Consider the following 55,491-nt stretch of genomic DNA (forward strand, 5'->3'; position numbering starts at 1 on the left):
GCGCGTCGCGGACGCTGAAAAGCGCGCTCAGCTGATCGCTGAAGAAATCAAGGCCAACGCCAAGGCTGAAGCGGACCGCATCATCGCGACCGCCAAGGCCGAAGCCGACCAGCAGGTCACCCAGGCACGCGAGCAACTGCGTGCCCAGGTTGCCGACCTGGCAGTCAAGGGCGCCGAGCAAATCCTGAAGCGCGAAGTCAACGCGTCGGCCCACGCCGACCTGCTGAACCGCCTTGCGACCGAGCTGTAATCATGGCTGAACTCGCAACCGTCGCTCGTCCTTACGCGGAAGCCCTCTTCCGCGTAGCCCAGGCTGGCAACCTCGCGCAGTGGTCCGATCTGGTGTCCGAACTGGCCCAGATCGGTTCGCACGAAGAGGTGCTGGCATATGCCCGCAACCCGAAGGTGACGGACAGCGAATTGCTGGCCACCATCACCTCCCTGCTGAAGTCGCCGCTGACCGCGGAAGCGAACAATTTTCTCTCGACGCTGATCGAAAACGGCCGCATCGCATTGCTGCCGGAAATCGGCGCCCAATTCCATGACCTGAAGAATGGCGTGGAAGGTGCGGCGGATGCCGAAATCACGAGCGCATTCGATCTGGATGGCGCGCAAACCGCCACCCTGGTCGCCACGCTGGAAAAGAAATTCGGCCGCAAGCTGAACCCGCAAGTCACGGTCGATCCATCGCTGATCGGTGGCGTGCGCGTGGTGGTCGGTGACGAAGTGCTGGACACTTCGGTCCGCGCCCGGCTCGAACAGATGCGCGTCGCGCTGACGTCGTAATCGGGCAGGATCGCGTCCGCCGCGGCAGACCCTTATACCCTCGCGCAAGCTGAGAGAACACAATTAGGAGTTACCATGCAACTCAACCCATCTGAAATCAGCGAGCTGATCAAGAGCCGGATCCAAGGCATTGACAGTGGCGCTGAAGTGCGCAATCAAGGCACCGTCATCTCGGTTGCCGACGGTATCTGCCGCATCCACGGTCTGTCCGAAGTGATGCAAGGCGAGATGCTCGAATTCCCGGGCAACACCTTTGGCCTGGCCATGAACCTGGAGCGCGACTCCGTCGGCGCCGTGATCCTGGGTGCCTACGAGCACATCTCCGAAGGCGACACGGTGAAAACCACCGGCCGCATCCTGGAAGTGCCGGTCGGTCCGGAACTGCGCGGCCGCGTGGTCAACGCACTGGGCCAGCCGATCGACGGCAAAGGTCCGGTCGATGCCAAGCTGACCTCGCCGATCGAAAAGATCGCGCCGGGCGTGATCGCCCGTGAATCCGTGTCGCAGCCAATGCAGACCGGCCTGAAGTCGATCGACGCGATGGTGCCGATCGGCCGTGGCCAGCGCGAGCTGATCATCGGCGACCGCCAGACCGGTAAATCGGCTGTCGCAGTCGACGCGATCATCAACCAGAAGGGCCAGGGCATGACGTGTATCTACGTCGCCATCGGCCAGAAGGCTTCCACGATCAAGAACATCGTCCGCTCGCTGGAACAGCACGGCGCGATGGAATACACGATCGTCGTCGCCGCTACGGCGTCCGAATCGGCCGCCATGCAGTACATCTCGGCCTACTCGGGCTGCACGATGGGCGAATACTTCCGCGACCGCGGCGAAGACGCGCTGATCGTGTACGACGATCTGTCGAAGCAAGCCGTTGCATACCGCCAGATTTCGCTGCTGCTGCGCCGTCCGCCGGGCCGCGAAGCGTACCCGGGCGACGTGTTCTACCTGCACAGCCGCCTGCTGGAACGCGCAGCCCGCGTGAACGCCGACTACGTGTCCGCCTTCACCAACGGCGCCGTGACCGGCAAGACCGGTTCGCTGACCGCACTGCCGATCATCGAAACGCAAGCTGGCGACGTGTCCGCGTTCGTGCCGACCAACGTGATCTCGATCACCGACGGCCAGATCTTCCTGGAAACCTCGCTGTTCAACGCCGGCGTCCGTCCTGCGATCAACGCCGGTATCTCGGTGTCCCGCGTTGGTGGTGCCGCGCAGACGAAAGTCATCAAGGGCCTGTCCGGCGGTATCCGTACCGACCTGGCGCAGTACCGTGAACTGGCTGCGTTCGCGCAGTTCGCTTCCGACCTGGACGAATCGACCCGCAAGCAGCTGGACCGCGGTGCCCGCGTGACGGAACTGCTGAAGCAGCAGCAATACTCGCCGCTGTCGACCTCGCTGATGGCCGCGTCGCTGTTCGCCGTGAACAAGGGCTTCCTGGACGATATCAGCGTCAAGCAAGTGCTGCCGTTCGAAGCGGGCCTGCATTCGTACCTGAAGTCGAAGCAAGCTGCCCTGCTGTCGAAGATCGAAGAAACCAAGCAACTGGACAAGGATAGCGAAGCAACGCTGTCTGCGGCCATCGCTGATTTCAAGAAATCCGGCGCATTTTAAGCGGCACGGCGGTTCACCCAGGTGAACCGCCATTCGCGCAGAAGGAGTAAGGACTCATGGCAGTAGGCAAAGAGATACGTGGCAAGATCAAGAGCGTAGAGAATACGAAGAAGATCACGAAGGCGATGGAAATGGTCGCCGCATCGAAAATGCGCAAGGCGCAGGATCGCATGCGCGCCGCCCGTCCCTACGCGGACAAGATTCGTAATATCGCCGCGAACCTGGCTGGCGCCAATCCCGAGTACACGCACCCGTTCCTGGCCGATGCCCAGGGCACGCAGGCAAAAGCCGTTGGCTTCATCATCATCACGACCGACAAGGGTCTGTGCGGTGGCATGAACACCAACGTGCTGCGCGCGGTGACGAACAAGACGAAGGAACTGGAAGCGGCCGGCAATAAAGTTGAAGCGGTCGCGATCGGCAACAAGGGCTTGGGTTTCCTGAACCGCATCGGTGTGCCCGTGGTGGCGCAGGCGACGCAGATCGGCGATACCCCGCACCTGGAAAAGCTGATCGGTCCCGTGAAAGTCATGCTGGAGAAGTTCCAGGAAGGCAAGCTGGACGCGGTTTACCTGTGCTACACCAAGTTCATCAACACGATGAAGCAGGAACCGATGGTCGAGCAGCTGCTGCCGCTGACCGCTGAAAAGCGCGCGGCGGACAAGGGCGGCATCACCTGGGATTACATCTACGAACCGGATGCAGGGACCGTCATCGACGAACTGCTGGAACGTTACGTGGAAGCCCTGGTGTACCAGTCCGTGGCGGAAAACCTCGCGTCCGAGCAGTCGGCGCGGATGGTGGCGATGAAGGCCGCCAGCGACAACGCCGGCAGTGTGATCGGCGAACTGAAGCTGGTGTACAACAAGACCCGCCAGGCAGCCATTACCAAAGAACTCTCTGAAATCGTGGCCGGTGCGGCAGCGGTTTAAAAACGAATTTAACTATATTTGAAGGAACGAAAATGGCTGATGGCAAAATCGTTCAGTGTATCGGCGCCGTGGTGGACGTGGAGTTCCCGCGCAACGCGATGCCTAAGGTTTTTGACGCGCTGAAAATGGCAGGCTCCGAGCTGACCCTGGAAGTTCAACAGCAGCTGGGCGACGGCATTGTCCGTACCATTGCGCTGGGTTCTTCCGACGGCCTGCGTCGCGGCATGACCATCCAGAACACCGGCAAGCCAATCATGGTACCGGTCGGGCCGGCAACGCTGGGCCGCATCATGGACGTGCTGGGCAACCCGATCGACGAGCGTGGCCCTGTCTCGCAAGAGTCGATCGCGTCGATCCACCGCACCCCGCCGGCCTACGACGAGCTGTCGCCGTCGCAAGACCTGCTGGAAACCGGCATCAAGGTGATCGACCTGGTGTGCCCGTTCGCCAAGGGCGGTAAAGTCGGCCTGTTCGGCGGCGCCGGCGTGGGCAAGACCGTCAACATGATGGAACTGATCAACAACATCGCCAAGGCGCACTCGGGTCTGTCCGTGTTTGCCGGCGTGGGCGAGCGTACCCGCGAAGGTAACGACTTCTACCACGAAATGGCCGATGCCAAGGTCGTCGACCTGGACAACCTGGGCAACTCCAAAGTGGCCATGGTGTACGGCCAGATGAACGAACCGCCGGGCAACCGCCTGCGCGTGGCACTGACCGGCCTGACCATCGCGGAATCGTTCCGTGACCAGGGCAAGGACGTGCTGTTCTTCGTCGACAACATCTACCGCTTCACGCTGGCCGGTACCGAAGTGTCCGCACTGCTGGGCCGTATGCCTTCCGCCGTGGGTTACCAGCCGACGCTGGCCGAAGAAATGGGCCGCCTGCAGGAACGCATCACGTCGACGAAAACCGGTTCGATCACGTCGATCCAGGCCGTCTACGTCCCTGCGGATGACTTGACCGACCCGTCGCCTGCGACGACCTTCGGTCACCTGGATTCCACCGTCGTTCTGTCGCGTGACATCGCCTCGCTGGGTATCTACCCGGCAGTGGACCCGCTGGACTCGACCTCCCGCCAGCTGGACCCGCTGGTCGTCGGCCAGGACCACTACGACACGGCCCGCGCCGTGCAGGGCACGCTGCAGCGCTACAAGGAACTGCGTGACATCATCGCGATTCTGGGCATGGACGAACTGGCACCGGAAGACAAGCTGCTGGTCGCTCGCGCCCGTAAGATGCAGCGTTTCCTGTCGCAGCCGTTCCACGTCGCCGAAGTCTTCACCGGCGCACCGGGCAAGTACGTTTCGCTGAAGGACACGATCAAGGGCTTCAAGATGATCGCTTCCGGCGAACTGGATCACCTGCCTGAGCAGGCGTTCTACATGGTCGGCACGATCGAAGAAGCGATCGAAAAAGCCAAGAAGCTCGGTTAATACCGCATAAGCAGCCCGAGAAACCGTAGCGAGCGGTAGCAGTTTCGATTCCATAGCAGGTCGTACTTTGGTACGGCCGGTCCGCCGATGCGGAGCAACGGAGATCGAAAATGCAACGCGCAGTAGGTTTATCGGTGCTGCTTTGAATCCGATAGGACAACTATGGCTAACACTATTCACGTCGATGTGGTCTCCGCGGAAGAGCTGATCTTCTCCGGCGAAGCCACCTTCGTCGCGTTGCCGGGCGAACAGGGCGAGCTGGGTATCTACCCGAAGCACACGCCGCTGATCACCCGTATCCGTCCGGGCGCGGTGCGCATCCAGGTGCAGGGCAAGTCGGAAGAAGAGTTCGTCTTCGTCGCCGGCGGCCTGCTGGAAGTGCAGCCGAACGCCGTGACGGTCCTGGCCGACACCGCGATCCGCGGCGGCGACCTGGACGAAGCCAAGGCGCAAGCCGCCAAGAAACTGGCGGAAGAAAGCCTGGCCAACAACCAGACCGGCATCGACTACGCGAAAGCGCAGGCGGAACTGGCAGCGGCCATCGGCCAGCTGGCAGCCATCGCCAAGCTGCGCCAGAACAAGCACTGATCTGGACGCATCCCAAAAAAAGCAGCCTTCGGGCTGCTTTTTTTACGCCCGTACTGTTGCAAAAGAATCACGGGGACAGTCCCCGATTTTTTACAACACTCCGCTGTTGTAAAAAAAATGGGGACTGTCCCCGAATTTTTACAACAGCCGAGATAGAGGCGCGAGGAGGTTCAGCGGCACAGCCCGTAAGCCTTGCGCTCGGGGAACCAACGATAGGTAAAGGTGCGCACTGGGTAGCGCTTCTCGGCAATGATGACATCGGACAGCACCAAATCGAAACGGTCGGGCAGGCCGCCATCCACGCCCAGGCGGATGCGCCACTGCGTGACGTCCGCCGTGGCCACCGGCAGCAGCAGGCCGGGAATATCCGTGATCACTTCCACCATTTCCGCCCGGTTGTTGGTGCCGCGCTGGTAATAGCTCAGCACCTTGGCCTTGGCCACCGTGGCGCCTTTCGGCTGCGTGATGTTGAAGGCGCGGGTGACGAATTGCACCCGGCCGGCGCGCGGCACCAGGTAGATGATGCCGAACTCGGCGCTCCCCTGCCGCAGCGTGACGGGACTGGTGGCGGAAACGCTGACGCCTTCCGGCAGGTTGAACGTCGACCCGTCGGCCCACGTGCGGCAATCCGGGCTGGTGGCCATGTACAGCTGTTCTGGCTGGTAACTGTCGCCGCAGCCGGTCATGGCAAGCAGCAGGGGAAGAGTGGAGAGCGCGAGTCGGCGCATGGTCGGTGTCGATGATGAAGGCAGCCGACAGTGTAACCGAGCGGTTGCTTCCGCCACAACGCGCCGGGATGGATTCACCGGAGACGGCTGCCGAAGGCTACCAAGAGTCAATCGTGCGCGCCGGTGCACATTCAACAGTGATAGGCTGGTCTCTCTGACTTTGGGAGCAGCGCATGTTTCATCATCTCGGTATTGTCGTGACAGACTTCACGCGCAGCGCAGCGTTGTATGACGCCTGCCTGGCGCCGCTGCGAATCCGTCGCACCGAAACCGACATGGACTGGGCCATCTATGCCGCCGAGGGAGGCCAGCCGTTTATCTGGCTGGGCTCGGAAATCCCCACGTACTGGCGTGCCGGCCACCAGGCCGGCAATGCGCCGATCCATATCGCCTTCGCGGCCGCCGATCGCGCCGCGGTGGACAAGTTCTACGCGGCAGCGATGGAGCACGGTGCCGAAGACCACGGCCCGCCCGGATTGCGGGTAGGCGCGGGCCATTACTACAGCGCTTACATCCTCGACTTCGACGGCAACAACATCGAGGCGACGCTCCAGGAGAAGTAGCGTTCCCGGACGCCGGCTTTGCCGTGGCGGCAGGCCGGCACGCGCCGCCATCGCTCGCGCTATCTTCCCTTCTCGCGCTGCCGCCGCTGCACCGACTTGACGATCACCTTCCATTTCGCGCGCTCGGCGATCCGGTCCAGCGGCGTCTGCGCGCCCCGCCGGGCATCGCGCAACAGCTTGTGATAGTTGGCCAGCCGGTCCGGATCGACGCCCGCGCGCACCGCGCAAGCCGGTTCCAGCTCATGCTGGCAATCGCGGAACTGGCAGTGCTGGGCCAGGGCGGCGATATCGTCGAACGTGGCGGCCAGCGTCTTCTCGTCCGCATCCGGCCGCCAGGTGCGCAAGCCCGGCGTATCGACGATGCAGGCGCCGCCCGCGCAGCGGTGCAGCGAACGCGCGGTGGTGGTATGCCTGCCGCGGCCGTCGCCCTTGCGCGTGCCACCGGTTTCCTGCATGCCGGTCGCCGGCGCGTTGTTCGACGTATTGTTCAACGCATCGTGCAACGTCGCAGTCAGCGTATTGGTCAGCGTCGATTTTCCGGTGCCGGACGCGCCGAGCAGGCACAGGGTCTGGCCCGCCCCGAGCCACGGTTGCAAGGCCGCGGCAGCCGCGCCGCTCAAGCCGTTGATCGCCAGCACGGCGATCCCGGCCGGCAGCCGGCGCTGGACCTCCGCCACTTTCTCGTCGACGTCCGTGGCGATATCGGCCTTGGTCAGCACCACCACGGGCACGATACCGGCGCTTTGCACCACCGCGATATACCGCTCCAGCCGGCGCAGGTTGAAGTCGAGGTCCAGGCCCATGACCAGCAGCGCCGTGTCGATATTGCTGGCCAATACCTGGCGGCGGCCATCGTTGGCACGGCGCGCGACCTGCGTCAGCGGGGCGGCCCGCAAGGCGATCCACTGTTCGCCGTCCAGGTCGTCGACAGCGACCCAGTCGCCCACCGCGAGCGCGTCTTCCTCGTCGGCGAGTGCCGTCAGCAGGCGGGGCAGGGCACGCGCCTGCCGGTCGGCGTGGCCGTCGTGCACGGTCATCCATTCGCCGTGGATGGCGGCGATGCGCATCGGGCGCATGGTTGGCGTGGTATCCAGTGCCGCCAGGTGGCCGGCGGCCAGGTTGTTCAGTCCGATAGTGCGTAAAACATCGATGTCGATGTGCAGCATGATGGTGGTGTTCCCATGAGTTCACAGCTCGCGGCAGGCGCGAGCACAAGCCGCGCGCAAAGCCATGGGCTTCGGGCGGCAACGTCGAAGGGGAAGGTCGGCGCGTCGGGCGCCGGGAACACCGGGAAGATTACAACCGGGATGAGAACCGGGGAATCAGGCGAAGTCCAGCGCTGTCAGGCGGCCGACAGGAAGGCAATGTCCGTGGCTTTCATGCTTGTCTCCTGCAGGCGTTAGTGGAACTGCAAGTTTCTCATTCCGTGATGGTTTCGTCAACCGCACAGCGTTGCACGGTGCGTACGCGGCAGTGCGCGGGCGCCAGCGCCGTGCGCAGCACGTCCAGCGCGCGCTGCGGCGCGGCGGCGCCGCACATGAAGATGTCGACCGCGGCAAATGCCTCCTCGGGCCAGGTGTGGATCGAGATGTGCGATTCGGCCAGCAGCACCACGCCGGTCACGCCGAGCCCGGGGCCGAAGGCGTGGAAATGGCTGTGCAGGATATGCGCGCCGGCCGCTTGTGCCGCTGCGCGCAGCAGTGCTTCGATGCGCGCGCAGCTCGTCAGCTGGTCGGACGCGATACCGGACAAGTCCGCCAACAGATGGGTTCCCTCGGCCTTGTAAGCACTCACTTATGGCCCCCGCCACCGCCGCCCCAGCCGCCGCCGCCCGTGTTCGACGACCAGGTGGAGCCGCCGCCGTAGGTCCGCGCGAAGCCGCCCGTCCTGGGCCCCATGTTGGTCCAGCTGAGTACCGTCGAGACGAAGACGACGGCAATGCCGTAGATCCAGAACTTCTTCATGGCTTGTCGTTGTTATCCAGGAAGATGGCCGGCAGGTACAGCGCGAGCCCGGCCAGCACCGTGAAGGCGATCGTGCCGCCGAAATTGGCCATCAGCGGGATCGCGTTCAGCACGCCGGCCGCGATGATCAGGAACTTGGCCGAGCTGCGGTAGCGGGTGGCGCTGGCCAGCTTGCCCGGCGCACGCGGTGGCGGCGGCGGTGTCGCCTTCAACACGCCGGGGAACCAGGCCTTCAGCTGGTCGAACGCCACGGGGGTGGAGCGCGACCAGGTGATCTCGCTGGCGCTGCGTTCGGCCGCCAGCGTGACCTGGCCCGACTGGAATTCCTGGACCTGCGCCACGTCGCCCACTTCCACGCGCCAGTTGAATGCGCCGGCGGCGAACGTCACGCGGGCCGGATAGTCATACAGCCACCGGTACGAGACGTTGTCGAGCATTGCCGACTCGCCGCGCCAGTCGGGCCACAGGTCCATCGCGTCGGAACGCTGCCAGCCATCGTCCGTTTCCACCAGCCAGGTGAAGCCGGCCCGGCTCCGGTCCAGACCATGGAGCAGGTATTCGGTCCATCCGGTGCCCTCGTCATCTTCGCGGCGCATCACGCCGATCACGGTGAGCTTCTGGCTGCCCAGCTTGCCCTCCGCACCCAGTGGCAGCGTGGTCGGCTCCGCCTCCACCCGCTCGCCGGCGCGCAGCACCTCGATCTTCGGGCTGGCCGCGTCGAGTTGCGCGCTGCAGGCCGGGCACACCAGGTTCGCCGTCATGCCCGGCAGGTACTTGATGCCGCTGCCGCACGACGGGCAATCGAGTGCCTGGACCTTGCCCCGCAAGCGTCCCGCCGTGCGGGCGATCTCCTGCTCGTCGCGCAGCAGTTGCGGGCGCAGGCTGTCCAGCGTCACCGGCACGCCGCCGTAGGCCAGCGGCCGGTCGCCGTCGGAATAGTCCAGCGTGAGGAAAGCGCCGCCGCCGCGCAGGTCCGCCACTTTCGCCTGCCACCCGTCGGTCACGCGGAACGGCAGTTCGCCCTGGCCGCCGGTGCAGCGCGCCGTGCGCACGTCCGCCGCCATCCAGCGCTCGCCGGCCACGGTCACGTACTGGCCGGCGCGCAGTTCGCCAAAGGCGGGCAGCGGGCCTTCCAGCCGCCGTTCGAGCGTGATCGTGAACTGGCCGGAGGCGTCGCCCAGCCAGCCCGCCTGGCCATCGTCGAACAGCAGGTACCACTCGTTCCAGAAGCCGGCCTCGTAGCGCAGCTGCAGGCGCCCGATGACGGTGAAGGGCCGCCTGGCCCACGTGCCGGACGTGCCGAGCTGGATCGGCGAATAGTCTTCCAGTACCTCTGAAATCTTGCCGAGGTCGCGCACGCTGCCGGCATCCTTCAGCACGCCGGTGCGCCAGAACTCGCACACGGCCATCACGGCCGCATGCGAGCGGAAGCGCACTTCGGCGCCGCAGTTGGGACAGGAAGCGGTGATCAATGCGCGGCCCGCGTCAGCCGATCAGTTTCTTCAGCAGCTCGGCTTTCGTGCTGTCATAGTCGGCGGCGGAGATCAGGCCCTTGTCGAGCAGGCCCTTGAGCTTTTGCAGGCGGCCTTCGATCGACTCCTCGGCCGGTGGCGCCACCGGCGCCGGCGCGGCCTGCACGGGGGCGGGAGCCGCTTGCGGCGCAACAGGCGTCAGCGAAGCGCCGACCGCCTGGCCCATCGCCTGGCCGATCGTCACGCCGGCGCCCAGCCCGGCGCCGATGCCGGCAATGCCGCCCTCGTTCTGCGCCGCCAGCGGGATCGCGGTGGCGGTCTGGTAGCGGGTGAAACCGGCCATCTTGTCGGCGGACAGGCCGCCCTTCATGCCGGCCGAGATGCGGTCGTCCAGCGCCCGCTGCAATTCTTCCGGCAGGCTCACGGACGCCACGTTGAATTCGTCGAGGCCGATGCCGTAGCGCGCGAACGCATCGGCCAGGTCGCCCTTGATTTCCTGCGCCATCAGCGCCTGGTTGGCCGCCATGTCGAGGAAGGCCACGTTCGAGCCGCCGATCGAGCTGGCCATCGTCGACAGCAGGATGCCGCGCAGCTGGTCTTCCACTTCATCGCGCGTGTACGTTTCGCGGGTGCCGCTGATCTCGGTGAAGAACTTGCGGGCGTCCGCCACGCGATACGAATACATGCCGAAGGCGCGCACCCGGATCATGTCGAAATCCTTGTCGCGGATCGTCACCGGTTGCGGCGTGCCCCACTTGCGGCCCGTCTGCACGCGCGTGCTGAAGAAGTACACGTCCGACTTGAACGGCGCATCGAACAGCTTGTCCCAGTTCCTCAGGTTGGTCAGCACGGGCAGCGTCTGCGTCGTCAGCTTGTGCGTGCCGGGGCCGAACACGTCGGTGATCTGGCCCTCGTTGACGAACACCGCCACCTGCGATTCGCGCACCACCAGCACGCCGCCGTTCTGGATCTCGAAATCCTGCATCGGGTAGCGCCAGGCCAGCACGCCTTCCTGGTCCTCGTTCCATTGCAGGACATCGATGAACTGTTTCTTGATAAAGCTGCCGATACCCATCATGGACTCCTCAGGAAATGCAGGCGGCGTTGATGCCGCCGATGGAAAGGGAAATGGTGCCGAGCAGGCCGCCGAAGGCGCTGTTGCCCGCTTCGATCTGGTCCTTGGCCATCTTCAGTGCGCGCGTGGTCACCGCATAGGCCAGCGCCTGCACGACCATCGCGCCGAACACCCAGGCAAAGAATTCCTGGTAGTTACGCGTGTGCAGCAGCCCCGAGGCGATGGTCAGCGAAAAGCCCAGCAGCGCACCGCCCAGCGACAGGGCCGCCGCATGGTTGCCTTGCCGGATCAGGTGGACTTCGTCGTACGGCGTCATCCACGTGTAAGCCTTGAAGAACACGGCCAGCAGCGCGGCGGCGATGCACAGGTGGATCAGGTAGTTGGCGACGGCGAACATGGTCTATAGTGGCAAACTTTCAAACGGAACATGATAATCCAGGCGCGGGGCAATGACCAAAAAGATTCTGATCCTGTCCGTGTTCGTGGTCGCTTCCTGCGGCCTGGCGTATGAACTGATCGCCGGCGCGCTGTCCAGCTACCTGCTGGGCGATTCGGTACTGCAGTTTTCCACCATCATCGGCTGCTACCTGTTCGCCATGGGTGTCGGCGCCCACCTGTCGAAATACGTGAAGGACGAGCACGTGCTGGCGCGCTTCGTCGACGTCGAACTGGCCATCGGCCTGATCGGCGGCGTCTCCGCGGCACTGCTGTTCCTGACGTTCTCGTGGTCGGCGGCGTCATTCCGGCTGCTGCTGTACGTGCTGGTGTTCATGATCGGCGCGATGGTCGGCATGGAAGTGCCGCTGGTGATGCGGGCACTGAACGCGCGCCAGACCGCGTTCGCCGACATCGTCAGCCGCGTGCTCACGTTCGACTACCTGGGCGCGCTGGCCGTGTCGCTGCTGTTCCCGCTGGTGCTGGCACCTTACCTGGGCCTGGTGCGCACCGGCTACCTGTTCGGCATGCTCAATATCGGCGTGGCGCTGTGGACCATCTACGTGTTCCGCGCCGAGCTGACGCACCTGGCCGGCCGCACGCTGCGGGCCTGCGGCGTGCTGGTGGCGCTGGGCTTCGGCTTTGCCAGTGCCGACCGGCTGACGCATTTCGGCGAACATTCGCTGTTCGGCGACGAGATCGTGTACGCCACCAGCACGCCCTACCAGCGCCTGGTGATCACGCGCTGGAAGGACGACACGCGGCTCTATATCAACGGCAACCTGCAATTCTCGTCGCGCGATGAATACCGGTACCACGAGGCGCTGGTCCACCCGGCGCTGGAACGCCTGCCGTGGGCCAGGCGCGTGCTGGTGCTGGGCGGCGGCGATGGCCTCGCGGCGCGCGAAGTACTGCGCTACAAGAACATCGAACACGTGACCCTGGTCGACCTGGACCCGGCAATGACCGCCGCGTTCAAGTCGCGCGCCGAACTGGCCGCGCTGAACCACGGCGCGCTGTCGGACCCGCGCGTGAAGGTGATCAACGCCGATGCGGCCGTGTGGCTGCGCGATACCGGCGAGATGTTCGATGCCGTCATCGTCGATTTCCCGGACCCGTCCAGCTTCGCGCTCGGCAAGCTGTATTCGGTGCCGTTCTACAGCATGCTGCGGCACCACCTGGCGGCCAATGGCCTGGTGGTGGTGCAGTCGACCTCGCCGTACTTCGCGCCGCACGCGTTCTGGACCATCGATGCCACGCTGCGCGAAGTGGGCTTGCGAACCCACCCTTACCACCTGTATGTGCCATCCTTCGGCGAATGGGGCTTCATCCTCGCGTCGCCGCAGGGCGCCTACACGCCGCCGGCCTCGTACCGGCTGCCGATGCGCTTCCTGAACGGTGCCACGACGGCGGCGATGTTCGCCTTCCCGCCGGACATGCAGCCTTTGAAGATGGCGCCGAACCGCCTGAATACCCAATCCCTGGTGCACGAGTTCGAGCAGGACTGGCACCGCACGATCCGCTGAGGACACCATGGAACGCCGTTCATTCCTGCGCTGGACCGCCGCTCTCGGAGCCGGCGGCGCCGCCGCCGCCGCGGGCATCGCCGCCTATGGGCGCTGGCGGGAAATCACGCCCGCACTCCATCACCCCGGCCGCGCCGAGGGGCATTTCGTGCGCGACCGCCAGGCGCTGCCCGCGCCATCGGAAGTCATCGAGGCCGACGTCGCGGTGCTCGGTTCCGGCATCGCCGGCCTCACTGCCGCGTGGAAGCTGCGCCGCGAGGGGATCGAGGATGTGCTCATCGTCGATGGCCCGGAACCGTTCGGCAACGCGGCCGGCGGCGCCTATGGCGCGCTGGCCTATCCGACCGGCGCGCACTACCTGCCGATCCCGCCGCAGGAATGCCTGCACGTGCGGCACCTGCTGTACGACCTGGGCATCATCACGCGCGATCCGTACGGCCCGAAGCCGCACTACGATGAAAAGCTGATCCTGCACGCGCCCCATGAACGGCTGCTGTACGGCGGCAAGTGGCATGAAGGAATCACGCCGCGCGCCGGCGTGCCGCAGGCGGAACTGGCCGAGCATGCGCGCTTCAACGCCGAGATGGAAAAGCTGCATGCCATGCGCGGCGCGGACCGCCGCAAGGTCTTCACGCTGCCGGCCGCGCATGCCTCGAACGATCCGGCCTGGCGCCGCCTCGACACCATGACGTTCAAGACCTGGCTGGAACAGAACAACTACCGGGCGCCCACCTTGCTGTGGTATCTCGACTATTGCTGCCGCGACGACTACGGCACCGGCATCGATCGCGTCTCGGCCTGGGCCGGCCTGCATTATTTTTGCGCGCGCGGCGGCGAAGCCGCCAATGCCGAGGGCGGCGCCTGGCTGACATGGCCCGGCGGCCTGCAACCGCTGGCGGAGAAGCTGGCCGAACGCACCGGCGCGCAGCGGCGGGCCGGCACCGTGGCCTCCGTGAAGGCCGTGGACGGGCGCGCCGAGGCGCTGTGCTTCGTGCTGGAAAACGGCAATCCGCGTACCTACCTGGTGCGTGCCCGCAAGGCCATCTGCGCGATGCCGCTGTTCGTAGCCAGCCATGTCGTCGACAATATCGCCGGCCATGGTTTCGATCCGGCCCGGCACATGCCGGCGTACGCGCCCTGGCTGGTGACGAACTTCCTGCTGGAGCGCTTCCCCGAAGAACTGCCTGAGGCGCCGCTGTCATGGGACAACGTGGTGCATGGCACCCAAGGCCTGGGCTACGTGGTGTCCACCCACCAGGACATTCGCCGGACGCCGCCGGCGCAAACGGTCTTCACCAGCTATGTGGCGCTGGCCGGCCGCGATCCGCGCGAAGCGCGCAAGTGGATGCAGTCCGCCGCGCCCGAGGAACTGCTGGCGCTGGCCACCGTCGACCTGCGCGCCGCCTACGGCGATGCGTTCGACGGCTGCGTGCAGCGTGCCGACATCACGCTGCGCGCCCATGCGATGGCCGCGCCGCTGCCGGGCTTCCTGTCCAATCCCGGCGTGCAGGCGCTGCGCGATGCCAGCGGGCCGGTGCTGTTCGCGCATTCGGACCTGTCCGGGTTTTCGGTATTCGAGGAAGCATCGTGGTGGGGCTGGCAGGCGGCGCGGGCGGCATTGTCCTGAGATGAACCAACTGCACCTTCCCGCACCGTTGCCGGTCCTGCGCGGCGAGCACGTCGCGCTGCGGCCCATGGGCGAACAGGATGCGGCGGCGCTCTTCGCCATTTATGGCGACCCGCTTGTCATGCGTTACACGGACGAAGACCCGTTTCCCGACCTGGCCACGGTCGGGCGGATGCTGGGCAGCGTGCGCCGCCTGCTGGCCAGTGGCCAGTCGCTGGAGTGGGCGATCGTGCTGGCCGATGGCGGCGAGCTTGTGGGCACGTGCGGCTTGCACAGCTTCGATGCGGCCGGCCATGCCGCGCAGGTCGGGTGCCTGCTGAGGCGCTCGGCCTGGGGAGGAGGGCACATGGCGGAAGCGCTCGCCGTGTTGACGGCCTATGCCGCAGGGGTACTGGGGCTGCACGCATTGCTGGCGGACGTCGCGCCGGACAATGCGCGGGCACGGCGAATGTTCGAACGGCTCGGGTATCGGGAAGATGACAGCGGCTTGCTCTTCATAGGGCTACGGCCGCAGGCCTAGCCAGCGGTCTCAATCCGCGTTCAGCTTCATCGCCGCATCCAGGTCCAGCATTGCCTGCACCGCGCCATCGAGCGGCGGCGAGTTCACGCCCGACACGCCCACGCTGTCGAAGATCGTTTCGATCGGCACGAAGCCTCGCGCCTTGCGGGAGTACAGCCCGGCCAGCACCAGCGCCCTTGTCGCCACCACATCGCCGTCGGACAGGATGCGCTGTTCGAACACCACGCGATTTTCCGTCCATGCCGCGATCCGCGTTTCCAGCACGAAGGGCTGGAACAGCCGCAGCTCGCGCCGGAAGCGAATCGCGCCGCCGCCGACGATCGGCGTCCACTTGTTCTTCAACACCGCGCCCAATAGCCCCATGCGCAGCATGATGTCGGTGCGGCCCAGGTCGAAGAGCGTCCAGTAGCGGCCGTTGTTGACGTGGCCGTTCGTGTCGAGGTCGTTGAACCAGACCCGGAAGTCCAGGCGCGAGACGCCGTGCGGCGCGGCCAGCTTCTGGCGGAACGGAGTGCTGATCAGCAGGTACAGCAGGCGGAACCACAGGTTCATCGGAATCCCGTTGAAAAAGCCGCATGCTGGCCCAGCAGGGCTGGTTTGGCAAGGAGGGTTTCCTCTAGCGGATGGCACAAAGGGCACCCCCGAAGGGTGCCCATGCGCTACAACCGCCGTGCAGCAAAGTTGCCTGGAAAATGGGGACGTACCCCATTTTTCTGGAAACATTTACTGTACCCGGTTGCCGCTTACTTCAACCGCAGCTTCAACTCTCCCGCCGCCTGGTCCATCGCACTGCGCACCGCCGGCACGTCGGAGAGCACATTGAGCAGGCCGAAGTCGTGGATCATGCCGTTGTAGCGCACCGACTTGACCACCACGCCGGCGGCATCGAGCTTGCGGCCGTAGGCTTCGCCTTCATCGCGCAGCACGTCGAATTCTGCGGTCTGGATCAGCGCGGGCGGCAAGCCTTTCAGCTGTTCGATGCTGGCCTGCAGCGGGGCTGCGTAGATCTCCTTTCGGGCCGCCGCGTCGCGGGTGTAGTTGTCCCAGAACCAGGCCATCATGTTCTTCGTCAGGAAGTGGCCATCCGCATACTGCTGGTAGGACGGCGTGTCGAAGTTCGCATCCGTCACGGGCCACAGCAGCACCTGGGCACGCAGCGCCGGGCCACCCTTGTCCTTGGCCATCAGGCTGACCACCGCCGCCATGTTGCCGCCCACGCTGTTGCCGGCCACCGCCAGGCGCTTGCCATCCACGCCGATTTCCGCGCCATGGGCGGCGACCCAGCGGGTGGCGGCATAGGCTTCGTTGATCGCCACGCCGTAGCCCGCTTCCGGCGATGGCGTGTAGTTGACGAACACCGCCGCCGCGCCGGAGCCGGCGACCAGGTCGCGCACCAGCCGTTCGTGGGTGGGGAAATCGCCCAGCACCCACCCGCCGCCGTGGAAGAACATGAACGCCGGCACCGTGCCCTTCGCGCCGGCCGGGCGCACGATGGTCAGCTTGACCGGCTTGCCCTCCAGCGTGACCGTTTTTTCGCTCACATCGGCGGCCGGCAATTTCACCTTCGCGCCGGCCTGCGCACCCACCAGCACCGCGCGCGCTTCTTCCGGCGTCATCTGTTCGATCGGCTTGCCGCCTTCGATCGCTTGCAGGAAGCCGGCGGTTTGCCGTTCGACGCCGGGCAGGGTGGCGGCGCTGGCGGTGGTGGCTGCCGTGGCGGCGAGCAGGGCGGTGGCGAGGAGAGTTTTCACGGTGTTCATGGCAGTTCCTTTGCTTATTATTAGATAGTGAGCGATTTAAATGTCAGGAAATCAGTTGGCTTGCGCGGCGGTCTCGATCAGCTTCGCCACTTCCGCCGGGTGCGACGTCATCACCACGTGGGAGGCGCCGGGGATGGCCACGGTTTTCCGCGACTGCGCACGGTCGGCCATGAACTTCAGCGCGGCGGCCGGAATATTCTTGTCGGCGGTGCCGTACACGAAGTACGACGGCAGGTTCTTCCAGGCTGGCGCGCCGGCCGCTTCCGTCAATGCCGCTTCGGCGATCGGGCGCTGGGCAACCGCCATCAGTTCGGCCTGCGCTTTCGGCACGTCGGCGGCGAACTGCTGGTGGAACTTGTCTTGCTGGATGTAGAAATCCTTGCCGCCGTCCGGCAGGGCCACCGGCTCGGCCAGTGCCGGGCCCAGGGTGCCGCCCGGGTAGCGGCCCGACAGTTCGAGCGCGGTCTCGCCCTGGTCCGGAGCGAAGGCCGCCACGTACACCAGGCTCTTCACGTTGGACTGGCCGTAGGCCGCGGCCGAGATCACGGCACCGCCGTACGAGTGGCCGACCAGCACCACCGGACCCTTGACGCTTTTCACGATGGTCGCCACGGCGGCCGCATCGCCTTTCACGCTGCGCAGCGGGTTGGCCGCGCCGATCACGTTGTAGCCGTCGGCGCGCAGCTTGGCGGCCACGCCGTTCCAGCTGGTCGAATCGGCGAACGCGCCGTGGACCAGGATGACGGTCGGCTTGACGCTGGCGGCCGGGGCGGCGATGGCCGAAGCGGAACCGATGATCGACAGGGCGAGGGCGATGGATTTGATGGCGTTCATGGTGATCTCCTGAGTAAGTTGGAACTGCGTTAAATAACGTTCGATTAGATAGTGTGCTACTTGTTTGGTTCCACTGTGCCGGGATTATCCCGGCGCTGCGTTCCTGCCTGGTTGGCGCTGTTTGTTACTTATTCCGCTGCTTACTTCCTGCTGCGTCAACCCATGGACTGAAGTATAGATAGCGTGCGATTCAATTGCAAGCGATTTTTAATCTTTTTTGCATGGATGGCGCCGATGTCCGTAGATATGTAAATTTGATATACGTTCTGCTGAATAATCAATATTTCATGACTACCTGATCACGCTACACTGGCCTGACCACATTCCCCCTGGCTGACATGAAAATCACCAAGCTGACGTTGTACCGCGTACCGCCCCGCTGGATGTTCCTGAAGATCGAGACCGATGAAGGCATCACCGGTTGGGGCGAGCCGGTCATCGAGGGCCGCGCGCGCACCGTCGAAGCGGCCGTCAACGAATTGAGCGATTACCTGGTGGGCCAGGACCCGACCCGCATCAACGACCTGTGGCAGGTGATGTACCGGGGCGGCTTCTACCGGGGCGGGGCGATCCTGATGAGCGCGATCGCCGGGGTCGACCAGGCGCTGTGGGACATCAAGGGCAAGGCGCTCGGCGTGCCGGTCTACGAGCTGCTGGGCGGCCGTGTGCGCGACAAGATGAAGATGTACAGCTGGGTCGGCGGCGATCGTCCGGCGGACGTCATCGAAGGCATCCTCACGCTGCGCGAGATCGGCATCCACACCTTCAAGTTGAACGGTACCGAGGAACTGGGCATGGTGGACACCGCCACCGCGGTCGACGCGGCCGTGGCGCGCATCGCGCAGATCCGCGAAGCGTTCGGCAACACCATCGAATTCGGCATCGACTTCCACGGCCGCGTGGCCGCGCCGATGGCCAAGGTGCTGCTGCGCGAGCTGGAGCCGTTCCGCCCCCTGTTCGTCGAGGAACCGGTACTGGCCGAGCAGGCCGAGTACTATCCGCGGCTGGCCGAGCACACGTCGATCCCGCTGGCGGCGGGCGAGCGCATGTACTCGCGCTTCGAATTCAAGCACGTGTTCCAGCGCGGCGGCATCGCCATCGTGCAGCCGGACCTGTCGCATGCGGGCGGCATTACCGAGTGCGTGAAGATCGCCGCGATGGCCGAGGCCTACGACGTGGCGTTCGCGCCCCATTGCCCGCTGGGCCCCGTGGCGCTGGCCGCCTGCCTGCAGGTGGACTTCGTGTCGCACAACGCCGTGCTGCAGGAGCAGAGCATGGGCATTCACTACAACAAGGGCGCCGAGCTGTTCGACTACGTCGTGAACCGCGAGGATTTCCAGATCACCGATGGCTACTTCCCGCCGCTGCCCAAGCCGGGCCTGGGTGTGATCGTCGACGAAGAGCGCGTCGTCGCCGCCAGCCAGAACCCGCCGGACTGGCGCAATCCCGTGTGGCGCCACCCGGACGGCAGCGTGGCGGAATGGTGACCACGCCAGTCCTCATCGGTCTCGACTGGGGCAGCACCAGCCTGCGCGCGTGGCTGGTCGCGCCCGACGGCACCGTGCTGGAAGAACGCAAGTCGGACCAGGGGGCTTCCACGCTGTCCGGCCATGGCGCCTTCGTGGCGGCATTCGATGACGTGTCCGGTGCCTGGCGCGCCGCGCACGCCGGCTTGCCGGTGCTGGCATGCGGCATGGTCGGCAGCACGCACGGCTGGCTGGACGTGCCGTATGTGCGCTGCCCGGCCGGCCCCGCCGCGCTGGCGGCCGGCCTGCGCCGTCCCGGCACGGCCGATGGCGCCGTATCCGCTTCCTCATCGATTTCCGCATCTGCTCCCTACATCGTGCCCGGCGTGCTGTTCGACGATACCAGCCTGCCGCCGGACGTGATGCGCGGCGAGGAAACGCAGGTGGTGGGCGCGCTGCACCTGCACGGCACGCTGGGCGCGTCCAGCTGCGTGGTGCTGCCCGGCACCCACTCGAAATGGGCGCAGGTCTGCGGCGAACGCATCGTGCGCTTCGCCACGCACATGACGGGCGAGCTGTACGCCGTGCTGCGCCAGCATTCCGTGCTGGGCCGCCTGATGCCGGACGATGCGCCGGTCGACCCCGATGCGTTCGTGCAGGGAGTCGACGCGGCGCGTGACCATGGCGAGCTGGGACTGCCGCACCAGATCTTTGCCGCGCGCAGCCTTGGCGTCACCGGCCGCCTGCCGCACGAGATGCTGGCCGACTACCTGTCCGGCCTGCTGATCGGCCACGAACTGCGCGCCGGCCTGCAGTGGCGCGCGATGGCCGGCCTCGGCTCGCAGCCGCTGGCGCTGGTGGGCGCGCCGAATTTGTGCGCCCGTTACCAGGTGGCGCTGCACCGCTTCGAGCGGCCCGCCGACCTCGTGCTGGATAACACGGCGCCCGCCGGGCTGCTTGCCCTGGCGCGCGCGGCAGGCCTGCTGCCGATCGACACCTGAAAGAATCCGATGACCGTTTTCGACGAAGCTTTTGCCAAACTGCCGCTGGTCGCGATCCTGCGCGGCCTGCGACCCGAGGAAGCGGAAGGCATTGGCGCCGCGCTGTACGGCGCGGGCTTCCGCCTGATCGAAGTGCCGCTCAATTCGCCCGACCCGTTCGACTCGATCGCGCGCCTGGCGCGCAGCTTGCCGGCCGATGCCGTGCTGGGCGCCGGTACCGTGCTGGAGACCGACGCTGTGGCGCGCGTGCGCGATGCCGGCGGCAAGCTGGTCGTGATGCCCCATGCCGACACCGAAGTGATCCGCGCGGCCAAGGCGGCTGGGATGTGGTGCGTGCCCGGCGTGGCCACGCCCACCGAGGCCTTCGCGGCGCTGAAGGCCGGTGCCGATGCCCTGAAGCTGTTCCCGGCCGAACTGGTTTCCCCGGCAGTCGTGCGCGCAATGCGCGCGGTGTTGCCAAAATGCATCAAATTGCTGCCGGTGGGTGGCATAACCCCCGACAATATGGCAGACTTCCGCGCCGCCGGCGTGGCCGGCTTCGGTCTCGGCTCGGCGCTGTACAAGCCGGGCATGGATGCAGCGACTGTCGCCGCCAATGCCAGGGCATTCGTCGAGGCGTGGCAATGACGACGCAACAGCAAGGACACCAGTAAAAACAAGCAAGCGCCGGTACCCGACCGGCGGTAACAGCCTGCAGTGAACCACCTGGAGACGCAATGAGCAAGCAATGGAAGCGCCCCGCGATGGCGCTGGCGACCGCATTCGCCATATCGAATGCGCTGGCGGCGCAAGTCATCGGCGTCGACGCGTCGGCACCGGCCGCGGCACCCGTCTCCGGCCATCTGCAACTGGGCGCCGCGAGCACGCCGCGCGGCAGCGTGCTCGGCGCGAACAACCGCTACCTCACGCTCGATGGCCAGCCGTGGATGCCCGTGATGGGCGAGTTCCACTATTCGCGCAGTCCGGCCGCCACGTGGGAAGCGGAACTGGCGAAGATGAAGGCGGCCGGCATCACCGTCGTCGCCAGCTACGTGATCTGGAACCACCATGAACCGAAGGATGGCGCGTTCGACTGGAAGGGCAATCGCGACCTGCGCCGCTTCGTTCAGCTGTGCGGCAAGCTGGGGCTGAAAGCCGTGGTGCGCGTCGGCCCGTGGGTGCATGCGGAAGTGCGCTACGGCGGCATTCCCGACTGGGTGGTCGATGGCATGCGCACGCGCGGCAACGATCCGCAATACCTGCGCCATGTGGCGCGGCTGTACCGCGAGATCGGCGCGCAGCTGAAGGGCAGCCTGTGGAAGGATGGCGGTCCCGTCATCGGCCTGCAGCTGGAAAACGAATACAACCTGGGCGGACCGGGCGAAGGGGCCGGGCACATCGCCAAACTGAAGCAGCTCGCGCTGCAGGCGGGCATGGACGTGCCGTATTACACCGTCACCGGCTGGGATGGCGCGCGGTACCCGTCCGGCCAGGTCACGCCCGTGTTCGGCGGCTATGTCGACGAGCCCTGGGCCGTCTCCACCACGGAGCTGCCGCCGAAGGAAACCTACGCGTTCCGCTTCGACAGCCGCGTGTCCGGCGACCTGGGCGCGCAGACGAAATCGCACGGCCCCGGCACCGCCGAAACCGACATCGACAAGACACCGTTCCTCGGCGCCGAATACGGTGCCGGTTTGCCGTTCATGTACCGCCGCCGCCCGGTGGTCTCGCCGGACGATATCGCCTCGATGCTGCCGGTGCAGCTGGGCTCCGGCGTGAACCTGATGGGCTATTACATGTTCCACGGCGGGCGCAATCCGGTCGGCGGCACCACGCTGGAAGAAAGCAGCATCAGCGGCGGCTACAACGATACCCCGGCGATCAACTACGATTTCCAGGCCCCGCTGGGGCCGGACGGCCAGCAGCGCGCCGTGCTGGAATACCTGCGCCCCTTCCACTACTTCATCGCCGGTTTCGGCGACCGCCTGGCACCGATGACGGTACGCAAGCCGGACGTGACGCCGGAAGGCCCGAAGGACCTGCGCACCCCGCGCGTGGCGGTGCGCAGCAGCGGCGACAGTGCCTTCGTGTTCGTCAACAACCACGTGCGCCAGTATCCGATGCCGGCGCAGGCGCTGCAGTTCGACGTGAAGCTGGCCGGCGGCACGGTGCGATTCCCGCGCCAGCCGGTGACCGTGCCGGACGGCGCGTATGCGATCTGGCCGGTGAATTTCGACCTCGATGGCACGCGCCTGCGGCACGCCACGGCGCAGCCGGTGGCGCGCCTGGATGGCGGCGCCGACGGCATCACCTACGTGTTCGCCGCCAGCGCCGGGATCCCTGTCGAGCTGGCGCTGGAAGCGGAAGGCGCGGCGATCGATACCGCCGCGCCGCGCAGCATGGCCGGCAATGCCACCATCGTCGATGTCACGCCGGGCACCGCGCGCGCATTGACGATCCGCCGCGCCGGCGCAAGACCCGTGCACCTGCTGGTGCTGCCGGCCGACCAGTCGCGCCGCCTGTCGATCGGCGAGATCGCCGGCCAGCGCCGCCTGGTCCTGAGCGGCCAGCAAACCTGGTTCGAAGGCGGCAAGCTGCACCTGCGCTCCGTCGGTGACGCGGCGATGCGCTTCGCCGTGTATCCGGCGCTGGCCCGCACGCCGAAAGCGGCTGGCGGCGCTGGTAGCGCGACCTTGCGTGCGCAGGGCAGCGACGGCGTGTTCCAGGCATACGAAACCACGCTGCCGGCGGTGCAGCTGACCGCCACCGCCACGCCGCTGCGCCAGGCGCTGCCGGCACCGGCCGTGATGAAGGGCGGCCTCGCCAAGGCGGCCATCCAGCCGATCCCGGAAGCCTGGCGCACCGCCGCCACCTGGCGCATCGACGTGCAGCCGGACGCGCTGAAACACGTCGACGATGCGCTGCTGCAGATCGATTTCACCGGCGACATCGGCCGGCTGTTCGACGGCACGCGCCTGGCGGATGACTGGTACTACAGCGGCTATGGCTGGCAGGTCGGCATGAAGGCGCTGGCGGCAAATGGACAGCAGCCGAACGAGCTGTCGCTGGCGGTGCTGCCGCTGCGTGCCGACGCCCCCGTCTACATTCCGAAAGAAGCACGACCCGATTTCGGCGCGCAATCGCAGATCGCGCGCGTCAACAGCGTGAGCCTGGTACCAGTCTACAGGCTCACCGTCACACCATAAAAATTCACACACCATCGGAGAAAGCATGAACTTCACCAACCAACCGGGTCGCCGCCACGCGATCGCCATCGCCGCGGCCATCTGCGCGATGCCGGCACTGGCCCAGACCACCGACACCCCGGCCGCCCCTGCCGCGCCTGCCGCCGAGACGCAGCAAGTCGTCGTGACCGGCATGCGTGCCAGCCTGCAAAAGGCCCAGGACCTGAAAAAGAACGCCGACCAGGTGGTCGACTCGATCGTGGCCGACGACATCGGCAAGCTGCCCGATTCGAACGTCGCCGAAGCGCTGCAGCGCATCACCGGCGTGCAGATCTCGCGCAGCCGCGGCGAAGGCGACCGGGTGCAGATCCGCGGCCTGTCGCAGACCCAGACGCTGGTCAACGGCCGCTCCATCTTCACCGCCGGCAAGGAACGCGGCCTGTCGTTCCAGGACGTGCCCTCCGAATTGCTGGCCGGCGCCGACGTGTACAAGACCCCGACGGCCGAGCAGGTCGAAGGCGGCATCGGCGGCGTGATCGACCTGCGCATGCGCCGGCCGTTCGACTTCGCCGGCCTGAAAGTGGCCGGCACCGTCAAGGCCACCGATGCCGACTACGCGGACAAGCGCAACGGCGAAGGCTCGCTGCTCGTGTCGAACCGCTGGAAACTGAACGGCCAGGATTTCGGGGCCCTGATCTCGATCGCGCACCAGAAGCGCGACTACCGTTCGGACACCCAGGAACTGAGCGCGCCATCCCAGCTGGCGGACGGCTCGGGCGCCTATGCGCCGATCGGTGCCTGGTACGCCTATGAAATGGGCGAGCGCGAACGCACCGGCATCAACGCGTCGCTGCAATGGCGGCCGATGCGCGGTGTCGAACTGTATGCGGACGCGAACTACACGAAGCTGGAAACTGCCACCGACACCTACGGCTTCTATGCTTCGCCGTACTGGCCGAACTGGTCGGCCGAGACCAATGCCGGCGCCATGTGGCCGCGCGGCAGCGTGACCACCGAAAACGGCAATGTCACCAAGGGCACGTTCTACGGCGCGCAGATGACCACTTCCGGCTACATCCGCGACAACGACACGAAGACCCGCCAGCTGGCGGTCGGCGGCTCGTGGCGCGCCAACGGCTGGACCGTCAAGTCCGAGCTGGGCTACACCAAGAGCAATTTCGATCAGTTCTACCAGGAAGCGCGCCTGGGAGCGGGGGTGTCGAATCCCGCCTTCACGTATGACCTGACGACCGAGCTGCCCTCCGCTTACCCGGAGCTGGCAAACCCGAACGACCTGCTGACGCCTTCGCAGTACTGGGCCAACAAGGCGCTGTTCTTCCGCCAGAAGAACGATGGCCGCGAAACCGTGTGGCGCGGCGACGTCGAGCGCAGCCTGGAGAGCGACCTGATCCCGCGTATCAAGGCGGGTGTACGCGTGTCCGACCGCAAGGCCAGCAGTACCGAAGTCAATACCGTCGACGAGATCTGGAACGCCGGCGGTACCGGCCCGGTCGGCGGCGCGCTGCCGGGCCTGGCCAGCCAGATCGGCGCCATCCCGTACAGCGATCTGCTGCACCGCGAAGGCGCCGGTACGATTCCGAAGCAATGGCTGTCGATCGCCAACCTGGACTGGCTGCGCGACCCGCAGGCCGTGCGCGGTGCGCTGGGCCTGTCGGTACCGGGTTTCGATGCCGGGCAGACCTTCGATTTCGCCGAGAAGACCCAGGCCCTGTATGGCATGGCCGACTTCGAATCCGAACTGCTGGGCAAGGAACTGACCGGTAACTTCGGCGTGCGCTACGTGCGCACGAAAACCGAACGCCGCTGGCAGGAACTGCAGAACAGCAGCTACGTAACGCGCCAGGCCGATACCACCGACGACGATTTCCTGCCGAGCGTGAACGCCCGCCTGGCACTGACGGACAAGCTGATCGCCCGTGTGGCGGCATCGAAGGTCGTCACCCGGCCGAACTTCGACCAGCTCACGCCGAGCCTGTCGCTGAACGCCAACGACCGCACCGGCTACCTGGGCAACCCCGACCTGGCACCGCTGTCGGCGCGACAGTTCGACACCACGCTGGAGTACTACCTGAGCCCGAGCGACTACGTGTTCGGCGCCGCGTTCTACAAGAAAGTGGATGGCTTCATCCAGACCACGACGGCAAACGTGCAGTACGGCGGCACCGCGTACAGCGTGCGCACGCCGTCGAATGGCCAGGATGGCACGATCAAGGGCCTGGAAATCGGCTACCAGGGCTTCTTCACGAACCTGCCGGGCATGTGGAAGGGCCTGGGCGTGCAGGCGAACTTCACCTACGTCGACAGCAAGGCGCCGGGTCCGCTGCAGGGTCAGGTCACCACGCTGGAAGGCTTGTCGAAGCAGAGCTACAACATCGTCGGCATGTATGACTGGAACGACTTCGCGTTGCGCCTGGCGTACAACTACCGTGGCAAATACCTGAACGGCACGCAGAACTACTACGTGAACAACGGTGCCACGATGGCGCAAACGCCAACCTACATGAACGGCTACGGCCTGGTCGATGCCTACGCCAGCTACCAGCTGACGAAGAACCTGAAGGTGGCGTTCGAAGTGAGCAACCTGACCCGCAAGTCGCGCAGCAGCTACTACGGCGTGACCGGCACGCAGTTCGGCCGCTACGCCGACGACCGCCGCTTCGGCCTGAGCCTGCAAGCGAACCTGTAAGGAAGAAGGCATGCGGCCGGCGCCAGCGATTCGCCAGCGTCCGCCGCATGCGCGAATCACTTCGAGCCACGCCGAACCACGCGCCAGCGTGGCAGATGGCCGCACCGACCGGCGCGGCCATTTTTTTCGGCCCTCGACCACGACTTACGACCACGACGTACGACCATGATGTACGACCATGACGTACGACAATGAGCTACCGGAGACCAAGATGATGACATTCGCATTCCGCCCGTTCGCGCTGGCAGCGCTGCTGGGCGCCGCCCTGTGCGCGGCAACCGTGCCGGCGTCGGCCAACGAACCGCTGCTGGCCGGCGGCGACTACTCGGTGCTGCCGCTGATGGAGAAGCACGGCGCCGTGTTCAGCGACCGCCAGGGCAAGCCCGGCGACGCGCTGAAGATCCTGCGCGCATCCGGCCACAACATCGCCCGCCTGCGCCTGTACGAAGGTCCCGGTCCGGGCACCGGCAACGAAGGCTGGCACTGGCCGGCCGGCTCGATGGACTTGCCCGACCTGCTGAAGATGGCGCGCCGCAGCGCGGACCTGGGCATGCAGATCGAGCTGACGTTCCACTACAGCGACTTCTGGACCAACAGCAAGACACAGATCGTGCCGGCGAAGTGGCGCACTGAGCTCGATAAGCTCCCTGACGACAATGCCCGCTTCGAACGGCTGCGCCAGCTGGTGTTCGAGCGCACCCGCGAAGTGATGGCAGCCCTGAAGGCGCAGGGCACCACGCCGCAATACGTTTCGGTCGGCAACGAGACCGAGGGCGGCATGCTGTACCCCTATGGAAAACTGGGCGGCAAGACGCTCGACGAGAACTGGCCGCGCCTGGGCGCGCTGTTCCAGGCCGGCTACGACGGCGTGAAGGCCGTGTCTCCCGCCAGCCAGGTGATCATCCACCTCGACGACGGCGGCAACGTGGCCAAGTACCGCCATTACTTCGACCACCTGCAGAAGCTGGGCGTGAAGTGGAATGTGATCGGCGCTTCCTACTACCCGTTCTGGACCAAGCGCAGCGTGGCGCAGTTCACCGCATTCGCGAAGGAGATCACGCAGCACTACGACCGCGACCTGTTCGTGATGGAGACGGGCTTCAACTGGTCGCCGGTGCTGCCGAACGGCCATGCCGGCCAGTTGTCCGACAACGGCCCTTATCCCGCTTCGATGAGTTCCCCGGAAGGCCAGGCCGCGTTCATCGACGAGCTGCTGGGCGCCCTGCGCCGTACCGACCGCGTGCTGGGCGTGCTGTACTGGGATCCGGTGATGATCGAAGTGCCGGGCACCGGCTGGGCGGTGCGCGACGCCGACGGCAAGCCGGGCGCGAACGTCGTGTCGAACACCACGCTGTTCGACTTCAAGGGCCGTGCGCTGCCGGTTCTCGATGCGTGGCGCAAGCACACGCCGGCGCCGCGCAAGGAGTAATGGAAACCCAGGTCCCGGCGTGTCTCTGTGGACCTGGAACCAGCGCTCACGCCACTCGGCGTGACCCATCATTGGCTGAGCAGGCATCTGAAATGACAAGCAGAGCCAGAAAATTCAATTTTTTATAAATTTCACGTTCCGTGAAAATTGGAATAAATTGAAAAACCTCGGTTGGACGTGTAGCATGGCGTCATCCATAGGGCATGACAATACGAGGGTCTTTAATGAATGAGCCACGTTACCGCGACGGTGCCGGTCAGGCCGAGGAGGAACTTGTCATGGCTGCCTTGGCGGCACTGCAAGAGAAAACCGCCATCAAAGGCCACCTGGTAGAACCCGAGCCCGTCAAACCCGGCAGCTATGTACCGGACGCGTGTATCGATCTGGCACATGAGAATGGCAAAAACCGTTACCTGGTCGAGTGCAAATCCCTGGTAGACCGCAGGGGGCAACTCGATCTGGTCCGGCGGCAGCTCGAGTCTGTCGGCGCTCAAGGATTACTGGTCGCACCCCATGTGTCCAGAACCCTTGCCGAGCACTGCAAGGCAATCGGGTTGCAGTTCATCGATACCTGCGGCAATGCTTACCTGCGTGCGCCGGGACTGTTCATCCTTATTAGCGGCGAAAAGGACGACAACAGGCGACCCGCCTTCGATGCCCCCAGAGGCCTCACGAATCCGGCAGGACTGCGCGTTGTCTTTGCCTTGCTGTCCAGGCCGGAACTCGTCAATGCGCCGTTCAAGGACATCGCGGTCCATGCAGGGGTCTCGCTCGGTACGGCCTATAACGCGCTGGAAGATCTGGAGCGGCGTGGTTATCTCATCAACAAAGGGAAAGCCGGGCGAAGAAAGCTGCTGGAGCGACGCCGCCTGGTGGACGAGTGGATGATCAATTTTCCCACCACGCTGCGAACCAAGCTGAATGGCAGGCGTTTCAGTGCCCCGGATCCCAACTGGTGGCAAACGTTCCATTCAGATGCCGGGTTTGCCTGGGGCGCGGAAGTCGCGGCCGCAAAAATGACCGGCTACCTCAAGCCTGTGACGCAAACGCTGTATGTCGAAGCCACCGACAGAGAGCTGTTGATCAAGACACTGGCCAAGCAATACCGGATCAAGCCTGACCTGAATGGTGAAATCGAGGTGCTGGAAAAGTTCTGGCATTGGCAGCCCGAATCGGCCGACAACGTCGCACCTCCGCTGCTGGTCTATTCTGAACTCCTGGCCATGCTGGACCCGCGCACACAGGAGACGGCAGAAATCATCAAGGAGCGGTTCATTGAAACCACGTTCGATAAGACCTGAACATCCAGTCGACCCGGTGACGGTCGATATCCTTCGTGCTGTAGCGGAAGAAGCACAAGCGGACAACATCGATTACATGCTGGTGGGCGCGACGGCGAGGGACATCTTGCTGACCCATGTACTCGGCCTTGCCCCAACCCGCGCGACGCGCGACGTGGATTTCGCCGTGGCAGTGAAAGATTGGGGCCAGTTCGCTGCACTGAGAACGAGGCTTGTGGCACGGGGAAGTTTCGAGGAAGCCGGAATCCTGCAGCAGCGCCTCTATTACAAGGGCGAGAAAGGTGATCTGGAATACCAGCTCGACCTTGTGCCCTTTGGCGGCGTATCCCAGGGGACGAGTGAGATTGCGTGGCCTCCGGACATGAAAATCATCATGAACGTAGCTGGCTATGACGATGTTCTGGCCGCAGCGGAGTTGGTGACACTCGCCCCTGGTTTTGACGGCAAGGTCGTTTCGTTGGCGGGTCTAGCCATTCTCAAACTGGTTGCATGGTCGGATCGCGGAAGGGAAAACCCGCGCGATGCCTATGATCTTGTTCACTTGATTGACAACTACACTGCAGCTGGCAACCAGGATCGGGTGTACGGCGAAGACGGCGTCATCGAAGAGGGGGAGTACGACCCGGAGCTGGCCGGCGTATTTCTACTGGGGCTGGATATACGGAAGGTAGCAAGCACGCAAACGCTCGCAGTGCTGCAGAAAATCATCGGGCACGACTTCGATCGGCTGGCAATCGACATGACCCGGTCGGTACGTCATCTGAAGGACGCGGAGCAACGGGTCCAATCGCGTCTGCGTCTCCTGCAACGCGCGCTGGCCTCAATCGAAGTTGCATGAAGTTTCAAACGGGCGGTGCCACGGATATCACGATTGACGGAGGCTGGTGGCAGCTCTATCATGGCTGACGCCCTTCTCCGCCGGTGCAACAACGCCGCAGGATCAACCCAGAAGCAGAGGGCTGTGATCGGAATTGCCCCGGTAATGGCATCCCGATCCAGGTGATGCCTTTGGTTCGCAGTGTCAGTCCCCATGCACGACATCCTTTCCGACCGATTCGTCCGCTCCCACCTGAAGATGCGCCAGCTCGTGCTGCTGGTGGAACTTGGCCGCCATGGCTCGATCCTCCATGCGGCGCAGGCGGCCAACCTCACGCAGCCGGCCGCCTCGAAGCTGCTGGCCGAACTGGAACACGCGCTGAACGTGCAGCTGTTCGAGCGGCTGCCGCGCGGCGTGCTGCCCACCTGGTATGGCGAAGTGCTGATCCGCCGTGCCGGCGCCGCGCTGGCGGAGATGGATGCGGCGCACCAGGAAGTGATGGAACTGTTGTCCGGCCTGTCCGGCAAGGTCAATATCGGCGCCGTGCTGACGCCTTCCGCCGGCCTGCTGCCCGATGCGATCAAGCTGCTCAAGACGCGCCATGCGCGGGTGCGCGTCTCCGTCACGGTCGATACCAGCAAGCTGCTGACCGACAAGCTGCGCGCCGGGGAACTGGATATCGTGATCGGCCGCGTGCAGGATTCGCACGCCGCCGGCGAACTGCATTTCGAACCGGTCACGGACGAACCCCACAGCCTGATTGCCGGCGCCGGCCACCCGCTCGCCACGCGCACCGGGCTGACCCTTGCCGACCTGGCCGGCGAACCGTGGATCGTGCCGCCGGCCGGCTCGGTGCTGCGCGACCGGCTGACGGCGCTGTTCCTGTCGCATGGCCTGGAACCGCCGTCGGACACCGTGGAAGCCATGGCGCTGCCCGTCATCGTCAACCTGCTGGCCGGCAGCCGCATGGTGTCGGCACTGCCCGCCGAACTGGTGCGGCCTTACCTGGACATGGGGCTGATCACCGTTCTCCCGTATGACCTGGGGCTGACGATGGACCTGTATGGTATCGTCACCCGCAAACAGCATCGCCTGTCGCCCGGGGCGGAAGCGATGCTTGCCACGCTGCGCGAAGTGGCCGCGCAGCGCTATCCCAGGGAGAATGGATGAAGGCCTGCAAACTGTTCCGTGCCGGCGACCGGCCCGTGCTGGTGGACGAGGATGCGGCGCTGACGCCGCTGTGCAGCGGCGACGAACGCGAGGACCGGCAGTTCGGCAAGGGCTTGCACAAGGAAATCGCGGCCTTGCAGGAAATGCTGTACGCCGAGCACCAGCGCAAGGTGCTGCTGGTGCTGCAGGGCGTCGATTGCGCCGGCAAGGACGGCACCGTGCACCAGCTGTTCCGCAAGATCAATCCGATGGGCCTGCGGCCGGTACGGTTCGACGTGCCCACGGTGGCCGAGACCGCGCGCGACTTCCTGTGGCGCGTGCACCTGCAGGTGCCGCGCAAGGGCGAGATCGCCGTGTTCAACCGCAGCCATTACGAGGACGTGCTGCACCCGATCGTGTATGACCGGATCGACGGCCCCGAGGCGGGCCGCCGCTACGCGCAGATCCGCGACTTCGAACGCACGCTGGCCGAATCGGGCACCACCATCGTCAAGGTATTCCTGCACATCTCGAAAGACGAACAGCGGCGGCGCCTGCAGGACCGCATCGACGATCCGGAGAAGCACTGGAAGTTCGATCCCGAAGACTTGACGCACCGCGAGAAATGGTCCGAATACCACGCGGCGTATGAAAAGGCGATCGCCGAAACCGACGCGGCCCATGCGCCGTGGTACATCGTGCCGGCCGATTCGAAGCCGCACCGCGATATCGCGGTGGCGGCCCTGCTGGCCGAGACGATGCGCGGCATGAGCCTGGCGTTTCCGGCCGGCGATCCGAAGCTGGCCAAGCTGCGGGTGAAATAGTTCAAGTTCGCCAGCGCTCGGCGTGTCGCCGCCATCACGCCGTGAAATTTCCCGATCGCGATGATTACCCGCAAGGCCGGCCCCGCGCTGGCGGCCAGTTGCCCGATGGTGCTGAAACTTGCGGATAACGCCGGAGGCCGTCAAGCTTCTTGATGGACAATTCGTTCCAGCGCATCGGTAAGGCAAGCCCGGCCCTGGCCTAGCCCAGCGGCACCTGCTCAATTCTCGTAGACCGGATCAGGGTTGCTCAGGCGATGGGCAGCCAGTTCCGCTTGCACTTCGGCGCGGGTCTTGCCTTGACCCGGTGCGGTCTCCGCGATGAATGGATACTGCTCGCCTGCCACCAGTTCGCCGCGCTCCTGGGCGATGCGCAATTCGGCACGGACCTGGTCGCGCGTCTTGCTTGAAACGGTCTCGAAGTGGGTGCCCGAATACAGTTCACCCGAAGCAAACGAGTTGCCCGTGCTGGCGGCGCTGACGTGGATGCGGGGCACTTCACCGGGTTGCTGGGCCGAGACCTGCGCGGAAGCGAAGAGGGCGGCGGCGGAGAGGGCGATGGCGAGGGCTTTCATGGCAGTATCCTTGAATAAGATCGGTGGTTTATAAGCGATTAAATAGCGTGCTACTTATTGGTGACGACTGGGATCACAGGCGGCCTTCCAGCGCCATCTCGGGGTTCGCCCGGCGATCGGCAGCCAGCTCTGCCGCGACTTCGGCGCGGGTCTTGCCGATGCCGGCCACATCGGTGGCAACGAACGGATACTGCTCACCTGCCAGGATCTCGCCGCGTTGCTGGGCGACGTGCAGTTCGGCGCGCACTTCTTCCCGCGTCTTCGTCGAGACGGCGTCGGCGAATGAGCCAGCGTACGAATCGTCAACAGCCGGACGATTGCCGGATGCCACCGCGGCTGCGTAGTCGGCGATGACTTGGGCCCGGGTCAGCTGGGTGGTAGCCGATGCATTCACCGAAGCGAACAGGGCGGCGACGGAGAGGGCGATAGCGATGGTTTTCATGGTAGGGCTCCTTGGCAGGTGAGTTCAATGTAAGTAAGTAGCTGGCTATTAAGTAGCTTGCTATTGATTCTGTGGTTTGCTGCTGATTCCGTGTTGCGATGAAAGGATAATAAATCGTGTACTATGCAATAGCAAGCGATTTTTATACAAAAGTTATTTGCCGAGGCGGCCTGGTTGAAATGCGGATGAACGCTTGGCCGATGCGGGTGCCCGCAAGTGGTCAATTGTGCCCACCGGCATGCCGTTCCGCCGTCATCAGCCGCTCGGTCATCCGCTTGACCGCCCGCATCTGCCGTCCGGATTTCACGGCGAAATCCGGGTCGTCGTAGTTGAACCAGTCCCAGCACGCGTTCGGGTTCCTGAACCGGAGCGGCGCGGCCTGCGGGTACAGCATCACGATGCGGTTCGCGTCGGCCCACGGGTTATAGCCGGCATGCCGGACCCACGCTTCCTTGACGAGTGCCGACGTCTGCTTGCAGCCGTGGAAGGCCACGTGCAGCCTGCAACCGGCGCCATCGCGCTCGCAGCCGGGCGGCACGTACAGCCAGCCGGTGGCCGCCATGCCATGGGCGGCCGGGTCGGCCAGGAATTCAGCCTGGTCGAACTCGACCAGGCGGCCGGCGGCGCCATGGCCCGCCTTCGGTATCAGCGTGCCATAGATCCATTGCAGCAGCTCGCCGGCACCGTCGACATCGCAATCGCTGATGTAGGGGGCGCCCAGCTGGTCGCAGCGGTTGCCGAAGCTTTCGGTCGGCATCGCATGCTGGGCCCGCACATCCTTGCGGTAGCGGATGTTTTCCGGCGGGAGGTAATGCCGGTAGTACGCTTGCAGGTCGTTCATGACGGCCATCGGCACGACGCTGTCGGCCAGGCCGGAAAACAGCCACACCCGGTGCCTGGCCAGGTTTGACGTGGGATCGATCCGGCCGCGTGCGGCGTAGCTGCCGGTCAGCCGGATCAGTTCCGGCACATTGGTGCCGCCCGGCGCGACGCCGCACCAGGGCGTGCCGCTGGTGCAGCTGCAGCGCATGGTTGCCATGCCCAGGTTGCCGCGCGAGCACGAGTAAGGGCCCGCGGCGATGATGCCGGCGCCCGTCACGCTGGCCGAATAGGCGACGGCGAACTGCACCGCCATGTAGCCGCCGGACGACAGGCCGGACACGGACAGCTGGCCGGTCTTCATGGCGGGCAGCGGCACGGCGGGCGCCGCGGCCTGGGCGAGCGAAGCCGCTAGCAGCGACAACACCAGCGACGACAGCAGCGTCGCCGCCAGGGAGGCAAGCGCGCAGAGATGACGGAAGGATGAAACACGCTTCATTGAACCGCTCCTGACCGGCACGCGTGCCGCACTCATGGTCCCTGATGTTCTGGAAGCCGGCACGGCGCAGTCCAGCCGGCATACAATGGCTTTTTACCACCACTCGTCGGATTCGACATGAATACTCTGTTCAGGTTCGCGGCCACGTCCGCGTTTGGCTTGCTGGCCGCCTCCGCGTTCGCGCAGCAACCCGCCGCCCCCAGTGCGGGCACGCCGGCCGCCGGTCCGGCAACCGCTCCGGCGGCGGCCCGCCCCGCCAGTTGCCCGGCCATCCTGCACCGCTCGTTCAAGCGCTTGCAGGACGAAGCATCGCAGGACCTGTGCCAGTATGCCGGCAAGGTGGTGCTCGTCGTGAACACCGCCAGCTACTGCGGCTACACGAAGCAGTATGAAGGCCTCGAGGCGCTGCATGCGAAATATGCCGGCAAGGGCCTGGTGGTGCTGGGCTTCCCGTCGAACGACTTCGGCAAGCAGGAACCGGGCACGGCCAAGGAAATCGCCGACCTGTGCTTCAACACCTACGGCGTCAAGTTCCCGATGTTCGCCAAGACCGTGGTGTCCGGCAATGCGGCGAACCCGCTGTACGCCGACCTGATCAAGGCCACCGGCAAGGCGCCCGGCTGGAACTTCCACAAGTACCTGATCGGGCGCGACGGCAAGGTGATCGAGAACTTCCCGAGCAAGGTGACGCCGCAGGACAAGGCCCTGGTGGGCGCGATCGAGAAGGCGCTGGCTTCCTGATCAATCGCGGACGAGCTCGAACCCCTCGTCCAGCCACCCCGTCACTCCGCCCGGCATGACCTTCACGGGCCGCCCCAGTCTCGCCAGCCGGATGGCGGCACGGGCGGCGCCGTTGCAGTGCGGGCCGGCGCAATACGTCACGAACAGCGTATCGGACGGGTACTCCGCCAGCTTCGAACCGATGATCTTGCGGTGCGCGAGATCGACGGCGCCCGGCAGATGACCCTTGGCGTATTTTTCGGTACCGCGCACGTCCAGCACCACGAAATCCTGCTGCGGCGTGCCCAGCACGCTGTGCACGTCCCAGCAATCCGTTTCAAAGCTCAGCGAACCTTCGAAATGGGCCAGTGCCGCGTCGGCGGGGGCGGCGGGAACTTCGGTCACGATCGACATGTTTTTCTCCTTGCTGGTTGGGTTGACATCGAGGCTTCATTGTCGGGCTGCCGGCCCATGCGGCGCAGTGGCGCGGATGCCAATCTGCGTTAAGATCGCGCCATGACATTGCCCGCCACCCAACCCCACCTGGTCGTCGCGCTGGCCTACGATGGCCTGTGCACGTTCGAATTCGGCTGCACGGTCGAACTGTTCGCGCTCGAGCGCCCCGAGCTGGGCGTGGACTGGTACGACTTCCAGGTATGCGCGGTGGAGAGGGGGCCGATCCGCGCGGCCGGCGGCATCACCGTGCAGGCCCGCTACGCGCCCGGCCTGCTGAAGAAGGCCGACACCATCATCATTCCCGGCTGGCGCAACGCCGATGAAGCGCCACCGCCGGCGCTGGTGGCGGCCCTGCGCGCGGCCCACGCCCGCGGTGCGCGCCTGTGCTCGATCTGTTCCGGCGTGTTCGTGCTGGCCGCGGCCGGCGTGCTCGATGGCCAGCGCGCCACCACGCACTGGCGCTATGCCGAACGGCTGGCGCAGCGCCATCCGGCGATCGCGGTCGAAGCCGATGCGCTGTACATCGACAATGGGCAGGTGATCACGTCCGCCGGTTCCGCCGCCGGGCTGGACATGCTGCTGCACCTGGTGCGCCGCGACTACGGCGCCCGGGTCGGCAACATGGTGGCGCAGCGGCTCGTGGTGGCGCCGCATCGCGAGGGTGGGCAGGCGCAGTTCGTGCCCCGGCCGATGCCTGCCGACGAAGCGGGCCGCCTGGCAAAACTGATGGAGTGGCTGCGGCGGCATCCCGCGCAGGCGCACACGGTGGCGACGATGGCGGAACGGGCGGCGATGAGCGCGCGCACGCTGCAGCGCCAATTCCGGGATGCTACCGGAATGGGACCGGTCGAACGGCTGACGCGCGAACGGGTGGCCATCGCCAAGGAGCTGCTGGAATCGCCGCTGCCGCTCGCGCAGGTGGCCGAGCGGGCCGGCTTCGGCTCCGAGGAAACCCTGCGGCACCACTTCCGGCGGCTGGCCGCGACCTCGCCCGGCGCTTACCGAAAAGCATTCCTTGTTGCAGGCACATCCGTCGACTAAGCTGCATGGGCGCGGCCGCCGGCCGCGCTCCGCGAACCTGTACTTTCACAAAGGAGTCCACCATGCCCTATGTCGATGGTTTCGTCGTCCCCGTCCCGAAAGACAAGATCGAAGCGTATCGCGCGATGGCCGAAACGGCCGGCGCCGTGTGGCGCGAGCACGGCGCGCTGGAATTCCACGAGTGTATTGCCGACGACGTGAAGGCGGGAGAGGTCACGTCCTTCCCTCAGGCCGTGCAGCTGAAGGAGGATGAAACCGTGTTCTTCTCCTGGATCGTCTACAACTCGCGCGAGGAGCGCGATGTGATCAACGAGAAGGTGATGAAAGATCCGCGCCTGAAGGATTCGATGACGCCCGAATCGATGCCGTTCGACGGCAAGCGCATGTTCTGGGGCGGCTTCAACACTTTCGTCAGCCTGTAGTTCCGCCGGTCCCCGGTTTCGCCAGCTTCGCGTTACATCCGTTCTTCACACTGACGCTGCGCCGGTCACCACTTCCGCGCGCAGCGCACCCCGCAGCGCGTTGCAGACCACGATATCCTCGGCCTGCGCCAGGGCGCCGCGCGTGATCACCGCTTCGGTGGCGCCCCATGCTTCCAGCACCACGGCGCGCATCACGCCCGGCAGCAGGCCGCTGGTCAGCGGCGGTGTCAGCCAGCGGCCATCGATGCGCACGAACACGTTGCTGCGGCCCCCTTCGGTGAGTTCGTCCCGTTCGTTGAAGTGCAGCTGGTCGAACGCGCCCTGGGCTTCGGCCGCCTTCCATGCCGCGTCGTAGCCGGCGCGCAGCGTCGTCTTGTGGCGCAGGAACAGGTCGTCCGAGGCGGTCGGCGCATCGGCCAGCAGCACGCGCACCGGCTGCCGCACCGGCGCCAGCACCCCGCTCTGCACCGCGAAGCCACCAGCCGCGTTCAAGGCCAGCCGCAGGCGGCACTCCGCGCCGGGCGGCAACGCTTCGCAGCCGATCGCGATATAGGCCCTGGCAGCCGCCTCATCCCACCCGAAGCCGAAATAGCGGGCCGAGCGCGCCAGCCGCGCCAGGTGGCGTTCCACATGCCGCGCGCCGCCTTCGCGCGTGGCGTACATGGTTTCAAACAGCTCGAAATCGTTCGACAGGCCGGTGAGAAAGCGCGCCTTCAACTGGCACTCCGCGTATTCCTCCGCCGCCACGCTGTCGTACACGATGCCGGCGCCCACGCCCATCTCGCCGCGCCGCACGCCGTCCACTGGCGGCTGCAGGGTCAGCGTGCGGATCGGCACGTTCAGGCAGAAATCCCCCGGCGCGCCGGGCCGCGGCGGATCGAACCAGCCGATCGCGCCGGTGTACAGGCCGCGCGGCTCGGGTTCCAGTTCGGCGATGATCTCCATCGTGCGCCGCTTCGGCGCGCCGGTGATCGAACCGCAGGGATACAGGGCCGTGAACAGGTCCGCCAGCGTCGCATCCGGGCGCACCTGCGCATGCACGGTGGAGGTCATCTGCAGCACGTTGCTGTAGCGCCGCACCTCGAACAGCGCCGGCACCTTGACGGTTCCGGTAACGGCCACCCGGCCGATGTCGTTGCGCAGCAGGTCGACGATCATCAGGTTTTCCGCGCGGTTCTTCGGGTCCGCGGCCAGGGCGGCGGCGCGCCGCGCGTTGTCGGCATCGATGTCGTCGGCCTGGCCCGGCAGTGCCGCCGGCGCGGTGCCCTTCATCGGCTGCGCGGTGAGCGTATCGCCCGCGCGCCGCACGAACAGTTCCGGCGACAGCGACAGCACCGCCGTGCCGTCGTCCGCCAGCACCAGGGCGCCATAGGGCACCGGCTGGCGCGCGCGCAGGCGCTGGTACAGTGCGCAGGGCGCGCCGAACGCATCGAAGCGCAGGCGGTACGTGTAGTTGACCTGGTAGGTGTCGCCGGCGGCGATGTAATCGCGGATGCGGGCGATCGCGGCCGTGAATGCCGCTTCGGTGACGTTGGCGTGGATGCCGGCCAGGCCGGCAACGCCGCCGCCAGCCCCGCTGTCGTCTACCCGCCCGGCCAGCCAGCGTGCCACCGCCTCGCCGTCCAGGTGCTCGCAGCGGCGGAACAGCAGTACCTGCGCCAGCGGCACGCCCGCTTCGCGCGGCGGGATGCCGGCGATATGGTGGCCAAGCTCGTAGCTGCACAGCGCTACCGCGTACAGTCCCTCGGCCAGTGCCGCTTCCATGTCGCGCAGCAGTGCCGGCCAGGCGTCGAACGTGGCGCAGCGCAGCGTGCGCGCATGGTCCGACAGCAGGCGCGAACGGCCATTCGCCGCGGCGTCATCGAGCAGGGCGAAGCATTCGGGGGGCATGGCTTTGCGCATCGGTTCAGCGCAGCAGCAGCGCGATCTGCGCGTTCGCGTCCTGCGCCGGGGAGAGTGCGAAGCCGCTCTTCGCATAGCGGTGCCAGCGGCCCACCACGAAGGCCACCATCAGGCTCGCGTGGGCGGCGATGTCGCGTTCCTGGTCGCCGCCAGGGCCGGGCGCCGCAGCGGCATCGGCCGCGGCCTGCCGCAAGGCGCCCTTCAATGCCAGTTCCACGCGGTCGTAGAAGCCGTTCATGCGCTGCTGCAGCCGCTCGTCCTCGCCGACCAGCGCGTCGCCGATCAGCACGCGCGTCATGCCCGGATTGTTGGCGGCGAAGTGCAGCAGCATGGCGAGGATGTCGCAGGCCTGCGCCAGGCCGTCGTGCTGGCGTTCGGTGATCTGGTTGATCAGGCCGAATACCGAAGTCTCGATGAAGTCGATCAGCCCTTCGAACATCTGCGCCTTGCTGGCGAAATGGCGGTACAGCGCCGCCTCGGACACCTCGAGCCGGCGCGCCAGCGCGGCCGTGGTGATCTTCTCCCCCTTCGGGTGCTCGAGCATCGCGGCAAGGGCCTGGAGGATTTGCAGCTTGCGCTGGCCGGACGGTTGGGTTGCCATTATTCGATCACGGTATTGCGGCGCAGGCGGGACAGCCGTGCCGGCAGGTGTTTGACGGATTTTACTTTGACGTCGACCCAGCCGGGGCGGGTGAGGCGCTTGGGCGGATGGGCCGTGCCGATCGGGTCGCCCACCTTCAGGTATTGCGTGACCCAGGCGGTGCGCATGCCCAGCGCGTGCGCGGTGCGCAGGTTGGCCAGCGTGTCCTCGACGAGGATGCAGCGGCGCGCGGCGACCTGCTGGCGGCGCATCACCTTGCGCAGCAACAGCTTCGACGGCTTGGGCCGCAACTGGCCGTGCACGCGCATCGATTCGATCGCGATGTGGTGCGAGAAGTGGCGCTGGATGCCGAGGTGGCGCAGCACCATCGTCGAATAGCGGTGCGGCGCGTTGGTCAGCAGCACCTTGCGGCCGGGCAGGCGCCTGAGCACCTGGCCGAGGCCCTTTTCATGGCGGATCATCGACAGCAGGTCGTCCATGCCGTGCGTTTCGGCGAGAAAATGGTCGGCGTCGACGCCATGGTGCTTCACCAGCCCAAGCAGGGTGGCGCCGTAGCGCTTCCAGTACAGCGTGCGCGCGGCGTTGACGGCATCGATGTGCGCCGGCGTGGTGCCGTCGCCCAGCACGCGGGCGATGTACGTGTTCATGTTCGCCATGATCGCCGGGAAGATGGCGTGCGACGCGTTGTGCAGCGTGTTGTCGAGGTCGAACAGCCAGACCGGGGCCAAAGGTTTAATATTCACGTCTCTCGGAACTGCAAAGGTAGCCATGCGACGCCAGATTATAGTGATGTTTTGTTGCCTGTTCGTGTTTACCACGGGCCCGGCGGCGCGGGCGGTGGCGGCGGATGCGGTTCAGAACCGGGGCGCGCTGTTCCGCGTCGAGGCGGCGCAGGGAAGCGCGGGCCACGTCGCATGGCTGTTCGGCACCATCCACGTGGGCACGAAGAGCTTCTATCCGCTCGAACCGAAGATTACCGCGGCACTGGAAAGCGCCGCCGTGCTGGCGCTGGAAGTCGATCCGCTGGGCAGCCAGGACGCCATCGCCCGCGCGGTGCGCGAATATGGCATGTACCCGTCCGGCCGCGGTCCGGCATCGGCCGACTTGCCCGCCGCATACCGGCCCCGCCTGGAGCGCCTGTTGCGCCAGTACGACGTGCCGCCCGCCTCGGTGGCGCCGATGAAGCCGTGGATGCTGGCCAGCCTGCTGACGGTGCGCGAATTCGAACGGCAGGGTTACCAGACCGACCTGGCCGTGGAGATATGGCTGTCGCAGGGCGCGCGGGCCCGCAAGCAGAAAATCGTCGAACTGGAATCGGTGCAGGCGCAGATGGCCCTGTTCGGACGCATGACCACGGGCGACCAGGCGCTGTTCCTGCAGGAGACGATCGATGCGATCGATGGCAGGGAGCAGGCCAGCGACGCGCGCGCCATCGCCACCGCGTGGGCCACGGCCGACCAGGCCGCGCTGGACCGCATCGCCGCCAAGACCGCTACGGACGATACGTTCTCCGGCCGTTTCGTCAGCCGCGTGCTGCTGGACGAGCGCAATCCGCTGCTGGCGGACGGCATCGTGAAACTGCTGGCGCGCGAAAAGCAGAGCGTGGTCGCGATCGGGGTACTGCACCTGGTCGGCAGGAACAGCGTGCCGGAACTGCTGCGGCGGCAGGGCTTGCGGGTGGAGCGGGTGTACTGAGCGGACCAAGAACCGCGAACGAACAGGGAAACGCGAACGAAGAACGGGCGATACCAGGCGAGGATACTGCCGGGAAGATGACTTGCGGGGAGGTGCTGTGAGGAGGTACGGCGTGTGAAGTACTGCGTGTGGAGATACTGCGTGAAGTGATCGTGCGTCCGGTGCTTGAAAGATGGTGCCCCGGAAGATGGTGCCCCGGAAGATGGTGCCCTTTACGTGGATTGAACACGTGGCCTCTCCCTTACCAAGGGAGTGCTCTACCACTGAGCTAAAAGGGCATCGGTACTGCGGATATTGAGTCTCACTGCAAAAAAGGGCGGCTGTACCGCCCGTTTTTTTTAGTGAGACCGGATCATAGTGCCAAATGCCTGTTCGGTCAACACTTCCAGCAGCAGGCTGTGTTCGATGCGGCCATCGATGATGTGCACCGTGTTGACGCCCGACTTGGCGGCATCGAGGGCGGACGAGATCTTCGGCAGCATGCCGCCGGAGATCGTGCCGTCGGCGAACATCTCGTCGATCTCGCGGGCCGACAGGTCGGTGACCAGGTTGCCGGTCTTGTCCTGCACGCCGGCGATATTGGTCATCATGATCAGTTTTTCAGCCTTCAGGATCTCGGCGATCTTGCCCGCCACGACATCGGCATTGATGTTGTAGGCCTGGCCATCCTGGCCGAAACCGATCGGCGAGATAATGGGGATGAACGCATCGTCCTGCAGCGCCTTGACGACGGCCGGGTTGATCGCGTCGATCTCGCCGACGAAGCCGATGTCCAGGTACTGGCCGGGGTTTTCCTTGTCCGGCATGGCCATCTTGCGTGCGCGGATCAGGCCGCCGTCCTTGCCGGTCAGGCCCACGGCCTGGCCGCCGTAGTGGTTGATCAGCATGACGATGTCCTGCTGGACTTCGCCGCCGAGCACCCACTCGACCACTTCCATCGTTTCCTCGTCGGTGATGCGCATGCCCTGCACGAACGTGCCCTGCTTGCCGATCTTCTTCAGCGCATTGTCGATCTGCGGGCCGCCGCCGTGCACTACCACCGGGTTCATGCCGACCAGTTTCAGCAGGATCACGTCGCGCGCGAAGCCATGCTTCAGGCGCTCATCGGTCATGGCGTTGCCGCCGTATTTGATGACGATGGTCTTGCCATGAAAATTGCGGATGTAAGGCAGCGCCTCCGCGAGGATCTGCGCCTTGATTGCCGGGGAAACGGCGGCGAGGTCATCGGCTGGCACATCCAGGTTCAAATTCGACAGTTGGCTCATGGCGGGTCCGGTAAAGAGTGTGGAACGATTTTACAGCGAAGCGGTCTGGAAGGCCGCATGCCACCGGCCTGTAACGGCCGGCAACGAAGATTTTGACGCGCATTATAGAGCCAAATCCGCATCAAATAAGTTGTCATTCCCGATACGATCGATTAGCCTCGGCACGATGAGCACCTGCGAGCGCTGCGGCGCCACTTTTCACTGCGCGATGGCGGATAACCAAGCCAGTAGCGAGGCCGGCGGCGATGAGGCGCCGTGCTGGTGCACGCATCTGCCGCCCGTCGTTCCGGTTCCGCGACAGGATGGGGCAAAGGTAGAGCAGACCGCCACGGCGGCCGTGGGCTGCTGGTGCCCGGACTGCCTGAAGGCGCATATCGCGGCGCTGCGGCGGTAAAAAGCATTGCGGCGATAACGCGGCCCGGCTTGTCGGGCGCTCAGCCACCGCGCACCGTCGCGAAGAAGCGCATCATTTCGCGGCTCGCGTCCGGCCCCTTGCCGTCGGTATAGCTGCCGGCCGGGCTGCCGCCCGACCAGGCATGGCCGGCACCGTGGATCACCCAGTGCTCGGCCAGCGGCGACCCGTCGTGCAGCCAGTGCTTGGTGCGGGTGTACGCATGGCCGTCCGGCACGCGCCCGGCCAGGCGCGACGGCAGCGCCTTCGGCCCCAGCGGGTGGCTGCGCAAGCCCTGCGCCATCAGCTCCTCGCCGTTGGCGGGATGGACGGTCGTATCCTGGTCGCCGTGGAACACGATGATCGGCAGGCCGGCGCTTTTCACCGCGCGGGCACTGGCGCCGCGCTTCATCGCCGACAGCGCCGACGGCAGGTCGCGCGCCGCAGCGAACGGCAGGCCGGAATGCACGCCCACGGCGGCAAACAGTTCCGGATACAGGGTGCCGACGATGACGGCCATCGCACCGCCGGCGGACATGCCGGCAACGTACACCTGGCCCGGTGCGACTGGATAGGTATCGATGATGTCGCGCGCGATGCCGGCGATGATCGACGGTTCGCCCTGGCCGTGCTTCTGGTCGAGTGCACTGAACCAGTTCCAGCAGCGCGAACTGTTCGCATCCCCCGACTGCGCCGGATACACGACGAAGCAGCGCCGTTCCTCGGCCACCGCGTTCATTCGCGTGCCGGCGGCGAAATCGTCCGGATCCTGCGCGCAGCCGTGCAGCATCACCACCAGTGGCAAGGCCTGGCCTTTCCAGCAGGACGGAACATACAGCTTGTAGGAACGGCTGCCCGCCTCGTTGGCATAGACGCCGCTCATGAAGTGGGCTCCCGGCGGCAGCCTTGCGGGGGCGGTCGGTGTATCGAAGACCGCGTCGGGCAAGTCGAACCCGGGCCGCCCGGATGTGGCACGGGTGGACGCGGCGTGCGCCTTTGTGGACTGGGCCGCGGTGGGCGGCGCTGTAGTGGGCGATGTAGTGGACTGGTTACGGGACGGCGGCGTGTGTGCCGCCCTGGACGATCCGGTCAGGCTGCTGCCGAACAGCAGCCTGACCGTCTTTCGCATCTGCTTGAGCCAATGATGACCTGCGTTCATGCTGTTCCCCGGGGCTGTGGAGGCGTAGGTTGGTAACGGGCCAGCCGTGCGGGCGAAGTATTCATCGTATTCGATTCATCGGGATCGAATCATCGGGATCGAATCATCGGGATCGAATCATCGGGTACGAATACTGATCGTCGCGCGCCGTGCTGCGTCTCCTCTGCGCTCCGTGCGGTCCACGGGCCTTTTTTGGCCCAGTATAGCCAAATTCGCCAATCCGGGGTGCCGCACTGTATCGGCTAGAATACAGCCTCGCCAGAACGCTACCGCATCATGAAAACTGCTTTGCCGGAACATGTCACGCCCGTCCCGTCGCCCTGCGTCAGCCTGTGCAAGATGAACCGGGACACCGGCTTTTGCGAGGGCTGCCTGCGCACGATCGAAGAGATCGTGGCGTGGGGGCGTGCCGACGACGACTACAAGCGCGCCGTGTGGGCGCAGTTGCGTTTGCGCGAGCAGACGATCGACTTCGACTGACGTCCGGCAGCTGTCCGGAAAACGATGACGACCTTACCCGACTCCATCCGCGTGTTCGAACGCGGCTGGCTCTCCGCCAACAATGTGCTGCTGGTCGGCCGCCATGACACGGCGCTGATCGACAGCGGCTACGTGACGCACGCGCCGCAAACGCTCGAGCTGGTGCGCCACGCGCTGCCGGGCCGCCGGCTCGACCGGCTGTTCACCACCCACCTGCATTCCGATCACTGCGGCGGCAACGCACTGCTGCAGGCGCACTTCGGCTGCGATACGTTCGTGCCGGCTGCCGAGGAAGCCAAGGTGCGCCACTGGGACGAAGAGGCGCTGACGTTCCGCGCCACCGGCCAGCAATGCCCGCGCTTCACGATCGACGGCGTGGTCCGGCCCGGCGACGTGCTGGCGGTGGGCGACCTCGAATGGCACGTGCTGGGCGCACCCGGCCACCATGCGCATTCTCTGATCTGGTACTGCCCCGCGCACAGGATCCTGGTGTCGGCGGACGCGCTGTGGCAGAACGGCTTCGGCGTGATCTTTCCCGAGCTGGAAGGCGAGGAGGGCTTCGCCGAGGCGGGCGCCACGCTGGACCTGATCGCATCGCTGGACGTGCGCCTCGTGATTCCCGGCCATGGCGCCATGTTCGAGGACGTGGAGGCATCGCTGGCGCGGGCGCGGCGGCGGCTCGATTTCCTGTCGTCGAAGCCGGCCCACAACGCCGAATATGCGGTGAAGGTTTTGCTGAAATTCCTGCTGCTGGAGCGGCAGCGCATTCCCGTGGCCGGCGTGCGGGCGCTGCTGGCATCGATCCCGCTGGTGGTGGAAACCAACCGGCGGCACTTGCACAAGTCGGAAGAAGAACTCGCCGCCTGGGCCGTCAAGCAGCTGGTCCGGGGCCTGGCGGCGAAGGTCGAGGGCGACGACCTCGTGAACGTATAACGGCCGAGCAGTGGTAGAGCGTTACGTCTAGAATTCGCACGATCGTACTTTTATAAGTCTATAATCGTTTGATTCGATCCATCCCATCAACTTCATCAACAGCGAGTCGACCATGGCCTTGCCTCCCGTGCTGCAAAACCTGTCCCTTCCCGTGATTGCATCGCCGATGTTCATCGCCAGTGGCCCCGAGCTGGTGGCGGCGCAGTGCAAGGCCGGCATCGTCGGTTCGTTCCCGGCCCTTAACGCCCGGCCGGCCGAGCTGCTCGACACGTGGCTGACCGACCTGCAGCGCGAACTGGCCGAGTTCCAGGCGGCCAATCCGGACAAGAAAGTGGGCCCGATCGCCGTCAACCAGATCGTGCACCAGTCGAACGACCGCCTCGCCCACGATGTGGAAGTGTGTGTGCGTCACCAGGTGCCGATCATCATCTCGTCGCTGCGCGCGCCGCCCAAGGAAATGCTCGACGCGATCCACAGCTATGGCGGCATCGTGCTGCACGACGTGATCTCGATCCGCCATGCGCAGAAAGCGCTGGAAGCGGGCGTCGATGGCCTGATCCTGGTGGCGGCCGGCGCCGGCGGCCATGCCGGCACGCTGTCCCCGTTCGCACTGGTCGGCGAGGTGCGCAAGTTCTTCGATGGTCCGATCGCGCTGTCCGGCTCGATCGCCACCGGCGATGCGATCCTGGCCGCGCAGGCGATGGGCGCCGATTTCGCGTACATCGGTTCGCGCTGGCTGGCCACCCAGGAATCGAACGTGACCGAAGCGTACCGCGAGGCGATCGTGGAATCGTCGGCGGCCGATGTCGTCTACACGAACCTGTTCACGGGCGTGCACGGCAACTACCTGAAAAAATCGATCGTGGCCGCCGGCCTCGATCCGGAAGCGCTGCCCGAATCGGACAAGACCAAGATGAGCTTCGGCTCCGGTACCGCCAAGGCATGGCGCGACATCTGGGGCGCCGGGCAGGGCGTGGGATTGATGGAAGACGTGCCGACCACCGCGGAGATGGTGGCGCGGTTGAAGGCGGAGTATGACGCGGCGCGCAAGCGGCTGGCGCTGTAATTGAAAAGGGGCCGTTGGCCTAATGCCGTTCAGTTAGTCCACCCCAAGTGCAAATTCTGGGGTCAGACCCGCCGGGTCTGACCCCAGCCCTTCGCCGTTGGGGTGAACGCATGCGCTTCCAATGTACCGGATGACGCTTAACTTAACGGCATCGAGGCCGCCGGCCCCTTTTGCTTTATTTCGCCGCCACCGGCGCCAGCGTTTCGTGCTGCGAGGTGGTGCGCTGCGGTGCATTGTGCACCATCGTGTAGGCGTAGTCGACGCCCATGCCGTACGCGCCCGAGTGTTCCTTGACGATCTTCATCACGGCATCGTACGAATCGCGGTGCGCCCAGTCGCGCTGCCATTCCAGCAGCACCTGCTGCCAGGTCACCGGCACCACGCCGGCCTGGATCATGCGCTGCATGGCCATGTCGTGCGCTTCCTTCGACGTGCCGCCCGAAGCGTCGGACACCATGTAGATCTCGTAGTCGCCTTCCAGCATCGCGCACAGGGCGAACGTGGTGTTGCACACTTCCGTCCACAGGCCCGCCACGACCACTTTCTTGCGGCCGTTCTTCGCCAGTGCGTCGCGTACCTTCTGGTCGTCCCACGAATTCATCGAGGTGCGTTCCAGGATGTCCTGGCCGGGGAACACGTCCAGCAGTTCGGGATAGGTGTGGCCCGAGAAGCTCAGCGTTTCCACGGTGGTGATGGTGGCCGGGATATTGAACACCTTGGCGGCTTTCGCCAGGCCGACGGTGTTGTTTTTCAGGACCTGGCGGTCGATCGACTGCACGCCGAAAGCCATCTGCGGCTGGTGGTCGATGAAGATGATCTGGCTGTTCTGCGGCGTCAGGACTTCCAGTTTCGGGTTGTTGGCGTTATTCGTCATGATGGGCACCTCGGTTGGGTTGTCAGTGGCGAAAATGGTATGCCAGACAACCCGCCGTGCCCATTGGCCTTATGTGGGAGAGCTTGCCGCCCCGATCAAGGGTGTCACTTCGACAAATCGGCGTTGTCGAGCGCCCACAGGCCGGGCAGGTTGCGCCAGTAGTTGTACGCATCCATGCCGTAGCCGACCACGAAACGGTTCGGTATCACCAGGCCGACCAGGTCGGGTTTCACGGGCTTGGTCTTGCCGATCGCCTTGTCCGCGAACACGACGATGACCACTTCCCTGGCGCCCATGTCCAGCAGGCGCTGCTTCACGTGCGCCAGCGTTTCACCTTCGTCGAGGATGTCGTCGACGACGATCACGGTGCGGCCCTCGACATTCGAGCGGGGTACCACCTTCCACACGACTTCGCCGCCGCGGTCTTCGTCGCCGTAGCGGCTCACGTGGATATAGTCGAATTCGAGCGGGAAGGTGAGCTGTGGCAGCAGGTTGCCGGTGAAGACGACGGCGCCGCCCATCACGCCGAGCACGAGCGGAAATTCCTCGAGCTGGTTGAAGCGCGCGTTCAAGTCGTCGGCCACCTGGCGCACGGCGTCGGACACCTGCTGGGCGGTAAAGATTTCCTCGGCGTTGTCCAGCAGCGCACGGGCCCGTTGATGATGAAATTCTTGCATGACGTGGAAAGTTGCGTTGAAAAATGCGCCAATTATCCGCGATAACGATGCGCTTGTCCGGTCCCGTTTCAACCGGACTGGCAAGATATCGGCAGCTTATCGGCTGGGTGTCTGCCGAGCGCTGGCAGAGTATTGGCAGATTATTGGCAGAGTGTTTACAAAGGATTGGCGGGGGTGTTCGCCGCGCAGCGGCCGCAGGCTGGCAGCGCCCGCGGGCCACTGCCCCCGCACCTCAACTGTAGTCGCGCCGGTCGTCGATTACTTTACCGTCGTTGGGCAGGCTGCCACGCTGCACGAACAGGATCTCGCCGCGCAGCTTCGTCACATCGCGCAGGGTGGCCACGATGGCCGCGCCATCGCCGGCGCTTGCCGGATCGTCCACTTCGCACTGCAAGGTCATCGTCTCGTTCGCGATCGTGCCCGTCACCACCAGCCGCGCTTTCGCCACGCCGTGCCGGCGCGCGATATCGTGCACCTGCGAAGGGTGCACGAACATGGCCCGCACCTTGGTGGTCTGGTCGGCGCGGCCCAGCCAGCCGCGGATGCGCGCATTGGTGCGGCCGCTCGGCGACGGTGCCGCGTCGACCAGCAGCGCGGACAGGTCGCCGGTGGCGAAGCGGATCAGCGGATAGTCCGGGTTGAACACGGTGAGCACCACTTCGCCCACCTCGCCGGGCGGCACGGGTTCGCCGGTGCCGGGCCGGACGATCTCGAGGATCACGTCCTCGTCCAGCACCATGCCGGGATCGAGCACGCCGGCGGTGCGCGTCTCGTACGCGATGCTGCCGGCATCGGCGGACGCATAGGCCTGGCACACGTGCGCAACGCCGTGCTCGGCGAACCACTTGCGCAGCGATTCGGGCAGCGCCTCGGCCGACACCAGGGCATGCGCCAGGCTCGATACGTCGGCCCCCGTTTCCGCGGCCTTTTCGAGGATGAGCTTGAGGAACGATGGCGTGCCCACATACGTATCGGGCCGCAGTGCCGCGATGGACTGCACCTGCAATTCCGTCTGGCCGCTGCCGGCCGGGATCACGGTGCAGCCGATCCGCGCGGCGCCGCTCTCGACCATGAACGCGGCCGGCGTGAAGTGGTAGGAAAAACAGTTCTGCAGCAATCCGCCGGCGCGCACGCCGGCCGCGTACATCGGCCGCGCGAAGCGCCACCAGTCGGCGCCGCGGCCCTCGGCATCGAAGATCGGCCCGGGCGACATGTAGATGCGCGACAGCGCGCGCGGCGCGGTGCTGGTCAGTCCGCCGAACGGGCTGTCCTGCCGCTGCAAGTCCTTCAGCTGCGACTTGCGCGTGACGGGCAACTGCGCCAGCGCGGCGCGATGATCGATCGCGGCGGCTTCCACGCCGTGCAGGATGCGCGCCCAGCCAGGAGCGGACTGCGCCTGCGACAGCAGCGCCGGCAGGCGCCGCATCAGGTCGCGCTCGCGGTCCTGTGGATCGCGGATTTCAAGGTCGTCCAGCGTGGCGCGGGACAAGAGCGTGTTCATGGACCGCCTTCCGTGATGTCCTTCTGCAGCTTTTTCGTCAGCTTGCCGAAAATGATTTCGTGCGCACGCCTGAGCAGCGCGGCCGCTTCCTCGTCCGACACGGCTTTCAGGTCGTCGATCTGCACCCATTTCGCCCGCGCCAGGTAGGGCGCGGGGATGATGCCCGGGCGGTCCGTCAGCGCCAGGAAGGCATCGTCGTCGACCTTGAAACTGATGCGGCCGGCCTTCGGGTCGGTGCTCGTGGCTGCAAACATCTTGCCGCCCACCGAGAAGACCAGGCTCGATTCCCATTTCACATCCTGCGTGGCGCCGGGCAGCCCGGCACACAGTTTCTTCGCCTTGTTCAGGTTCATGACAGCCACCGCTTGCGCCGCTTGTAGAATTTCTGGTCGCGGAAGCTGCGCCGGCCCGCGCCGGAAACGCCCAGGTAGAATTCCTTCACGTCCTCGTTGGCCGCCAGTTCCGCCGCAGCGCCTTCCATCACCACGCGGCCGTTTTCCAGGATGTAGCCGAAGTCCGCGTAGCGCAGCGCCACCATGGTGTTCTGTTCGGCCAGCAGGAAGGACACGCCCTCGTTCGTGTTGAGGTCCTTCACGATGCCGAAGATTTCCTCGACGATCTGCGGCGCGATGCCCATCGATGGCTCGTCCAGCAGGATCATGGTCGGCTTGGCCATCAATGCCCGGCCGATCGCGCACATCTGCTGCTCGCCGCCCGAGGTGTAGCCGGCCTGGCTGGTGCGCCGCTCCTTCAGCCTGGGAAAGTAGTGATAGACCCGCTCCAGCGCCTCGCGCAGCTCGGCACGCGACAGCTTGCGCGTGTAGGCGCCGGTCAGCAGGTTTTCCTCGATCGTCAGGTGGCCGAAGCAGTGGCGGCCTTCCATCACCTGCGCCAGGCCGCGCGTGACCAGCGCGTTCGGCGTCAGCTGGTCCACGCGTTCGCCGTTGAAACGCACCTCCCCCTTCGTCACGTCGCCCCGTTCGCCGCGCAGCAGCGTGGAGATGGTCTTCAGCGTGGTGGACTTGCCGGCGCCATTGGCACCCAGCAGCGCCACGATGGAACCTTGCGGCACTTCCAGCGACACGCCTTTCAGCACCAGGATCACATGGTCGTAGATGACTTCGATATTGTTGACGGACAGCGTACTCATGGCATGCAGGCCGGCTTCAGGTTTTTCTCGGCCGCGTACTTGTTCGACGATTCGTCGATCAGCTTCTTCACCAGCGCGCGGTCGCCCACGATCCAGTTCGGCGTGATGGCGTTCCACTTCTTGCCATCCCATTGCTGCACCTTCACGGCGCCGGAACCTTCGTGGTCCTCACAGCTCGTCTTCACGGGGGGGAACATGTTCGCCGCGCCCACCGCCTTCTGCCGCGCCGCGTCGATGTTCAGGTGTTCCAGGCCCCAGCGCATCTGCTCGCCGGTGACGGGCTTGCCCTTGCCGAATTTTTCCTGCGCGGTGCGCATCGCCTCGACGAACAGGATGCCGGCGGTCACGCCGCGCATGTGGTACACGGAACCGATGCGGGCCTGGTCGGACAGGTTGCCCTTGCCGGCCTTGTACAGTTTGGTACGGATTTCATCGAGCACCGGGTAATTGCCGGGGGTGTTGAACGACATCGCCGTGTAGCCCTTGGCGGCGTCGCCGGACGGCACGGTATCCTCCTCGGATCCGGCCCACCACACGCCGAGGATCTTCTCGCGCGGGAAGCCGTTGCGCTGCGCGGTCTTGATCGCCACCGAATTCATCACGCCCCAGCCCCACAGGATAACGTGGTCGGGCCGCGCCTGCCGGATCTGCAGCCACTGCGCCTGCTGTTCGCTGCCGGGCGGCGCCACCGGGACCTTCACCAGTTCGAAGCCCTGCTGTTTCGCCAGCGCTTCCAGCACCGGCAAGGGCTCCTTGCCGAACGCGGAATCGTGGTACAGGTGCACGATCTTCTTGCCCTTCAGCGAACCGCCGTTCTTGTCGGCCAGGTATTTCACCATCGCGGCGGCCTGGCTCCAGTAGCTGGAAATGAGCGGGAATACGTAGGGGAATACCTTGCCATTGGCCGCATCGGAGCGGCCGTAGCCCAGCATCGTCATCGGGATCTTGTCCTGCGGGATGCGATCGAGGATGCCATAGGCGATGCTGGTCGACAGCGGCTCGACCAGCGTGGCGCCGCCGCGCTGGGTTTTCAGGCGCTCGTAGCATTCCACGCCGCGCGACGGGTTGTATTCCGTCTCGCATTCCTGCCAGGCGATCTTGACGCCGTTGACGCCGCCCGCCGCGTTGACGAGCGAAAAATAGTCGATGATGCCGCCATAGAAGCCGGAGCCTCCCGAGGCGTACGGCCCGACGCGGTAGGAAGGCAGCGCCACGAACTGCTCCTGCGCGAAGGCGGGTGCGACGGTGGCAGCGAGCACTGCGCCGACGACGATCGAATGCAACAGCTTCATGATGGTCTCCTTTGGATTATTTTTAATGGGGGAATGGCCACAGGCGCAGCTTCTCCTTGCCGATCTGCCACAGCCGTGCCAGGCCGTGCGGCTCCACGATCAGGAAGAAGATGATCAATGCCCCGAACACCATCAGTTCCAGGTTCGACGCCACGCTGGTGGGCAGCGCGAGGCCATGCGCGGCGATGTTGAGGAACACCGGCAGCAGCACGATGAAGGCCGCGCCCAGGAACGAGCCGAGGATCGATCCCACGCCGCCGATGATGATCATGAACATGATGCGGAACGACAGGTCCAGGCTGTAGGCTTCCGGCTCCACCGTGCCCAGGTAGGCGAAGGCGTACAGCGCGCCGGCCACGCCGCAATAGAACGAGCTGACGGCGAACGCCAGCAGTTTGGTGCGCATCGGTCGGATGCCGATCACCTCGGCCGCCATGTCCATGTCCCGCACCGCCATCCACGAGCGGCCCACGTTGGAGCGCACCAGGTTCTTGGCCAGCAGCGCCATCAGCGCCACCACCAGCAGTACCAGCACGTACTTGCGCTGCGGCGTGTCGAACGCGTAGCCCATGATCTCGATGCGCTGCGCGGTGATCACGCCGGAAGCGCTGCCGCCGGTCAGCCACGAGATCTTCGTCAGGCACCAGATCACGAAGAATTGCGTGGCCAGCGTGGCGGCGGCAAGGTAGAACCCGCGGATGCGCAGCGACGGCAGGCCGAAGGCGATGCCGACGAGGGCCGCGCACAGGCCGCCCAGCACGAAGGCAAGCAGCATCGGGATGCCGGGGATGCGCGCCACGAAATTCCACGACGCGAACGCACCGACCGCCATGAACGCGGCGGTGCCCAGCGACAGCTGGCCGGCATAACCGGTAAGGATGTTCAGGCCCAGCGCGGCCAGCGCGAAGATCAGGAAGGGAATCAGGATCGCCGACAGCATATAGGGAGAGGCAAGGAACGGCACCGCCAGCGCGGCGATGGCCAGCGTGGCGATCAGTGCGATGCGGTCCTGCCGTATCGGCAGCAGCTGGCCGTCGGCTTCGTAGGTGGTGCGGAATTGCCCGGCTTCGCGGTAGAACATGTCAGATCCTCCGGATGATCTTTTCGCCGAACAGCCCTTCCGGCCGCACCAGCAGGAACAGCAGCGCCAGCACGTACGGGAACCAGCCTTCGATGCCGCCGCCGACCAGCGGCCCGATGTACACCTCGGCCATCTTCTCGGAAGCACCGATGATCAGGCCTCCGACGATCGCGCCCGGTACCGACGTGAAGCCGCCCAGGATCAGCACCGGCAGGGCCTTCAGGGCGATGAATGTCAGGGCGAACTGCACGCCGTTGCGCGCACCCCACAGCAAGCCCGCCACCAGCGCCACCACGCCGGCCACGGCCCACAGGATCGCCCAGATGCGCTGCAGCGGAATGCCCACGGCGAGGGCGGCCTGGTGATCGTCCGCCACGGCGCGCAGGGCGCGGCCGACCTTGGTTTTCGCGAACAGCAGCGCCAGCACGGCAACCAGCACGCCGCAGATGATGGCGGCGATCACGTCGAACTGCGACACCACGATGTTGAAGCGGTCCAGCAGCGATTGCAGCGGCACGTCCTCGATCGGCAGCGGCAGCTGGTGCACCTGCGAGCCCCACAGCAGCTGCGCCAGCCCTTCGAGGAAAAAGGCCAGGCCGATGGTGGCCATGAACAGCGTGATCTCCGGCTGGTTCACCAGCGGGCGCAGCACCACCCGCTCGATGGCGATGCCGAGGAGGATCATCGCCACCGCCGTGCAGGGGATGGCCAGCCACAGCGACATGCCGAACTTGTCCATCAGGCCCACGCAGGTCAGCGCGGCGAAGAACACCATCGCGCCCTGGGCGAAATTGAAGACGCCGGAAGCCTTATAGATCAGCACGAAACCGATGGCCACCAGCGCATACATCACGCCCGACAGCAGGCCGCCGATCAGGACCTCGAAGAAGAAATTAATGTCCATGGCCGCTTTCCACGCCTTCCGCGCCCTCTGCACCATCGGCCGCTGTTCCAAGGTAGGCCTTGATCACTTCCGGATTGCCGCGCACCTCGTCCGGCGTGCCATCGCCGATCTTGCGGCCGTAATCGAGCACCACCACCCGGTCCGAGATATCCATCACCACCCCCATGTCGTGCTCGATCAGCACGATCGTCGTGCCGAACTGGTCGTTCACGTCGAGGATGAAGCGGCACATGTCCTGCTTTTCCTCCACGTTCATGCCGGCCATCGGTTCGTCCAGCAGCAGGATTTCCGGTTCGGCGGCCAGCGCGCGGGCCAGTTCGACCCGTTTCTGCAGGCCGTACGGCAGGCGGCCGACGGGGGTCTTGCGGATGTGCTGGATCTCGAGGAAGTCGATGATTTCCTCGGCCTTGCGGCGGTGGGCGATTTCCTCGCGCCGCGCCGGGCCCCAGTACAGCGCCTGCAGCAGGAAATTCGACTTCATCTTGAGATTACGGCCGGTCATCACGTTGTCCAGCACGGTCATGCCCTTGAACAGTGCGATGTTCTGGAACGTGCGCGCGATGCCCGACTTTGCCGCTGCATGGCAATCCATGTTGCGCCGGTGCTGGCCGCGAAACACGATTTCCCCCTTCTGCGGCCGGTACACGCCGTTGATCACGTTCAGCATCGAGCTCTTGCCGGCGCCGTTCGGGCCGATGATCGCGCGAATCTCGTGCTGGCGCACGTCGAACGAGATGTCGGTCAGTGCTTTCACGCCGCCGAACGACAGCGAGATATTGCGCAGGTCGAGGATCACGGGGCCGCTGTCCTTGCCCATGCCACGGCGGGGCTGGAACAGCGTGTCGGGTTCGTTCATCAGCATCGGTGCTTCTCCATTACGCCGCGCGCCGCACATCGGGCGGCAACACGCGGCTGTCGGCAATGCGCAGGTCGGCCGCCACGATGCCGCTGCGGCCATCCTCGAACTTCACCTGCGTTTCAATGTACTGCGAGGCGCGGCCCGCATACAGCGCCTCGATGAGCACGCGGTATTTTTCGGCAACGAACTTGCGGCGCACCTTGCGCGTGCGGGTCAGTTCATCGTCGTCCGGGTCGAGCTCCTTGTGCAGCACGAGGAAGCGGTGGATCTGCGTGGCGCTCATGGCCGCGTCGGCAGCCAGGTCGGCGTTGACCTTTTCCACGCATTCCGTCATCAGCGCATACACCTGCGGGTGGGCGGCCAGGTCGGCATAGCCGGAGTAGGCGATGTTGCGCCGTTCGGCCCAGTTGCCCACGGCGTCCATGTCGATATTGAGGAAGGCGCACACGGTATCGCGCCCATGCCCGAAGGCGACCGCTTCCTTGATGAACGGGAAGAACTTCAGCTTGTTCTCGATGTAGTTCGGGGCGAAGATCGCGCCGCCGTTCAGGCGCCCCACGTCCGCCGCGCGGTCGATGATCTTCAGGTGGCCGTCCGCGTCGAAGATGCCGGCATCGCCGGTGTGGAACCATCCCTGCGGATCGATCGCCTCCATGGTGGCATCGGGCCGCTTGAAGTAGCAGCTCATCAGCGTGGGCGACTTGACCAGCACTTCGCCATTGTCGGCCAGCTTCACGTCCACGCCCGGCGCGGCCATGCCGACGCTGTCGAACTTGATCTGGCCATCCGGCTGCAGGCAGATGTAGGCGCAGGTTTCGGTGGAACCGTAGAACTGCTTCAGGTTGATGCCGATCGAGCGATAGAAGCGGAACAGGTCGGGGCCGATCGCGGCGCCGGCCGTATAGGCCACCCGTACCCTCGACAGACCCAGCACGTTCTTCAGCGGGCCATACACGAGGAGGTCGCCCAGCG

58 protein-coding genes, 1 tRNA gene and 1 pseudogene (2 of these 60 only partly in view) are annotated in these 55,491 nt (G+C 65.5%); 30 read left to right on the forward strand and 30 right to left on the reverse strand.

The annotated features are described in order from the left end of the window. From OU994_RS01980 to OU994_RS02005, 6 genes are all read left to right on the forward strand, one after another. Positions 1–250 carry the 3' portion of a F0F1 ATP synthase subunit B gene (locus tag OU994_RS01980; RefSeq protein ID WP_131148404.1) on the forward strand. It extends 221 nt beyond the left edge of the window, so only the last 250 of its 471 coding nucleotides appear in the window; its start codon lies off the left edge, out of view; its stop codon occupies positions 248–250. Positions 251–252: 2 nt separating this feature from the next. Further along, a complete protein-coding gene (locus OU994_RS01985; RefSeq protein ID WP_131148403.1) occupies positions 253–786 on the forward strand; it encodes a F0F1 ATP synthase subunit delta in 534 nt (177 codons plus the stop codon). 75 nt (positions 787–861) lie between these two features. Continuing rightward, positions 862–2,403, forward strand: coding sequence for a F0F1 ATP synthase subunit alpha (gene atpA / locus OU994_RS01990; RefSeq protein ID WP_131148402.1), 1,542 nt, complete (start codon positions 862–864; stop codon positions 2,401–2,403). A gap of 56 nt (positions 2,404–2,459) precedes the next feature. Further along, positions 2,460–3,335 carry a F0F1 ATP synthase subunit gamma gene (gene atpG / locus OU994_RS01995; protein ID WP_131148401.1) on the forward strand — a complete coding sequence of 292 codons (876 nt, stop codon included), beginning with the start codon at positions 2,460–2,462 and terminating at the stop codon, positions 3,333–3,335. A gap of 32 nt (positions 3,336–3,367) precedes the next feature. Then, the gene (gene atpD / locus OU994_RS02000; RefSeq protein WP_281609418.1) at positions 3,368–4,768 is read left to right on the forward strand and encodes a F0F1 ATP synthase subunit beta; all 1,401 of its coding nucleotides are present in this window, start codon (positions 3,368–3,370) and stop codon (positions 4,766–4,768) included. A 162-nt stretch (positions 4,769–4,930) separates the two neighbouring features. Next, on the forward strand, positions 4,931–5,356 hold the full coding sequence (locus OU994_RS02005; protein WP_131148399.1) for a F0F1 ATP synthase subunit epsilon: 426 nt from the start codon (positions 4,931–4,933) through the stop codon (positions 5,354–5,356). Between the two features lie 170 nt (positions 5,357–5,526). Here the strand turns inward: OU994_RS02005 and OU994_RS02010 are convergent, their stop codons facing one another. Further along, on the reverse strand, positions 5,527–6,084 hold the full coding sequence (locus OU994_RS02010; RefSeq protein WP_281609419.1) for a hypothetical protein: 558 nt from the start codon (positions 6,082–6,084) through the stop codon (positions 5,527–5,529). A 173-nt stretch (positions 6,085–6,257) separates the two neighbouring features. On the opposite strand from OU994_RS02010, the gene OU994_RS02015 reads away from it, so the two are divergent. Next, a complete protein-coding gene (locus OU994_RS02015; RefSeq protein ID WP_281609420.1) occupies positions 6,258–6,647 on the forward strand; it encodes a VOC family protein in 390 nt (129 codons plus the stop codon). Positions 6,648–6,706: 59 nt separating this feature from the next. Here the strand turns inward: OU994_RS02015 and rsgA are convergent, their stop codons facing one another. The 6 genes from rsgA to OU994_RS02045 all read right to left on the reverse strand — a co-directional run bounded on the left by rsgA (position 6,707) and on the right by OU994_RS02045 (position 11,555). Next, entirely contained in the window at positions 6,707–7,813 is a 1,107-nt protein-coding gene (rsgA, locus tag OU994_RS02020) for a ribosome small subunit-dependent GTPase A (RefSeq protein ID WP_281609421.1), read from the reverse strand. Between the two features lie 253 nt (positions 7,814–8,066). Further along, positions 8,067–8,441 (reverse strand): adenosylmethionine decarboxylase, encoded by a 375-nt coding sequence (speD, locus tag OU994_RS02025; protein ID WP_281609422.1) that lies wholly within the window; start codon positions 8,439–8,441, stop codon positions 8,067–8,069. Then, entirely contained in the window at positions 8,438–8,611 is a 174-nt protein-coding gene (locus OU994_RS02030; protein WP_165497810.1) for a hypothetical protein, read from the reverse strand. Before OU994_RS02030 ends, speD begins: the two co-directional genes overlap by 4 nt. Further along, complete coding sequence (locus OU994_RS02035; protein ID WP_281609423.1) at positions 8,608–10,083, reverse strand: DUF4178 domain-containing protein; 1,476 nt, start codon at positions 10,081–10,083, stop codon at positions 8,608–8,610. Before OU994_RS02035 ends, OU994_RS02030 begins: the two co-directional genes overlap by 4 nt. 13 nt (positions 10,084–10,096) lie before the next feature. Further along, positions 10,097–11,158 carry an SPFH domain-containing protein gene (locus OU994_RS02040; protein ID WP_281611561.1) on the reverse strand — a complete coding sequence of 354 codons (1,062 nt, stop codon included), beginning with the start codon at positions 11,156–11,158 and terminating at the stop codon, positions 10,097–10,099. Between the two features lie 10 nt (positions 11,159–11,168). Beyond that, the gene (locus OU994_RS02045; RefSeq protein WP_281609424.1) at positions 11,169–11,555 is read right to left on the reverse strand and encodes a DUF350 domain-containing protein; all 387 of its coding nucleotides are present in this window, start codon (positions 11,553–11,555) and stop codon (positions 11,169–11,171) included. Positions 11,556–11,607: 52 nt separating this feature from the next. On the opposite strand from OU994_RS02045, the gene OU994_RS02050 reads away from it, so the two are divergent. Genes OU994_RS02050 through OU994_RS02060 form a run of 3 tightly spaced genes read left to right on the forward strand, consistent with a single transcriptional unit; the run spans position 11,608 to position 15,266 of the window. Then, positions 11,608–13,119 (forward strand): polyamine aminopropyltransferase, encoded by a 1,512-nt coding sequence (locus OU994_RS02050; RefSeq protein WP_281609425.1) that lies wholly within the window; start codon positions 11,608–11,610, stop codon positions 13,117–13,119. A 7-nt stretch (positions 13,120–13,126) separates the two neighbouring features. Next, positions 13,127–14,746 carry an FAD-dependent oxidoreductase gene (locus tag OU994_RS02055; RefSeq protein ID WP_281609426.1) on the forward strand — a complete coding sequence of 540 codons (1,620 nt, stop codon included), beginning with the start codon at positions 13,127–13,129 and terminating at the stop codon, positions 14,744–14,746. A 1-nt stretch (position 14,747) separates the two neighbouring features. Continuing rightward, positions 14,748–15,266: a GNAT family N-acetyltransferase gene (locus tag OU994_RS02060; protein WP_281609427.1), complete on the forward strand. Its 519-nt coding sequence runs from the start codon at positions 14,748–14,750 to the stop codon at positions 15,264–15,266. Positions 15,267–15,275: 9 nt separating this feature from the next. Here OU994_RS02060 and OU994_RS02065 read toward each other — a convergent pair whose 3' ends face one another. From OU994_RS02065 to OU994_RS02075, 3 genes are all read right to left on the reverse strand, one after another. Beyond that, entirely contained in the window at positions 15,276–15,818 is a 543-nt protein-coding gene (locus OU994_RS02065) for a thioesterase family protein (protein ID WP_281609428.1), read from the reverse strand. A gap of 191 nt (positions 15,819–16,009) precedes the next feature. Further along, positions 16,010–17,026 carry an alpha/beta hydrolase gene (locus tag OU994_RS02070; RefSeq protein ID WP_281609429.1) on the reverse strand — a complete coding sequence of 339 codons (1,017 nt, stop codon included), beginning with the start codon at positions 17,024–17,026 and terminating at the stop codon, positions 16,010–16,012. A gap of 51 nt (positions 17,027–17,077) precedes the next feature. Beyond that, a complete protein-coding gene (locus OU994_RS02075) occupies positions 17,078–17,860 on the reverse strand; it encodes an alpha/beta fold hydrolase (protein WP_281609430.1) in 783 nt (260 codons plus the stop codon). Between the two features lie 338 nt (positions 17,861–18,198). On the opposite strand from OU994_RS02075, the gene dgoD reads away from it, so the two are divergent. The 11 genes and pseudogenes from dgoD to OU994_RS31695 form a co-directional block, all read left to right on the forward strand. Then, positions 18,199–19,347: a galactonate dehydratase gene (gene dgoD, locus OU994_RS02080; protein WP_131148383.1), complete on the forward strand. Its 1,149-nt coding sequence runs from the start codon at positions 18,199–18,201 to the stop codon at positions 19,345–19,347. Continuing rightward, positions 19,341–20,327, forward strand: a complete 987-nt coding sequence (locus tag OU994_RS02085) for a 2-dehydro-3-deoxygalactonokinase (protein WP_281609431.1) — start codon at positions 19,341–19,343, stop codon at positions 20,325–20,327. Before dgoD ends, OU994_RS02085 begins: the two co-directional genes overlap by 7 nt. A 9-nt stretch (positions 20,328–20,336) precedes the next feature. Further along, a complete protein-coding gene (locus OU994_RS02090) occupies positions 20,337–20,954 on the forward strand; it encodes a 2-dehydro-3-deoxy-6-phosphogalactonate aldolase (protein ID WP_281609432.1) in 618 nt (205 codons plus the stop codon). Positions 20,955–21,043: 89 nt separating this feature from the next. Beyond that, the gene (locus OU994_RS02095) at positions 21,044–23,512 is read left to right on the forward strand and encodes a beta-galactosidase (protein ID WP_281609433.1); all 2,469 of its coding nucleotides are present in this window, start codon (positions 21,044–21,046) and stop codon (positions 23,510–23,512) included. Positions 23,513–23,537: 25 nt separating this feature from the next. Beyond that, positions 23,538–26,198 carry a TonB-dependent receptor gene (locus OU994_RS02100; RefSeq protein ID WP_281609434.1) on the forward strand — a complete coding sequence of 887 codons (2,661 nt, stop codon included), beginning with the start codon at positions 23,538–23,540 and terminating at the stop codon, positions 26,196–26,198. A 211-nt stretch (positions 26,199–26,409) separates the two neighbouring features. Further along, positions 26,410–27,627, forward strand: coding sequence for a glycosyl hydrolase 53 family protein (locus OU994_RS02105; protein WP_281609435.1), 1,218 nt, complete (start codon positions 26,410–26,412; stop codon positions 27,625–27,627). Between the two features lie 224 nt (positions 27,628–27,851). Next, a complete protein-coding gene (locus tag OU994_RS02110) occupies positions 27,852–28,928 on the forward strand; it encodes a type IV toxin-antitoxin system AbiEi family antitoxin (RefSeq protein WP_281609436.1) in 1,077 nt (358 codons plus the stop codon). After that, positions 28,903–29,766: a nucleotidyl transferase AbiEii/AbiGii toxin family protein gene (locus tag OU994_RS02115; protein WP_281609437.1), complete on the forward strand. Its 864-nt coding sequence runs from the start codon at positions 28,903–28,905 to the stop codon at positions 29,764–29,766. The genes OU994_RS02110 and OU994_RS02115 overlap by 26 nt, the downstream gene beginning before the upstream one ends. Before the next feature lie 192 nt (positions 29,767–29,958). Further along, the gene (locus tag OU994_RS02120; RefSeq protein ID WP_131148375.1) at positions 29,959–30,915 is read left to right on the forward strand and encodes a LysR family transcriptional regulator; all 957 of its coding nucleotides are present in this window, start codon (positions 29,959–29,961) and stop codon (positions 30,913–30,915) included. After that, positions 30,912–31,718 (forward strand): PPK2 family polyphosphate kinase, encoded by an 807-nt coding sequence (locus OU994_RS02125; RefSeq protein ID WP_281609438.1) that lies wholly within the window; start codon positions 30,912–30,914, stop codon positions 31,716–31,718. Before OU994_RS02120 ends, OU994_RS02125 begins: the two co-directional genes overlap by 4 nt. Positions 31,719–31,745: 27 nt before the next feature. Continuing rightward, positions 31,746–31,844: pseudogene (locus OU994_RS31695) on the forward strand (aldehyde dehydrogenase family protein); the annotation flags it as partial. Positions 31,845–31,936: 92 nt separating this feature from the next. Here OU994_RS31695 and OU994_RS02130 read toward each other — a convergent pair. The 3 genes from OU994_RS02130 to OU994_RS02140 form a co-directional block, all read right to left on the reverse strand. After that, positions 31,937–32,290: a DUF4148 domain-containing protein gene (locus OU994_RS02130; RefSeq protein ID WP_281609439.1), complete on the reverse strand. Its 354-nt coding sequence runs from the start codon at positions 32,288–32,290 to the stop codon at positions 31,937–31,939. Positions 32,291–32,363: 73 nt separating this feature from the next. Then, positions 32,364–32,732, reverse strand: coding sequence for a DUF4148 domain-containing protein (locus OU994_RS02135; protein WP_281609440.1), 369 nt, complete (start codon positions 32,730–32,732; stop codon positions 32,364–32,366). Positions 32,733–32,952: 220 nt separating this feature from the next. After that, positions 32,953–34,050, reverse strand: coding sequence for a PHB depolymerase family esterase (locus tag OU994_RS02140; RefSeq protein ID WP_281609441.1), 1,098 nt, complete (start codon positions 34,048–34,050; stop codon positions 32,953–32,955). A 117-nt stretch (positions 34,051–34,167) separates the two neighbouring features. Here OU994_RS02140 and OU994_RS02145 point away from each other — a divergent pair, with 117 nt between their 5' ends. Next, a complete protein-coding gene (locus OU994_RS02145; protein ID WP_281609442.1) occupies positions 34,168–34,791 on the forward strand; it encodes a glutathione peroxidase in 624 nt (207 codons plus the stop codon). Here the strand turns inward: OU994_RS02145 and OU994_RS02150 are convergent, their stop codons facing one another. Then, positions 34,792–35,184 carry a rhodanese-like domain-containing protein gene (locus OU994_RS02150; RefSeq protein ID WP_281609443.1) on the reverse strand — a complete coding sequence of 131 codons (393 nt, stop codon included), beginning with the start codon at positions 35,182–35,184 and terminating at the stop codon, positions 34,792–34,794. Between the two features lie 102 nt (positions 35,185–35,286). Between OU994_RS02150 and ftrA the strand changes: the two genes are divergently transcribed. Beyond that, on the forward strand, positions 35,287–36,267 hold the full coding sequence (gene ftrA, locus OU994_RS02155) for a transcriptional regulator FtrA (protein WP_281609444.1): 981 nt from the start codon (positions 35,287–35,289) through the stop codon (positions 36,265–36,267). A gap of 62 nt (positions 36,268–36,329) precedes the next feature. After that, the gene (locus OU994_RS02160; RefSeq protein ID WP_281609445.1) at positions 36,330–36,689 is read left to right on the forward strand and encodes a DUF1428 domain-containing protein; all 360 of its coding nucleotides are present in this window, start codon (positions 36,330–36,332) and stop codon (positions 36,687–36,689) included. A 45-nt stretch (positions 36,690–36,734) separates the two neighbouring features. Here the strand turns inward: OU994_RS02160 and pabB are convergent, their stop codons facing one another. From pabB to OU994_RS02175, 3 genes are read right to left on the reverse strand one after another with little or no spacing between them, the layout of a single operon-like run. Further along, complete coding sequence (gene pabB / locus OU994_RS02165; protein ID WP_281609446.1) at positions 36,735–38,579, reverse strand: aminodeoxychorismate synthase component I; 1,845 nt, start codon at positions 38,577–38,579, stop codon at positions 36,735–36,737. 16 nt (positions 38,580–38,595) lie between these two features. Further along, complete coding sequence (slmA, locus tag OU994_RS02170) at positions 38,596–39,192, reverse strand: nucleoid occlusion factor SlmA (protein ID WP_131148364.1); 597 nt, start codon at positions 39,190–39,192, stop codon at positions 38,596–38,598. Continuing rightward, positions 39,192–39,962 (reverse strand): pyrimidine 5'-nucleotidase, encoded by a 771-nt coding sequence (locus OU994_RS02175; protein ID WP_131148363.1) that lies wholly within the window; start codon positions 39,960–39,962, stop codon positions 39,192–39,194. Before OU994_RS02175 ends, slmA begins: the two co-directional genes overlap by 1 nt. Before the next feature lie 19 nt (positions 39,963–39,981). Between OU994_RS02175 and OU994_RS02180 the strand changes: the two genes are divergently transcribed. Further along, positions 39,982–40,887, forward strand: coding sequence for a TraB/GumN family protein (locus tag OU994_RS02180; RefSeq protein WP_281609447.1), 906 nt, complete (start codon positions 39,982–39,984; stop codon positions 40,885–40,887). Between the two features lie 203 nt (positions 40,888–41,090). Here OU994_RS02180 and OU994_RS02185 read toward each other — a convergent pair. Together OU994_RS02185 and argB are read right to left on the reverse strand one after the other, a co-directional pair. Further along, positions 41,091–41,165, reverse strand: a tRNA-Thr gene (locus OU994_RS02185). 60 nt (positions 41,166–41,225) lie between these two features. Then, positions 41,226–42,152 carry an acetylglutamate kinase gene (gene argB, locus OU994_RS02190; protein ID WP_130186820.1) on the reverse strand — a complete coding sequence of 309 codons (927 nt, stop codon included), beginning with the start codon at positions 42,150–42,152 and terminating at the stop codon, positions 41,226–41,228. A 166-nt stretch (positions 42,153–42,318) separates the two neighbouring features. On the opposite strand from argB, the gene OU994_RS02195 reads away from it, so the two are divergent. Then, the gene (locus tag OU994_RS02195) at positions 42,319–42,546 is read left to right on the forward strand and encodes a cysteine-rich CWC family protein (protein ID WP_281611562.1); all 228 of its coding nucleotides are present in this window, start codon (positions 42,319–42,321) and stop codon (positions 42,544–42,546) included. Positions 42,547–42,586: 40 nt separating this feature from the next. Here OU994_RS02195 and OU994_RS02200 read toward each other — a convergent pair whose 3' ends face one another. Continuing rightward, positions 42,587–43,426, reverse strand: a complete 840-nt coding sequence (locus OU994_RS02200; RefSeq protein WP_281609448.1) for a PHB depolymerase family esterase — start codon at positions 43,424–43,426, stop codon at positions 42,587–42,589. On the opposite strand from OU994_RS02200, the gene OU994_RS02205 reads away from it, so the two are divergent. The 4 genes from OU994_RS02205 to OU994_RS02220 all read left to right on the forward strand — a co-directional run bounded on the left by OU994_RS02205 (position 43,425) and on the right by OU994_RS02220 (position 46,181). Further along, complete coding sequence (locus OU994_RS02205) at positions 43,425–43,688, forward strand: hypothetical protein (RefSeq protein ID WP_281609449.1); 264 nt, start codon at positions 43,425–43,427, stop codon at positions 43,686–43,688. The two genes, OU994_RS02200 and OU994_RS02205, sit on opposite strands and share 2 nt — an antisense overlap. 290 nt (positions 43,689–43,978) lie before the next feature. Continuing rightward, positions 43,979–44,182: a DUF1289 domain-containing protein gene (locus OU994_RS02210; RefSeq protein ID WP_281609450.1), complete on the forward strand. Its 204-nt coding sequence runs from the start codon at positions 43,979–43,981 to the stop codon at positions 44,180–44,182. Between the two features lie 24 nt (positions 44,183–44,206). After that, on the forward strand, positions 44,207–45,115 hold the full coding sequence (locus OU994_RS02215) for an MBL fold metallo-hydrolase (RefSeq protein WP_281609451.1): 909 nt from the start codon (positions 44,207–44,209) through the stop codon (positions 45,113–45,115). Between the two features lie 112 nt (positions 45,116–45,227). After that, positions 45,228–46,181 (forward strand): nitronate monooxygenase family protein, encoded by a 954-nt coding sequence (locus OU994_RS02220; protein WP_281609452.1) that lies wholly within the window; start codon positions 45,228–45,230, stop codon positions 46,179–46,181. 175 nt (positions 46,182–46,356) lie between these two features. On the opposite strand, the gene OU994_RS02225 is transcribed toward OU994_RS02220, so the two are convergent. The 10 genes from OU994_RS02225 to OU994_RS02270 all read right to left on the reverse strand — a co-directional run. Beyond that, a complete protein-coding gene (locus OU994_RS02225) occupies positions 46,357–47,055 on the reverse strand; it encodes a hydrolase (RefSeq protein WP_281609453.1) in 699 nt (232 codons plus the stop codon). 104 nt (positions 47,056–47,159) lie between these two features. Then, the gene (locus OU994_RS02230; protein ID WP_131148355.1) at positions 47,160–47,732 is read right to left on the reverse strand and encodes a hypoxanthine-guanine phosphoribosyltransferase; all 573 of its coding nucleotides are present in this window, start codon (positions 47,730–47,732) and stop codon (positions 47,160–47,162) included. Between the two features lie 232 nt (positions 47,733–47,964). After that, positions 47,965–49,233, reverse strand: a complete 1,269-nt coding sequence (locus OU994_RS02235; protein WP_281609454.1) for a phenylacetate--CoA ligase family protein — start codon at positions 49,231–49,233, stop codon at positions 47,965–47,967. Continuing rightward, positions 49,230–49,586 carry an MmcQ/YjbR family DNA-binding protein gene (locus tag OU994_RS02240; RefSeq protein ID WP_281609455.1) on the reverse strand — a complete coding sequence of 119 codons (357 nt, stop codon included), beginning with the start codon at positions 49,584–49,586 and terminating at the stop codon, positions 49,230–49,232. The genes OU994_RS02235 and OU994_RS02240 overlap by 4 nt, the downstream gene beginning before the upstream one ends. Continuing rightward, complete coding sequence (locus tag OU994_RS02245; protein WP_281609456.1) at positions 49,583–50,383, reverse strand: ABC transporter ATP-binding protein; 801 nt, start codon at positions 50,381–50,383, stop codon at positions 49,583–49,585. The genes OU994_RS02240 and OU994_RS02245 overlap by 4 nt, the downstream gene beginning before the upstream one ends. Then, positions 50,380–51,675 carry an ABC transporter substrate-binding protein gene (locus tag OU994_RS02250; protein ID WP_281609457.1) on the reverse strand — a complete coding sequence of 432 codons (1,296 nt, stop codon included), beginning with the start codon at positions 51,673–51,675 and terminating at the stop codon, positions 50,380–50,382. Before OU994_RS02250 ends, OU994_RS02245 begins: the two co-directional genes overlap by 4 nt. Positions 51,676–51,697: 22 nt before the next feature. Next, positions 51,698–52,756: a branched-chain amino acid ABC transporter permease gene (locus OU994_RS02255; RefSeq protein ID WP_281609458.1), complete on the reverse strand. Its 1,059-nt coding sequence runs from the start codon at positions 52,754–52,756 to the stop codon at positions 51,698–51,700. A gap of 1 nt (position 52,757) precedes the next feature. Next, on the reverse strand, positions 52,758–53,654 hold the full coding sequence (locus tag OU994_RS02260) for a branched-chain amino acid ABC transporter permease (protein ID WP_174800463.1): 897 nt from the start codon (positions 53,652–53,654) through the stop codon (positions 52,758–52,760). Then, the gene (locus OU994_RS02265) at positions 53,650–54,522 is read right to left on the reverse strand and encodes an ABC transporter ATP-binding protein (RefSeq protein ID WP_373922534.1); all 873 of its coding nucleotides are present in this window, start codon (positions 54,520–54,522) and stop codon (positions 53,650–53,652) included. Before OU994_RS02265 ends, OU994_RS02260 begins: the two co-directional genes overlap by 5 nt. A 13-nt stretch (positions 54,523–54,535) precedes the next feature. Further along, positions 54,536–55,491: the end of an AMP-binding protein gene (locus OU994_RS02270; RefSeq protein WP_281609459.1), read on the reverse strand. The gene runs 991 nt beyond the window's last position; the window shows 956 of its 1,947 coding nt (coding positions 992–1,947); the start codon falls outside the window, past its right edge; its stop codon occupies positions 54,536–54,538.

Source organism: Pseudoduganella sp. SL102 (genome assembly GCF_027856995.1).
GTDB lineage: Bacteria > Pseudomonadota > Gammaproteobacteria > Burkholderiales > Burkholderiaceae_D > Rugamonas > Rugamonas albidiflava.

Coding starts and splice junctions, on each gene's coding strand:
- OU994_RS01985 (WP_131148403.1), top strand. CDS start 253: ATGGCTGAACTCGCAACCGTCGCTCGTCCTTACGCGGAAGCCCTCTTC.
- atpA (WP_131148402.1), top strand. CDS start 862: ATGCAACTCAACCCATCTGAAATCAGCGAGCTGATCAAGAGCCGGATC.
- atpG (WP_131148401.1), top strand. CDS start 2,460: ATGGCAGTAGGCAAAGAGATACGTGGCAAGATCAAGAGCGTAGAGAAT.
- atpD (WP_281609418.1), top strand. CDS start 3,368: ATGGCTGATGGCAAAATCGTTCAGTGTATCGGCGCCGTGGTGGACGTG.
- OU994_RS02005 (WP_131148399.1), top strand. CDS start 4,931: ATGGCTAACACTATTCACGTCGATGTGGTCTCCGCGGAAGAGCTGATC.
- OU994_RS02010 (WP_281609419.1), bottom strand. CDS start 6,084: ATGCGCCGACTCGCGCTCTCCACTCTTCCCCTGCTGCTTGCCATGACC.
- OU994_RS02015 (WP_281609420.1), top strand. CDS start 6,258: ATGTTTCATCATCTCGGTATTGTCGTGACAGACTTCACGCGCAGCGCA.
- rsgA (WP_281609421.1), bottom strand. CDS start 7,813: ATGCTGCACATCGACATCGATGTTTTACGCACTATCGGACTGAACAAC.
- OU994_RS02030 (WP_165497810.1), bottom strand. CDS start 8,611: ATGAAGAAGTTCTGGATCTACGGCATTGCCGTCGTCTTCGTCTCGACG.
- OU994_RS02040 (WP_281611561.1), bottom strand. CDS start 11,158: ATGGGTATCGGCAGCTTTATCAAGAAACAGTTCATCGATGTCCTGCAA.
- OU994_RS02045 (WP_281609424.1), bottom strand. CDS start 11,555: ATGTTCGCCGTCGCCAACTACCTGATCCACCTGTGCATCGCCGCCGCG.
- OU994_RS02050 (WP_281609425.1), top strand. CDS start 11,608: ATGACCAAAAAGATTCTGATCCTGTCCGTGTTCGTGGTCGCTTCCTGC.
- OU994_RS02055 (WP_281609426.1), top strand. CDS start 13,127: ATGGAACGCCGTTCATTCCTGCGCTGGACCGCCGCTCTCGGAGCCGGC.
- OU994_RS02060 (WP_281609427.1), top strand. CDS start 14,748: ATGAACCAACTGCACCTTCCCGCACCGTTGCCGGTCCTGCGCGGCGAG.
- OU994_RS02065 (WP_281609428.1), bottom strand. CDS start 15,818: ATGAACCTGTGGTTCCGCCTGCTGTACCTGCTGATCAGCACTCCGTTC.
- OU994_RS02070 (WP_281609429.1), bottom strand. CDS start 17,026: ATGAACACCGTGAAAACTCTCCTCGCCACCGCCCTGCTCGCCGCCACG.
- OU994_RS02075 (WP_281609430.1), bottom strand. CDS start 17,860: ATGAACGCCATCAAATCCATCGCCCTCGCCCTGTCGATCATCGGTTCC.
- dgoD (WP_131148383.1), top strand. CDS start 18,199: ATGAAAATCACCAAGCTGACGTTGTACCGCGTACCGCCCCGCTGGATG.
- OU994_RS02085 (WP_281609431.1), top strand. CDS start 19,341: ATGGTGACCACGCCAGTCCTCATCGGTCTCGACTGGGGCAGCACCAGC.
- OU994_RS02090 (WP_281609432.1), top strand. CDS start 20,337: ATGACCGTTTTCGACGAAGCTTTTGCCAAACTGCCGCTGGTCGCGATC.
- OU994_RS02095 (WP_281609433.1), top strand. CDS start 21,044: ATGAGCAAGCAATGGAAGCGCCCCGCGATGGCGCTGGCGACCGCATTC.
- OU994_RS02100 (WP_281609434.1), top strand. CDS start 23,538: ATGAACTTCACCAACCAACCGGGTCGCCGCCACGCGATCGCCATCGCC.
- OU994_RS02105 (WP_281609435.1), top strand. CDS start 26,410: ATGATGACATTCGCATTCCGCCCGTTCGCGCTGGCAGCGCTGCTGGGC.
- OU994_RS02110 (WP_281609436.1), top strand. CDS start 27,852: ATGAATGAGCCACGTTACCGCGACGGTGCCGGTCAGGCCGAGGAGGAA.
- OU994_RS02120 (WP_131148375.1), top strand. CDS start 29,959: ATGCACGACATCCTTTCCGACCGATTCGTCCGCTCCCACCTGAAGATG.
- OU994_RS02125 (WP_281609438.1), top strand. CDS start 30,912: ATGAAGGCCTGCAAACTGTTCCGTGCCGGCGACCGGCCCGTGCTGGTG.
- OU994_RS02130 (WP_281609439.1), bottom strand. CDS start 32,290: ATGAAAGCCCTCGCCATCGCCCTCTCCGCCGCCGCCCTCTTCGCTTCC.
- OU994_RS02135 (WP_281609440.1), bottom strand. CDS start 32,732: ATGAAAACCATCGCTATCGCCCTCTCCGTCGCCGCCCTGTTCGCTTCG.
- OU994_RS02140 (WP_281609441.1), bottom strand. CDS start 34,050: ATGAAGCGTGTTTCATCCTTCCGTCATCTCTGCGCGCTTGCCTCCCTG.
- OU994_RS02145 (WP_281609442.1), top strand. CDS start 34,168: ATGAATACTCTGTTCAGGTTCGCGGCCACGTCCGCGTTTGGCTTGCTG.
- OU994_RS02150 (WP_281609443.1), bottom strand. CDS start 35,184: ATGTCGATCGTGACCGAAGTTCCCGCCGCCCCCGCCGACGCGGCACTG.
- ftrA (WP_281609444.1), top strand. CDS start 35,287: ATGACATTGCCCGCCACCCAACCCCACCTGGTCGTCGCGCTGGCCTAC.
- OU994_RS02160 (WP_281609445.1), top strand. CDS start 36,330: ATGCCCTATGTCGATGGTTTCGTCGTCCCCGTCCCGAAAGACAAGATC.
- pabB (WP_281609446.1), bottom strand. CDS start 38,579: ATGCCCCCCGAATGCTTCGCCCTGCTCGATGACGCCGCGGCGAATGGC.
- slmA (WP_131148364.1), bottom strand. CDS start 39,192: ATGGCAACCCAACCGTCCGGCCAGCGCAAGCTGCAAATCCTCCAGGCC.
- OU994_RS02175 (WP_131148363.1), bottom strand. CDS start 39,962: ATGGCTACCTTTGCAGTTCCGAGAGACGTGAATATTAAACCTTTGGCC.
- OU994_RS02180 (WP_281609447.1), top strand. CDS start 39,982: ATGTTTTGTTGCCTGTTCGTGTTTACCACGGGCCCGGCGGCGCGGGCG.
- argB (WP_130186820.1), bottom strand. CDS start 42,152: ATGAGCCAACTGTCGAATTTGAACCTGGATGTGCCAGCCGATGACCTC.
- OU994_RS02195 (WP_281611562.1), top strand. CDS start 42,319: ATGAGCACCTGCGAGCGCTGCGGCGCCACTTTTCACTGCGCGATGGCG.
- OU994_RS02205 (WP_281609449.1), top strand. CDS start 43,425: ATGAAGTGGGCTCCCGGCGGCAGCCTTGCGGGGGCGGTCGGTGTATCG.
- OU994_RS02200 (WP_281609448.1), bottom strand. CDS start 43,426: ATGAGCGGCGTCTATGCCAACGAGGCGGGCAGCCGTTCCTACAAGCTG.
- OU994_RS02210 (WP_281609450.1), top strand. CDS start 43,979: ATGAAAACTGCTTTGCCGGAACATGTCACGCCCGTCCCGTCGCCCTGC.
- OU994_RS02215 (WP_281609451.1), top strand. CDS start 44,207: ATGACGACCTTACCCGACTCCATCCGCGTGTTCGAACGCGGCTGGCTC.
- OU994_RS02220 (WP_281609452.1), top strand. CDS start 45,228: ATGGCCTTGCCTCCCGTGCTGCAAAACCTGTCCCTTCCCGTGATTGCA.
- OU994_RS02225 (WP_281609453.1), bottom strand. CDS start 47,055: ATGACGAATAACGCCAACAACCCGAAACTGGAAGTCCTGACGCCGCAG.
- OU994_RS02230 (WP_131148355.1), bottom strand. CDS start 47,732: ATGCAAGAATTTCATCATCAACGGGCCCGTGCGCTGCTGGACAACGCC.
- OU994_RS02235 (WP_281609454.1), bottom strand. CDS start 49,233: ATGAACACGCTCTTGTCCCGCGCCACGCTGGACGACCTTGAAATCCGC.
- OU994_RS02240 (WP_281609455.1), bottom strand. CDS start 49,586: ATGAACCTGAACAAGGCGAAGAAACTGTGTGCCGGGCTGCCCGGCGCC.
- OU994_RS02245 (WP_281609456.1), bottom strand. CDS start 50,383: ATGAGTACGCTGTCCGTCAACAATATCGAAGTCATCTACGACCATGTG.
- OU994_RS02250 (WP_281609457.1), bottom strand. CDS start 51,675: ATGAAGCTGTTGCATTCGATCGTCGTCGGCGCAGTGCTCGCTGCCACC.
- OU994_RS02255 (WP_281609458.1), bottom strand. CDS start 52,756: ATGTTCTACCGCGAAGCCGGGCAATTCCGCACCACCTACGAAGCCGAC.
- OU994_RS02265 (WP_373922534.1), bottom strand. CDS start 54,522: ATGCTGATGAACGAACCCGACACGCTGTTCCAGCCCCGCCGTGGCATG.